47 protein-coding genes (1 of these 47 cut by a window edge) are annotated in these 57,671 nt (G+C 48.3%); 33 read left to right on the top strand and 14 right to left on the bottom strand.

Going from position 1 to position 57,671, the window contains the following annotated elements; translation table 11 throughout:
• Positions 1-864: the 3' portion of a UDP-glucuronic acid decarboxylase family protein gene (locus AC5FX6_RS11865; protein ID WP_493597267.1), read on the top strand. It extends 102 nt beyond the left edge of the window; 864 of the gene's 966 nt are visible here — the last part of the coding sequence; its start codon lies off the left edge, out of view; it ends in the stop codon at positions 862-864.
• A gap of 75 nt (positions 865-939) precedes the next feature.
• Here AC5FX6_RS11865 and AC5FX6_RS11860 read toward each other — a convergent pair whose 3' ends face one another.
• Complete coding sequence (locus tag AC5FX6_RS11860; protein WP_493597266.1) at positions 940-2,184, bottom strand: tetratricopeptide repeat protein; 1,245 nt, start codon at positions 2,182-2,184, stop codon at positions 940-942.
• A 112-nt stretch (positions 2,185-2,296) separates the two neighbouring features.
• Between AC5FX6_RS11860 and AC5FX6_RS11855 the strand changes: the two genes are divergently transcribed.
• From AC5FX6_RS11855 to AC5FX6_RS11800, 12 genes are all read left to right on the top strand, one after another.
• The gene (locus AC5FX6_RS11855) at positions 2,297-3,211 is read left to right on the top strand and encodes a M20/M25/M40 family metallo-hydrolase (protein ID WP_493597265.1); all 915 of its coding nucleotides are present in this window, start codon (positions 2,297-2,299) and stop codon (positions 3,209-3,211) included.
• Positions 3,212-3,242: 31 nt separating this feature from the next.
• Complete coding sequence (locus AC5FX6_RS11850) at positions 3,243-4,166, top strand: O-fucosyltransferase family protein (RefSeq protein ID WP_493597264.1); 924 nt, start codon at positions 3,243-3,245, stop codon at positions 4,164-4,166.
• Positions 4,167-4,441: 275 nt separating this feature from the next.
• Positions 4,442-6,688, top strand: coding sequence for a sodium-translocating pyrophosphatase (locus AC5FX6_RS11845; RefSeq protein ID WP_493597263.1), 2,247 nt, complete (start codon positions 4,442-4,444; stop codon positions 6,686-6,688).
• Between the two features lie 98 nt (positions 6,689-6,786).
• Positions 6,787-7,329, top strand: coding sequence for a hypoxanthine phosphoribosyltransferase (hpt, locus tag AC5FX6_RS11840; RefSeq protein ID WP_493597262.1), 543 nt, complete (start codon positions 6,787-6,789; stop codon positions 7,327-7,329).
• A gap of 106 nt (positions 7,330-7,435) precedes the next feature.
• Positions 7,436-8,026 (top strand): adenylate kinase, encoded by a 591-nt coding sequence (locus AC5FX6_RS11835; RefSeq protein WP_493597261.1) that lies wholly within the window; start codon positions 7,436-7,438, stop codon positions 8,024-8,026.
• Between the two features lie 110 nt (positions 8,027-8,136).
• On the top strand, positions 8,137-9,129 hold the full coding sequence (gene obgE, locus AC5FX6_RS11830; RefSeq protein ID WP_493597260.1) for a GTPase ObgE: 993 nt from the start codon (positions 8,137-8,139) through the stop codon (positions 9,127-9,129).
• 167 nt (positions 9,130-9,296) lie between these two features.
• Positions 9,297-9,863 (top strand): nucleotide exchange factor GrpE, encoded by a 567-nt coding sequence (locus AC5FX6_RS11825; protein WP_493597259.1) that lies wholly within the window; start codon positions 9,297-9,299, stop codon positions 9,861-9,863.
• Positions 9,864-9,866: 3 nt separating this feature from the next.
• The gene (dnaJ, locus tag AC5FX6_RS11820) at positions 9,867-11,018 is read left to right on the top strand and encodes a molecular chaperone DnaJ (protein WP_493597258.1); all 1,152 of its coding nucleotides are present in this window, start codon (positions 9,867-9,869) and stop codon (positions 11,016-11,018) included.
• Positions 11,019-11,211: 193 nt separating this feature from the next.
• The gene (locus AC5FX6_RS11815) at positions 11,212-12,123 is read left to right on the top strand and encodes an ABC transporter ATP-binding protein (protein WP_493597257.1); all 912 of its coding nucleotides are present in this window, start codon (positions 11,212-11,214) and stop codon (positions 12,121-12,123) included.
• Positions 12,116-13,453, top strand: coding sequence for an ABC transporter permease (locus tag AC5FX6_RS11810; protein WP_493597256.1), 1,338 nt, complete (start codon positions 12,116-12,118; stop codon positions 13,451-13,453). Before AC5FX6_RS11815 ends, AC5FX6_RS11810 begins: the two co-directional genes overlap by 8 nt.
• 90 nt (positions 13,454-13,543) lie before the next feature.
• Positions 13,544-14,431, top strand: coding sequence for a ChaN family lipoprotein (locus AC5FX6_RS11805; protein WP_493597255.1), 888 nt, complete (start codon positions 13,544-13,546; stop codon positions 14,429-14,431).
• A gap of 11 nt (positions 14,432-14,442) precedes the next feature.
• On the top strand, positions 14,443-14,922 hold the full coding sequence (locus AC5FX6_RS11800) for a hypothetical protein (protein ID WP_493597254.1): 480 nt from the start codon (positions 14,443-14,445) through the stop codon (positions 14,920-14,922).
• A gap of 112 nt (positions 14,923-15,034) precedes the next feature.
• On the opposite strand, the gene AC5FX6_RS11795 is transcribed toward AC5FX6_RS11800, so the two are convergent.
• Entirely contained in the window at positions 15,035-15,382 is a 348-nt protein-coding gene (locus tag AC5FX6_RS11795; RefSeq protein WP_493597253.1) for a HesB/IscA family protein, read from the bottom strand.
• 155 nt (positions 15,383-15,537) lie between these two features.
• Between AC5FX6_RS11795 and AC5FX6_RS11790 the strand changes: the two genes are divergently transcribed.
• Positions 15,538-16,071 (top strand): DUF7935 family protein, encoded by a 534-nt coding sequence (locus AC5FX6_RS11790; RefSeq protein ID WP_493597252.1) that lies wholly within the window; start codon positions 15,538-15,540, stop codon positions 16,069-16,071.
• Positions 16,072-16,101: 30 nt separating this feature from the next.
• Here AC5FX6_RS11790 and AC5FX6_RS11785 read toward each other — a convergent pair whose 3' ends face one another.
• From AC5FX6_RS11785 to AC5FX6_RS11770, 4 genes are all read right to left on the bottom strand, one after another.
• Positions 16,102-16,554, bottom strand: coding sequence for an acyltransferase (locus AC5FX6_RS11785; RefSeq protein ID WP_493597251.1), 453 nt, complete (start codon positions 16,552-16,554; stop codon positions 16,102-16,104).
• A gap of 57 nt (positions 16,555-16,611) precedes the next feature.
• On the bottom strand, positions 16,612-18,504 hold the full coding sequence (serA, locus tag AC5FX6_RS11780; RefSeq protein ID WP_493597250.1) for a phosphoglycerate dehydrogenase: 1,893 nt from the start codon (positions 18,502-18,504) through the stop codon (positions 16,612-16,614).
• A 334-nt stretch (positions 18,505-18,838) separates the two neighbouring features.
• Positions 18,839-19,987, bottom strand: a complete 1,149-nt coding sequence (gene bshA / locus AC5FX6_RS11775; RefSeq protein WP_493597249.1) for an N-acetyl-alpha-D-glucosaminyl L-malate synthase BshA — start codon at positions 19,985-19,987, stop codon at positions 18,839-18,841.
• Between the two features lie 68 nt (positions 19,988-20,055).
• Positions 20,056-23,007: a serine hydrolase domain-containing protein gene (locus AC5FX6_RS11770; RefSeq protein WP_493597248.1), complete on the bottom strand. Its 2,952-nt coding sequence runs from the start codon at positions 23,005-23,007 to the stop codon at positions 20,056-20,058.
• Between the two features lie 362 nt (positions 23,008-23,369).
• On the opposite strand from AC5FX6_RS11770, the gene mutL reads away from it, so the two are divergent.
• The 3 genes from mutL to AC5FX6_RS11755 all read left to right on the top strand — a co-directional run bounded on the left by mutL (position 23,370) and on the right by AC5FX6_RS11755 (position 27,104).
• Complete coding sequence (gene mutL, locus AC5FX6_RS11765) at positions 23,370-25,193, top strand: DNA mismatch repair endonuclease MutL (RefSeq protein ID WP_493597247.1); 1,824 nt, start codon at positions 23,370-23,372, stop codon at positions 25,191-25,193.
• Between the two features lie 104 nt (positions 25,194-25,297).
• Entirely contained in the window at positions 25,298-26,074 is a 777-nt protein-coding gene (locus AC5FX6_RS11760; protein ID WP_493597246.1) for a rhomboid family intramembrane serine protease, read from the top strand.
• 115 nt (positions 26,075-26,189) lie between these two features.
• Positions 26,190-27,104 (top strand): rhomboid family intramembrane serine protease, encoded by a 915-nt coding sequence (locus tag AC5FX6_RS11755; protein WP_493597245.1) that lies wholly within the window; start codon positions 26,190-26,192, stop codon positions 27,102-27,104.
• 486 nt (positions 27,105-27,590) lie between these two features.
• On the opposite strand, the gene mdh is transcribed toward AC5FX6_RS11755, so the two are convergent.
• Positions 27,591-28,532, bottom strand: a complete 942-nt coding sequence (gene mdh / locus AC5FX6_RS11750) for a malate dehydrogenase (protein ID WP_007653210.1) — start codon at positions 28,530-28,532, stop codon at positions 27,591-27,593.
• Between the two features lie 243 nt (positions 28,533-28,775).
• Positions 28,776-30,107, bottom strand: a complete 1,332-nt coding sequence (tilS, locus tag AC5FX6_RS11745) for a tRNA lysidine(34) synthetase TilS (RefSeq protein ID WP_493597244.1) — start codon at positions 30,105-30,107, stop codon at positions 28,776-28,778.
• A 108-nt stretch (positions 30,108-30,215) separates the two neighbouring features.
• On the opposite strand from tilS, the gene AC5FX6_RS11740 reads away from it, so the two are divergent.
• The 9 genes from AC5FX6_RS11740 (at position 30,216) to AC5FX6_RS11700 (ending at position 38,462) form a co-directional block, all read left to right on the top strand.
• Positions 30,216-32,057 (top strand): OstA-like protein, encoded by a 1,842-nt coding sequence (locus AC5FX6_RS11740; RefSeq protein WP_493597243.1) that lies wholly within the window; start codon positions 30,216-30,218, stop codon positions 32,055-32,057.
• A 55-nt stretch (positions 32,058-32,112) separates the two neighbouring features.
• Positions 32,113-32,937 carry an outer membrane protein assembly factor BamD gene (locus AC5FX6_RS11735; protein WP_493597242.1) on the top strand — a complete coding sequence of 275 codons (825 nt, stop codon included), beginning with the start codon at positions 32,113-32,115 and terminating at the stop codon, positions 32,935-32,937.
• 11 nt (positions 32,938-32,948) lie between these two features.
• A complete protein-coding gene (locus tag AC5FX6_RS11730; protein ID WP_493597241.1) occupies positions 32,949-33,275 on the top strand; it encodes a DNA-directed RNA polymerase subunit omega in 327 nt (108 codons plus the stop codon).
• A gap of 5 nt (positions 33,276-33,280) precedes the next feature.
• Positions 33,281-33,841 carry a flavoprotein gene (locus tag AC5FX6_RS11725; RefSeq protein WP_493597240.1) on the top strand — a complete coding sequence of 187 codons (561 nt, stop codon included), beginning with the start codon at positions 33,281-33,283 and terminating at the stop codon, positions 33,839-33,841.
• Positions 33,825-34,484, top strand: coding sequence for a bifunctional phosphopantothenoylcysteine decarboxylase/phosphopantothenate--cysteine ligase CoaBC (gene coaBC / locus AC5FX6_RS11720; protein ID WP_493597239.1), 660 nt, complete (start codon positions 33,825-33,827; stop codon positions 34,482-34,484). Before AC5FX6_RS11725 ends, coaBC begins: the two co-directional genes overlap by 17 nt.
• Positions 34,477-35,382 carry a type IX secretion system protein PorD gene (porD, locus tag AC5FX6_RS11715; RefSeq protein WP_493597238.1) on the top strand — a complete coding sequence of 302 codons (906 nt, stop codon included), beginning with the start codon at positions 34,477-34,479 and terminating at the stop codon, positions 35,380-35,382. Before coaBC ends, porD begins: the two co-directional genes overlap by 8 nt.
• A 68-nt stretch (positions 35,383-35,450) precedes the next feature.
• Positions 35,451-35,681: a hypothetical protein gene (locus AC5FX6_RS11710; protein WP_493597237.1), complete on the top strand. Its 231-nt coding sequence runs from the start codon at positions 35,451-35,453 to the stop codon at positions 35,679-35,681.
• A 75-nt stretch (positions 35,682-35,756) separates the two neighbouring features.
• Positions 35,757-37,436: a DNA repair protein RecN gene (gene recN / locus AC5FX6_RS11705; RefSeq protein ID WP_493597236.1), complete on the top strand. Its 1,680-nt coding sequence runs from the start codon at positions 35,757-35,759 to the stop codon at positions 37,434-37,436.
• 207 nt (positions 37,437-37,643) lie between these two features.
• Complete coding sequence (locus AC5FX6_RS11700; RefSeq protein WP_493597235.1) at positions 37,644-38,462, top strand: enoyl-ACP reductase FabI; 819 nt, start codon at positions 37,644-37,646, stop codon at positions 38,460-38,462.
• Between the two features lie 237 nt (positions 38,463-38,699).
• Here the strand turns inward: AC5FX6_RS11700 and AC5FX6_RS11695 are convergent, their stop codons facing one another.
• Both AC5FX6_RS11695 and AC5FX6_RS11690 read right to left on the bottom strand, forming a co-directional pair.
• Positions 38,700-39,071 (bottom strand): cupin domain-containing protein, encoded by a 372-nt coding sequence (locus tag AC5FX6_RS11695; RefSeq protein WP_493597234.1) that lies wholly within the window; start codon positions 39,069-39,071, stop codon positions 38,700-38,702.
• Between the two features lie 17 nt (positions 39,072-39,088).
• Positions 39,089-39,319 (bottom strand): Kazal-type serine protease inhibitor family protein, encoded by a 231-nt coding sequence (locus tag AC5FX6_RS11690; RefSeq protein WP_493597233.1) that lies wholly within the window; start codon positions 39,317-39,319, stop codon positions 39,089-39,091.
• Between the two features lie 223 nt (positions 39,320-39,542).
• Between AC5FX6_RS11690 and AC5FX6_RS11685 the strand changes: the two genes are divergently transcribed.
• The 3 genes from AC5FX6_RS11685 (at position 39,543) to AC5FX6_RS11675 (ending at position 41,188) form a co-directional block, all read left to right on the top strand.
• Positions 39,543-39,932 (top strand): CsbD family protein, encoded by a 390-nt coding sequence (locus AC5FX6_RS11685; protein WP_493597232.1) that lies wholly within the window; start codon positions 39,543-39,545, stop codon positions 39,930-39,932.
• Positions 39,933-40,111: 179 nt separating this feature from the next.
• Entirely contained in the window at positions 40,112-40,441 is a 330-nt protein-coding gene (locus tag AC5FX6_RS11680) for a YtxH domain-containing protein (RefSeq protein WP_493597231.1), read from the top strand.
• A gap of 249 nt (positions 40,442-40,690) precedes the next feature.
• A complete protein-coding gene (locus AC5FX6_RS11675; RefSeq protein ID WP_493597230.1) occupies positions 40,691-41,188 on the top strand; it encodes a YtxH domain-containing protein in 498 nt (165 codons plus the stop codon).
• A 90-nt stretch (positions 41,189-41,278) separates the two neighbouring features.
• Here AC5FX6_RS11675 and lysS read toward each other — a convergent pair whose 3' ends face one another.
• Together lysS and AC5FX6_RS11665 are read right to left on the bottom strand one after the other, a co-directional pair.
• A complete protein-coding gene (lysS, locus tag AC5FX6_RS11670) occupies positions 41,279-42,805 on the bottom strand; it encodes a lysine--tRNA ligase (protein WP_493597229.1) in 1,527 nt (508 codons plus the stop codon).
• 178 nt (positions 42,806-42,983) lie between these two features.
• Positions 42,984-44,012, bottom strand: coding sequence for a hypothetical protein (locus tag AC5FX6_RS11665; protein ID WP_493597228.1), 1,029 nt, complete (start codon positions 44,010-44,012; stop codon positions 42,984-42,986).
• A gap of 265 nt (positions 44,013-44,277) precedes the next feature.
• On the opposite strand from AC5FX6_RS11665, the gene AC5FX6_RS11660 reads away from it, so the two are divergent.
• The 4 genes from AC5FX6_RS11660 (at position 44,278) to AC5FX6_RS11645 (ending at position 53,593) form a co-directional block, all read left to right on the top strand.
• Positions 44,278-45,438, top strand: coding sequence for a trans-sulfuration enzyme family protein (locus AC5FX6_RS11660; RefSeq protein ID WP_493597227.1), 1,161 nt, complete (start codon positions 44,278-44,280; stop codon positions 45,436-45,438).
• Positions 45,439-45,617: 179 nt separating this feature from the next.
• Complete coding sequence (locus AC5FX6_RS11655) at positions 45,618-48,998, top strand: choice-of-anchor J domain-containing protein (RefSeq protein WP_493597226.1); 3,381 nt, start codon at positions 45,618-45,620, stop codon at positions 48,996-48,998.
• Positions 48,999-49,313: 315 nt separating this feature from the next.
• On the top strand, positions 49,314-53,051 hold the full coding sequence (locus AC5FX6_RS11650; RefSeq protein WP_493597225.1) for a choice-of-anchor J domain-containing protein: 3,738 nt from the start codon (positions 49,314-49,316) through the stop codon (positions 53,049-53,051).
• Between the two features lie 155 nt (positions 53,052-53,206).
• Positions 53,207-53,593, top strand: a complete 387-nt coding sequence (locus AC5FX6_RS11645) for a hypothetical protein (protein WP_493597224.1) — start codon at positions 53,207-53,209, stop codon at positions 53,591-53,593.
• Between the two features lie 109 nt (positions 53,594-53,702).
• On the opposite strand, the gene ggt is transcribed toward AC5FX6_RS11645, so the two are convergent.
• Positions 53,703-55,442, bottom strand: coding sequence for a gamma-glutamyltransferase (ggt, locus tag AC5FX6_RS11640; RefSeq protein WP_493597223.1), 1,740 nt, complete (start codon positions 55,440-55,442; stop codon positions 53,703-53,705).
• A gap of 90 nt (positions 55,443-55,532) precedes the next feature.
• Positions 55,533-57,644 carry a carboxy terminal-processing peptidase gene (locus AC5FX6_RS11635; protein ID WP_493597222.1) on the bottom strand — a complete coding sequence of 704 codons (2,112 nt, stop codon included), beginning with the start codon at positions 57,642-57,644 and terminating at the stop codon, positions 55,533-55,535.
• Positions 57,645-57,671: the final 27 nt, after the last annotated feature.

Below are 57,671 nucleotides of genomic sequence, written 5' to 3'. Positions count from 1 at the left end.
AACCTGATCACAGGCAGCCTCGAGAACATAGAGCACCTTTTCAAGCTGGAGCAGTTTGAGTTCTACCACCACGACGTGTCCAAGTTTGTGCACGTGCCGGGTGAGCTGGACTACATCCTGCACTTTGCCTCGCCGGCAAGCCCGATCGACTACCTCAAGATTCCGATCCAGACCCTGAAGGTAGGATCATTGGGTACGCACAACCTGCTGGGTCTGGCCAAGGCCAAGGGCGCCCGCATGCTCATCGCCTCCACTTCGGAGGTATACGGTGATCCGCTGGTGCATCCGCAGAGTGAGGACTACTGGGGCAACGTGAACCCGGTGGGGCCGCGTGGCTGTTATGACGAGGCCAAGCGCTTCCAGGAGGCCATGACCATGGCCTATCACATGCACCACGGTCTGGAGACACGCATCGTGCGTATCTTCAACACTTACGGTCCGCGCATGCGACTGGACGATGGCCGCGTGCTGCCTGCTTTCCTGAGCCAGGCCCTGCGCGGTGAGCCGTTGAGCATTTTCGGTGACGGTAGCCAGACACGCTCCTTCTGCTACGTAGACGACCTGGTGGAAGGCATCTACCGCCTGCTGCTGAGCGACTACCCGCATCCGGTTAACGTTGGCAACCCGTCTGAGATCACCATCAAGCAGTTTGCCGAGGAAATCTGCAAGCTGACCGGTGTGGAACTCAAGGTAGAGTACCAGCCGCTGCCGACAGACGACCCGCAGAAGCGCCAGCCGGACATCAGCAAAGCCAAAGAAGTGCTGGGTTGGGAGCCAAAGGTGGATCGTGCCCAGGGTTTGCGGAAAACACTTGAATATTTTAAGCAAAAAGTAAAAGTGCCAACTGAGCATGTAGTAGACTAGGTTCGAATCATACCTATAAACAAAAGGCCCTGACAGATTTACTGTCAGGGCCTTTTGTTTATAGGTATAGGCAAGCTAAATTTTCTTATGCGCCTTCATAAAGTCCTTCGCCTCTTTGTTAGCGGCGTGCTTCTTATCAGTAGTTTCTAGCACGATATTATAATAACGCTTAGCAGTTTTAAGCTCACGTTCCTGTTTGGCAATTCGGGCAAGGTTCAGGTATGAGTTGACGAAGTAGCCAGAATCACGCTCATTGCTTATTTCAGCGTATGTGATAGAGCTTTGGTAATAAGACTTTGCCTTTTGGAAATCGCGGTACTTGTTCTGATTGATATAAGCCAGGATATAAGAAGCATAACGCCCGCTAACAGCTTCGTAGCCCGGCATACGGCGATCAATCTTGCTCAAGATATCGAGGCATACCCGCTCCGCCATGGTAAAGTGGCCTTGTACAAAAAGGGCACGGGCATAAAAACGTTGGAAGTAAGCATTGTTAGGATATTTCTCTACAAGCCCCTTTACCAGGTCCAGGGCCGCCTCCATGTTTCCTTCCTCGTTGGCATAGATTTTCATGAGGAAGAACTTCGCCTCTGTGCCGGTATAGAAACCGTTGTTTGCAACGTAACGCAGCTGTTTTATACCTAGCCGCTTATCACCGCTCGGGAAAAAGGCCAGGACAGGGCGCAACATTTTATAATTTTCGTGAATCCAGATGGAGTAGTAGTTGAAAAGTGCCTCCCCAAACAGAAACTCAGGACTCAGGCCGTTACCAGCTTTAGCTTTCTCCAGATACTCCAGTGACCGCTTGCTGGCAATGGTTGCCTTACGCCAGTTACTGCGCTCCGAATGTAAGCGTCCGGCAAAACCATTGGCAGCAGATAAGAAAAAGGCCGCCTCGTAATCTTTGTTATTTTGATCATAGAGTTTCTCGGCTTTCTGGATAGTTGAATCCATATAAGCGAAAAACAAGTCATCGTACTCCAGCGTTTGGATGTTGGTGGGAACAATTTTCCACCACTGGCTCAGTCCCATCAAAAAATAGGGAAGGGGATGGTGAGGATAGCGGCGGCGTAAAGATTTAAATTGCTTTTCGGCTAGCTCATACTTAAAGTTGTACATGTTGTCCACGGCGCCCTCCAGTTCGTACTGGATGTCTTTATCCATGAGCAGCATACCTTTGATGTTACCAGCAGATGGAATTACCTCCACCGATTGCATTGTCACTTCTCGTATGGCTGTGTCGGACTGCGCCTTAGTACCTTGCCCTAAAGCAAAGTTTGACAGGATGATACCGAGAAATGCAAGTACAATCTTCTTCATAGATAAAAAAGGAAAATCCGGCGTGTCGTGCTTAAAGCACCCTTGTCTGGTAAACAGGTAATAAAAGTACAACAATTATATTAATTTTGAATTGATACAAAAGAAATATTGAATGAAACTTCTAAAACAGCTCTGCAGCATACACGCACCGTCCGGCAACGAGAAAAAACTAACCGATTTTCTGCTTAACTACATTGAAGAACATAAAGTTCAGTGGAAACAACAACCTGTTGTAGTTTATGGGGAGGGTTTTCAGGATTGTATTTTGTTAATATTCGGAAAGCCCCGTGCCGCGATATTTGCACACATAGATTCTATTGGGTTCACAGTACGCTACGGCAAGCAGTTGGTGAAGATAGGTGGGCCTGACTTAGAGACAGGCTATACCTTGGTAGGCGAGGACTCGCAAGGGAAGATCGAATGCACACTGGAGTTTGATGAAGAAGAGCACGAGATTAGCTATAATTACGAGCGCGAGATAGAAAGAGGAACTGAGCTTGTATTTAAATGTGATTTCAGGGAAACAGAGGAAACCGTGCAATCGTGCTACCTTGATAATAGACTTGGGGTATGGAGCGCTCTGAAAGTAGCTGAGATATTGGAAAATGGCATCATCGCATTCAGTAGTTGGGAGGAGCATGGAGGCGGTTCTGTGGCGTACCTGGCCAAGTATATTGCAGAACGCTATGGAGTTCATCAGGCACTTATATCGGATATTACCTGGGTAACGGAAGGTGTAAAGCCAGGAGAGGGCGTCGTAATCTCTATGCGCGACAGCCTGATACCCCGTAGGTCTTACGTGGAGAAGATCATTGGTATAGCCAAAGCGTCCGGTATACCTTATCAGCTAGAAGTGGAAGGTTCAGGAGGAAGTGATGCGAAGGAACTGCAGCATGGTCCATACCCGTGGGATTGGTGCTTCGTAGGAGCCCCAGAGGATAATGTGCACACGCCAAATGAAATTGTGAACAAGAAAGATATCGATAGTATGGTAGCGTTATACCGGGAGTTAATGGAGAAGTTGTAGAGACAATGACATCGGGGAGGCTTGAAAAATCATGAAGCAACAGACAGGAGAACTGCCTAAGGAAAAGCTAATTGAAATCAGTAAGGGTGGAGTATATACTATCTGCTGCTTTGTGAGTGACTGTCCTTGTGAGAAAAAGAGTACTCCCTGCCCTCGCGGCTTTTTCTCTTTATTTATTCAGGCAGTTTACGGTATAGAGATTGCAAAACGGCATGGAGTACCCTATTATGTAGATTTCGGAAATCATAGTTACCTCTATACTGACCCTGCTAAAACTGATCAAAACTTCTGGAACTACTACTTTGAGCAAGGAGGTGTTGAATCCTCACGCTTAAATAATGCAAAGTTTGTAAGAAATTCCTTGCATGAGGTGTACCCGTTCAGGATATGGAACCGATATCACTTTGTGAAGTTACATCGATTAGTTGTCAGTGAATTGTATTTCAGTGATGCATTGGAGAGGCATTTTGAAGAAAAAAGGCTTTTCTTTAAATCACACAAAATTCTGGGTGTGCAGATTAGGCGTACCGATCATGGGCAGGAAATCGAACAAGTCAGTTTAGACGTGTTTATAAATCTAATTGATCGTAAGTTAGATAAGTTCGACTACTTATTTGTAGCTACTGACGATAACAAAGTAATTGAACTGTTATCTCAACGCTATACCAATAAACTGATGTACAATAAGGCTATACGGTCAAATAATACTGAGGCTGTTCATTCAAATCTTAATATAAAAAACAGGTGTGAATTAGGGCAGGAGGCACTGATAGACTGTTACTGCTTATCGCTTTGCACGCATTCAATCCTGATTCAATCTAATATATCTTACGCATCATTACTATTTAATCCAAAGCTGTCTTACACATTGCTGGAGAAAGGTAGTTTAATGTTGAAGTTGAAAAGATTACTGCAGTTTTATTTAGATAAAATTAGGATGAAAGTCAGCATGTGAGAATGCAGTTGACAATATTCTGCACAAAAAGCCCACTCTAAACAGTGGGCTTTTTGTGCTTTAAAAGCAAATAAGTTCATGCCACGGCGGTACAAACGCGATGAGCAGGCGGCAATTGCCGCAAATAGTTAAGTTATAGGGGAATACCTGCTAAGGTATACAGAAAGCTTTGGGAGCAAATATTTGGAAAAGTCAAACGTATAAGCTTTCTTTAATAGCTATATATAGCGATTTTCAGAAACTCAACCCTTATTAACAAAATTAACTCTTATTGAATGGAAACTATTCTCTACGCAATTCCTGGATTTGGTCTGGCGGCCCTCCTGTATACCTTTATCAGGTCGGCTTGGGTAACGAAGCAAGAAGCAGGTAACGAACGCATGACGGAAATAGCCCGTCACATCTCGGATGGTGCCATGGCATTTTTGAAAGCAGAGTATAAAGTGCTCTTCTACTTCGTAGTCATAGCTAGTATTTTTCTTTTCTATTTAGGCTACACCGGTGAAAACTCACACTGGACCATTGTCATAGCCTTTATCATTGGAGCTCTCTTCTCGGCAATTGCTGGTTTCATTGGTATGCGCATTGCTACCAAAGCCAACGTGCGGACAGCGGAAGCAGCCCGCACCAGCCTTTCACGTGCCCTGAATGTATCTTTCGCAGGTGGCTCGGTGATGGGTATGGGCGTAGCAGGTCTGGCAGTGCTTGGCTTGGGCTCACTCTTCATTGTGCTATTCTACTATTTTGTATACAGCGTGAATGGCAACGTCAACGGTCACGAAATGGAAGTGGCGCTGGAGGTGCTTACTGGTTTCTCACTGGGTGCTGAAAGTATTGCCCTTTTTGCGCGTGTGGGTGGTGGTATTTATACTAAAGCAGCTGACGTAGGTGCAGACTTGGTAGGTAAAGTGGAAGCAGGTATACCGGAGGATGATCCGCGTAACCCAGCTACTATTGCCGACAACGTGGGAGATAACGTAGGTGACGTGGCAGGTATGGGAGCCGACCTTTTCGGTTCTTATGTGGCTACTATATTGGCAACCATGGTACTTGGCCGTGAAGTGGTGTCTCAGGACAACTTTGGAGGCATGGCACCCATCATACTTCCAATGTTCATTGCGGGGCTGGGCATCGTGTTCTCTTTGATTGGGATGCTATTTATTCGAGTAAAAGAAGGCGGTAACGTACAGGCGGCGCTTAACCTGGGTAACTGGATCTCGGTAGCCCTGACGGCAGTAGGAGCCTATTTTGCGATTCACTGGCTGCTGCCTGAGAATATGAACTTGCGTAACTTCGAATTTACTTCAACCGGTGTGTTCATTGCCGTGATCGTGGGTCTGGTAGTAGGCACGCTTATGAGTATCATTACAGAGTACTACACGGCTATGGGCAAAGGCCCTGTCAATTCTATTGTGCAGCAGTCCTCCACAGGGCATGCTACCAATATCATCGCTGGTTTGGCGGTAGGTATGCACTCAACGGTTTTGCCGATCATCGTGCTGGCCGCTGGTATTGTGCTTTCCTATGCCTCAGCGGGTTTGTATGGTGTGGCGATTGCAGCTGCCGGTATGATGGCCACTACCGCTATGCAGCTGGCTATTGATGCGTTTGGTCCTATCGCTGATAACGCCGGTGGTATAGCTGAAATGAGCGAGCTTCCAAAAGAGGTGCGCGGGCGTACTGATATTCTGGATGCGGTGGGTAATACGACTGCCGCTACTGGTAAAGGATTTGCAATCGCTTCTGCCGCTCTTACTTCACTAGCCCTGTTTGCGGCTTTCGTAGGTATAGCCGGCATCGATTCTATTGACTTGTACAAGGCACCTGTGTTAGCTGGTCTGTTCATTGGCGCCATGATTCCGTTTATTTTCTCAGCACTGTGTATTGCAGCAGTAGGACGTGCGGCTATGGCCATGGTGCATGAAGTGCGCCGTCAGTTCCGCGAGATTCCGGGTATTATGGAAGGTACTGGCCAGCCAGAGTATGAGAAATGCGTAGCCATCTCTACAAAAGCAGCTATCCGCGAAATGATGCTGCCAGGTGCTATCGCCCTGATCGTACCGGTGCTGGTGGGCTTCGGATTCAGAGATGTGTTTGCAGATACGCCTTCAGCGGAGATCCTGGGTGGCTTGCTGGCTGGTGTAACTGTGTCGGGTGTGCTGATGGCGATGTTCCAGTCTAACGCTGGTGGCGCCTGGGATAATGCCAAAAAGTCGTTTGAGAAAGGCGTAGAAATCAATGGCAAGATGGAGTATAAAGGCTCTGACGCTCATAAAGCCTCTGTAACGGGCGATACAGTGGGTGATCCGTTCAAGGATACATCCGGCCCGTCCATGAACATCCTGATCAAGCTGATGTCGATCGTATCGTTGGTTATCGCGCCGCACATTGCCTTGGAGCGAACCCCTGCTATACCTGAAGAGCCGAACCTGAATATGCAGCTAGAGCAGGAGGCACCCTCTACTGTGCAGATCATCAACCCTGAAAATACTGTGGTAATTGCTGGTATAACAGCAAGATAACCATCACAAAACTTCTAAGTATAAATAAGCCCAGCCATGAGGTTGGGCTTATTTTTTATTATCCGTACCTTTGTTTACCAACTAGACCTATACGCTATATGGAGCCCCGTACAATTACGCTTCACGACTGCCAGTTCAGTACTTACATGTACGAAGAAGAAATTATCGCACGCATTGTAATGCTGGCCGAGCAGCTTGAACAGGACTACGCCGGCAAAAACCCGCTGTTTTTGGCTGTTTTGAATGGCTCATTCATGTTTACCGCCGACCTGATGAAGCGCATCAATATGCCATGCGAGATCTCATTTATCCGGATGTCATCTTACCAGGACATGCAAAGTACCGGCAAAGTGAGAGAAGTACTGGGCCTGACCGAGAATATTGAAGGGCGTGATGTAGTGATCATTGAGGACATCGTGGACACTGGTCATACCGTAAACGCTTTGCTGCAGCAGCTCAACGAGAAACAGCCTTCTTCTATCGAAATCATCACTTTGTTGATGAAGCCAGAGTGCCTGCAGCACCAGCTGGAGGTGAAGTACGTGGCCAAGGCTATTCCAAACGACTTTGTGGTTGGTTACGGACTGGATTACAATGGCTTGGGCCGCAACCTTCGCGATATTTACAAAATCGTCTCCTAGGGAGTCTGGGGCGAAAAGAGTGGCCAGGAGTTTGGCGCAACTCGAAAAATATTGAATAATACATCGATTTTATACTTAAATTTGTTTTTTATCATAAATCAAAGATATGCTCAACATAGTTTTGTTTGGCCCTCCTGGTGCTGGTAAAGGTACGCAAAGCCAAAAGCTGATAGATAAATATAACCTGATCCACCTTTCGACAGGTGATTTGCTTCGTTCAGAAATTGCCGCTGGCACAGAACTGGGAATGAAAGCTAAATCGCTGATGGACAACGGTCTTCTGGTGCCAGACGAAGTGGTAATCGGCATGATCGAAAACAAAGTGAAAGAGCATAGCCACGCAGGCGGTTTTATCTTTGACGGCTTCCCACGCACAGTGCCACAGGCTCAGGGACTGGACAAACTTTTGATGGACCACGGCACAGAAATATCGTGCATGATCGCATTGAAAGTAGACGACGAAGAGTTGACCAAGCGACTTTTGTTGCGCGGTGAGACTTCTGGCCGTCCGGACGATCAAAACGAAGAGTTGATTCGCAAGCGCATTCAGGAGTACAACACTAAAACCACGCCGGTAGCTGATTACTACGCCGGGCAAAACAAATTCTGTGCAGTGGACGGAATCGGCGAAATCGAGGAGATTTTTGAAGAACTGTGCAAGCAGGTGGACTCCCTGAAAGAGAAGCAGAAGAAGTAATCTTCTTTAAAGCTTTTTTAGATTGAATACAGAAGGTATAAGCAGGCCGGAACTCAAATGCTCCGTACTTGCTTATACCTTATAATTTATACCTATTAGCATTACCTACTTTGGCCCAATCCAACTTTATTGATTACGTAAAAGTCTGTTCCCGCTCCGGTCACGGAGGCGCTGGCTCAGCGCACCTGCACCGAGATAAACGCACTGCCATGGGTGGTCCCGACGGTGGTGATGGGGGCAGAGGAGGCCATATTATCCTACGTGGCAACTCGCAGCTGTGGACCCTGCTGCATTTGCAGTACCGCAAGCACGTGATTGCTGAGAATGGCCAGAATGGCGGTCCTAGTCACTCCACAGGTGCACAAGGCAAAGACGATGTGCTGGAAGTTCCACTAGGAACAATCGCCCGCAACGCCGAAACCGGCGAGTTCATGTGCGAGATCACCGAAGACGGGCAGGAAATTATCCTGACACCTGGCGGCCGTGGCGGACTGGGCAATGCGCACTTTAAATCGCCTACTAACCAGACGCCGCGCTATGCGCAGCCAGGTGAGCCAGGTATAGAGGAGTGGGTGATTCTGGAACTGAAGTTACTGGCTGACGTTGGTCTGGTAGGTTTCCCGAATGCGGGTAAGTCTACCTTGCTTTCAGTCGTATCAGCGGCTAAGCCAAAGATCGCCAACTATGCCTTTACCACGCTGGAGCCTAACTTAGGGGTAGTTGCTTACCGCGATTACAGATCCTTTGTGATGGCAGATATACCTGGTATTATCGAGGGGGCTTCGGAAGGAAAAGGCCTTGGTCTGCGCTTCCTGCGCCACATTGAGCGTAACTCCATGCTCTTGTTCATGATATCATGCGACAGCCCGGATATAGCAGAGGAGTACAAGGTGTTGGTGAACGAGTTGCAGACTTACAATCCCGAACTGCTGGACAAGAAACGCATTCTGGCTATCACCAAGACGGATATGATCGACGATGAGTTAGAAGCGGAAATGCGCGAGACTTTGCCGAAGGATATTCCAACGGTGTTTATCTCGAGCATGACGCAGAAGAATATCACACAGCTAAAAGACATGATCTGGTCTGCGCTTAACTCATAGTCACGGCAGCCAGTTTGAGAATACACATCGGTAGAGGCTGCAAGGCTTACTACCGATTTTTTTTGAGGTGAACCAACCAAACAAATGCCAATCTGACACAAAAGTAGAATTGGCAAGACAATTGAAAAGACAAAGTAGACCTATCAACCTATAATTCTTAAGGCATTATGTCAGAGAAAGATATTAAGAAAGAGCAGGAAAACGCTGAATTAGAGAATAATACTGCCAATACAGAAGAAACTAACGGACAGGAGCAGGCCGAAGAGACAGTAGAAGAAACTGGCTCTGAGAGCAAGGCTGAAGCCGAACTGGCAGAGATGAAAGATAAGTACATCCGCCTGATGGCAGAGTTTGAAAATTTCAGACGCAGAACAGCCAAAGAGCGCGGTGAATTGCTTAAAACAGCGAACGAAGACCTGATGAGCGAACTGCTGCCAGTGCTGGACGATATGGAGCGAGCCCGTCAGTCGATGGAGGCAACTAAAGACGTAGATGCGATGTTGCAGGGCTTGGAGTTGGTGTTTCATAAGCTGAAGCACGTGACACAGATCAAAGGTTTGAAGACAATTGTGATCAACGCTGGTGATGATTTCGACAGCGAACTGCACGAAGCGATCACACAGATTCCGGCGCCATCAGAAGAACTGAAAGGCAAAATAGTAGATGTAATCGAGAAGGGCTATACCTTGAATGAAAAGGTAATCCGCTTCGCGAAAGTTATAATAGGAGCTTAAGCAATGGCTAAGAGAGATTATTACGAGGTTTTAGGTGTAAGCAAAGGGGCGAGTCCGGAAGAGATCAAAAAAGCTTACCGTAAACTCGCTATCAAGTTTCACCCCGACAAAAACCCCGACGACCACACGGCGGAGGATAAGTTTAAGGAGGCGGCTGAAGCTTATGAAGTACTGAGCGACCAGCAGAAGCGCCAGCGCTATGACCAGTTCGGTCATCAGGGCATGAACGGCGGCTTCGGTGGCGGAGGTGGCATGAACATGGAGGATATCTTCTCCCAGTTCGGAGACATCTTCGGTGGAGGCGGCGGTGGCGGCTTCGAGAGTTTCTTTGGCGGTGCAGGTCGTCAGGGTGGCCGACGTACCCGCAAAGGCAGCAACCTACGTATCAAACTAAAACTCAATCTGGAGGAAATTGCCAACGGCGTTGAGAAGAAGATAAAAGTGAAGCGCTATGTAGCGTGTAGCACCTGTGGGGGCAATGGCGCCAAGAATGGTACTGAGATGCAGACTTGCGGCTCTTGTCAGGGCTCAGGTCAGGTACGCAAGGTCGTAAACACGATGCTGGGCCAGATGGTGAGCACGGCGACTTGCCCTACCTGTAACGGCGAAGGCCGTATCGTGACCAAAAACTGCGAAGCTTGCCACGGCAGTGGACGCGAGCTACAGGAAGAGGTAATCACGATCAATGTGCCGGCTGGCGTAATGGATGGCATGCAGCTGTCGATGAGCGGCAAAGGCAACGTGCCGGAACGTGGTGGTGTACCGGGTGACTTGCTGATTCAGATTGAAGAAGAAGAGCATCCAAGCCTGAAGCGTGATGGCAACAACGTGATATTCGACCAGTACATCAGCTTTATCGATGCCGCACTAGGTGCCGAAATCGAAGTGCCGACCATTGGTGGCCGTGTAAAAATCACGATCAAGCCTGGCACACAGAGCGGCGAGATTTTCAGACTGCGTGGCAAAGGCGTGAAAGACATTAACGGTTATGGCAAAGGTGATCAGCTGATCCACATCAACGTTTGGACACCGAAGACATTGAGCAGCGAGGAGCGTGCCATTCTGGAGCGCCTGCGTGATGCCAATAACTTCGCACCACACCCAGGTAAGAGCGATAAAGGCTTCTTTGAGAAAGTGAAAGATTATTTCCAGTAAGCTTTTTAAGCATTAGATAAAAGCCTGCCTTTTCAGTAGAGAAGGCAGGCTTTTTTATTGCTATAATAACATAGCACTCGTATTTGGTATAGCCTATACCTGCGTTAGTCGATTAAGTATAGTGCTTTATTGATATTGCTTGTCACTCAGCCCTAAAAAGGCTATTTTTGAACATACCAAAAGGTTAACAGCATTGAGCATTCTTAAAATAGATGGCGTAACCAAGCGATACGCCAACCACACAGCCCTTGATAACGTCAGCTTTGATATACCAGCAGGCTGCATTTTCGGCTTACTGGGACCAAACGGAGCAGGCAAGACATCCCTCATCCGGATCATCACCCAAATCACTGGTGCCGATACTGGCGAAATATACTTCAAAGGCGAAAAACTGCGACCATCTCATATCAAGGACATGGGTTATTTGCCTGAAGAGCGTGGTCTGTATAAGAAAATGAAGGTAGGCGAGCAGTTGCTATACCTGGCGCAACTCAAAGGCCTGACCAAGGATGAAGCCATCTCCCGCATCAAAGAATGGGTAGCCCGTTTTGAGATAAAGGAGTGGATGAATAAAAACATCGAGGATCTCTCAAAAGGAATGCAGCAGAAAGTGCAGTTCATGGCTACCGTCATGCACCAGCCGTCGCTGATCATTCTGGATGAGCCTTTCTCTGGTTTCGACCCGATCAATGCCAATCTGATCAAAGACGAGATCCTGCGCCTGCGTGATAACGGAGCCACGATTATTTTCTCAACGCACCGCATGGAGTCTGTAGAAGAGCTCTGCGATAACATTGCGCTGATCAACCGTTCCCGTAAAGTGCTCGACGGCCCGGTGCGCGAGATCAAAGACACTTATAAGACCGATACTTACCAGATCATCGGCAATGGGCAACTGCTTATCACATCACCTGATTTCGAAGTGTTGGAGCAGCATGATAACCATGGTGTATTCCGTGCTTCCATCCGTTTGCTGGATGGCGCCTCGCCGAACGACCTGTTGCGTTACCTGATCCAGCGTGTGGAGGTGCACTCTTTTGTGGAGCTCGTGCCGAGTATCAATGACATATTTATCCGAAAAGTAAAAGAAACCTACCATGCATAAGATCTGGCTCATCATACAACGCGAATACCTGACACGCGTGCGTAAGAAAAGTTTCCTCATCATGACCTTCCTGACACCGCTGTTGCTGGCCGCTTTCATGGTGATACCTGCCTGGCTTGCCACCTTCTCTGATAGCGAGGATGTGGTGATGGTGCTGGACGAGTCTGGCATATTTGCAGATAGGCTCGAAAGTAAGCCAGATTTGAAAATCATACCTATTGCTGCGGGCTCCATAGAACAAGCAAAGGTAGCTTATCAGGAGACGGACTATACCGCATTGCTACACATCCCAAAACTCGATCTGGATAACCCAGAGGGCTTTCGACTTTATTCTAAAAAGAACATCAGTCTGCAGGTGAAATTCAGACTGGAGAATATGCTCGAGAAAGAGATAGAAAGCCAGCGCTTCATGGCCTCAGGTATAGACCGCGACATGCTGAACAAGATGAAAGCAAACATCTCTATGCCAACTGTTAATCTGAGCGATAGCGGTGAGCGCGACAGCAACGTGTGGGTAACTTCCGGCGCAGGTATAGTGGGAGCTGTGATCATTTATTTCTTCATCTTCCTGTATGGTGTGCAGATCATGCGCGGCGTGATTGAAGAGAAGACCAACCGTATTGTGGAAGTAATGATCTCGTCAGTGAAGCCTTTTCAGCTTATGATGGGCAAGATCGTAGGTATAGCCGGTGTGGGTCTGACGCAGTTTTTGCTTTGGGTGGTGCTTTCGGCTATTGTAGTGAGTGGTGTGCAAGCGGCCTTTGACATCAAGCCAGCGCCAACGCCAATCGAGCAAATGCAGTCTGGGCGTGCCATGGCGACAGGCGAAGAGGAACCTGCCCAAACAGAAGAGGCAAGCGAAAAGAATACGCTTTCTGAAGTGAGTAGCGCCATCTCTAATCTGAACTTCCCACTTTTGCTGGGCTGTTTCCTGTTTTACTTCTTAGGGGGCTATCTGCTGTACGGTTCATTATTCGGTGCCATTGGTGCTGCCGTAGACAACGAGACCGATACGCAGCAGTTCATGTTCCCGATCACAATACCACTGATCATCTCATTTATCATGTCTTACACCGTGGTGATACAGAACCCGGATGGCCCTGTGGCTTTCTGGATGTCGATTATCCCGCTCACCTCACCGATCGTGATGATGGTGCGTATCCCTTTCGGTGTTCCTGCCAGCGAACTTTTACTTTCAATGGGCCTCCTTATCGTAGGCTTTATATTTACGACTTGGATTGCCTCCAGAATCTACCGCGTAGGTATACTAATGTATGGCAAAAAGATCAACTATAAAGAACTATCCAAGTGGTTGTTCTACAGGGTATAACCTGTTGAGGTATAGATGTGAAATTAGAATAGCTGGTTCTTCGGGGCCAGCTATTTTTTTGTAACTTGATTCTATAAACCCTCCGAGACTATGAATAAGTATTCAATCCTGACTCTCCTACTGCTTATGTACACAACAGGTATAGCTGCCGCCACTGACAAAGACAAACCCGCCTATCAACTCTTTACAGCGAAGGGCAAGGAGGTAAAGTATGGCAAAATGCTGGAAGCGTTACAGAAGGCCGATGTGGTCCTGTTTGGTGAGCAGCACAACGACCCGATCGCGCACTGGCTGCAAGTCGAAGTAGCCAAAGACTTGCACAAGGTGCACCAGCAGAACTTTGCCATTGGCGCAGAGATGTTTGAAGCCGATGTGCAGTTGGTGCTAAATGAATACCTGTCAGGGCAAGTGGCAGAGAATAACTTTGAGCAGGAATCACGGCCGTGGAATAACTACAAAACCGACTACCGACCTGTGGTGCGCTTTGCTAAAGAAGCGGCTATACCTTTTATCGCGACCAATGTGCCGCGCCGCTATGCTGCCATGGTGTCGGGTGGCAGCCTGAAGGCACTAGAAAGTGTATCGGCTAATGCGAAACGTTACATGGCACCATTACCAATACAGGTAGACATGAACCTGCCCGGGTATAAAAATATGCTGGCTATGTTTGGTGGCAGCACGCACGGCAATACCAAGAGTGAAAACATTGTACAGGCCCAGGCCCTGAAAGACGCTACCATGGCACACTTCATCCTGCAACAGGTAAACAGTGGCAAGAAAATGCTGCATCTAAATGGCGCTTACCACTCCGATAACTTTGAAGGTATTGGCTGGTATTTGAAGCAGAGCAATCCGCAAGTCAAGACGCTTACCATCACTACTGTGCTGCAGGAAGATTTGGATAAGCTGACCGAAGAGCATAAGCAGAAGGCGGACTTTATATTGGTCGTGCCGGCAAGTATGACCAGAACGTATTAAGTATATTCTCTATGCTGGTAGCTACATTTTCATGGATGATTTTTATGATATCAGCCTTTATAGGAATTTGTGTTCTCAGCATTCGTGCTATCAAACCTGTACGCGAAAGGTATAGGCTTGAAAAAACAACAGCATGGATATGGGCGCTTCTTTTCATCCCTGTGAGTTCTCTATTCATTTACAACGCGAGTCTTGCTGTCTGGCGGTACTATCCTCATGCAGCGTTTGATCAAGCAGAATGGTTAGCAGATCCCTATAAGCGCTATAAAATGACAGATGACTTGATTGCACAAGAATTGCTTTTAGGTAAAAGCAGGCCAGAAGTTGAGCAATTGCTAGGTATAGCGGGAAGAGAGAATCAAAGAAATATGCACTGGAAATATTTTACAGGCCGTTTGCCAGGTCCATTTTCTTTACAGCCTCATGTAATTGATATTGAGTTTAAGGAGGATACTGTAGCAAGAGTGACGCAATATGTTGATCGCCACTGAGAGCCATAGCCTGATAAACTCAGAATTTCGAAAGGGTTAGGTTTTAAAACAAACAAAGCCCGGCCATAACAGCCGGGCTTTGTCTTTCTACTAAAGAGAAAGAAAGGTATCCTTATGCAGAGAATGAGCTACCGCAACCGCACGTGCTCTTCGCCTGCGGGTTGTTAAACACGAAACCACGTGCATTCAGGCCGTCCTGGAAGTCAACTTCCATACCCAACACATACATCGCATGTTTCTTGTCCATGATCAGACTCAAACCGTCCAGGTTATAGATCTCGTCAGAGTCCTTCGGCTTATCAAAGCCTAGTAGGTAGGACATACCTGAGCAGCCACCGCCTTGCACGCCAATGCGCAGGCCGTATTCGGCAGGTACGTTTTTCTCTTGCATTATATTTTTAACTTCAGCGAGTGCTTTTTCAGTAAGCGCTATCGGTGCAGTTTTTGTTTCAGTTGCCATAGTATCGTCATTTGAAAATGGAGCTGCAAGTTACGTAATTACTCGCAATTTTGCTGCGGCTCTCCGTTGTAATAGCTAAACAGATCTATCTGGAAAATGATTCATGCCAACCTAAATTAATTTTTTCCGATATTTAAGGTTCAAAACATACGCAAATGGAAGAGAGCACCGTCATCATACTCGATATACTTAAAATTTCTATACCTGCTATTTTAGTGGCCGCTGTGGCTTATTCTATGCTGAAAAAGTTCTTGGAGCGGGACTATAAGCTGCGTCTGCTGGAGCTTCGTCATAAGAGCGCCGAAGTTGTGACACCTATCCGCTTGCAGGCTTACGAACGCATTGTGCTGTTGCTAGAGCGTATTACGCCAAGCAACTTATTGCTACGTGTAAGTGGCTCAGGCCATTCTGCAGGGGAGTACCATCGCATTCTTCTCACTGAGATTCGCAACGAATTCAATCACAACATGTCGCAACAGGTATACATGACCGAGCAGTCCTGGCAGCAGGTGCGGCACGCCCGCGAAGAAGTCGTAAACCTGATCAACAAATCCTTCCAGAGCCTTGACGAAAAGGCTAAAGGCACCGAACTGGCCAAGCGTATTTTAGAAAACGTCCTCAACAACGAGATCGATCCGACTGCCAGAGCTATCAGCTATCTGAAACAGGAAATCGGACAAGTGTTTTAATCTGAAGCATTTAGCTTCTGTTGGAATATTTTATACCTGAAATCTGATCATCAGCAGGCTGTATAAATAGCGGGTCAGGAAGAAGCATGCGCTAATGATAAGGACATTAGCGCATGCCCGAATACCCCAGGATTTAGTTGAGAGATCCTGCTTAAGCCCCCTTGTTACTAACACACCTATCGCCATCAGCAAAAACCAGATGGAGAAGAAAAAGGATACGCGGCCACGAAATATGGTGGTGACTGTATCGTGAAGTAGTCCGCAAAAAATGAAGGTGGTAATGAGCGCAAAAGCAGGAGGGAGGTAATTCTTGAGCGGCTTAAAGATGTTTTTGCCTAAGTAATACCCAAAAATCGGATTCCAGTAAGTCCAGAAAGCTGAAAAGTTCTTGGCGCCAAGTGAGCGGTACAAGTTATTCCGAAGGGAATTAGAGCTTCCTATCGGTACCCCATTCCGCTTTCTGATATATTCTGCTAAAGTCATATGGCTGGTGTGAGTGTGAGGTATACTTTCACTGATTTAGCAGATTGCACTTCTATTTTAATACAAAATCCTGAACTTGATCGTGGCCGGTACCTGCTTCATCTCCTCAATCACTTTCTTATCGTACAGTTTGTCGATGTCAGTGATCACATAGCCGATCTGCTCGTTGGTTTTCAGGTATTGACCTAAGATATTCACATGGTTGCCGGCCAGCACGCTGTTTATGTTGGCGAGTACACCCGGCACGTTCTGGTGAATGTGAATCAGGCGGTGCGCATTCTTGAGTTCCGGCAGTTGGATGTTCGGGAAGTTCACGCTCTGGTAGCTGTTGCCTGAATTGATGTATTCCATGATCCGGCTCGGGACAAAGGTGCCGATATTCTCCTGCGCTTCCTGTGTGCTACCACCGATGTGTGGGGTCAGGATGACATTAGGCAAGCCACGCAGTTCGCTCACAAACTCTTCATCGTTAGTAGCTGGCTCGTAAGGATACACATCCACGGCAGCGCCATGTACTTTACCGGATTTAATTGCTTCTACCAGTGCAGGCAAGTCCACGATATGCCCGCGACTCAGGTTGAGGAAAATGGCTCCGTCCTTCATAGCGGCAAACTCTTCCTGCCCGAACATGCCCTTATTGCTGGTACGGCCATCCACGTGGAGACTTACAATGTCTGATATCTCCAGTAGTTGTTTCAGCGATTCACATTTACGAGCATTGCCGAGCTGCAGGCGTTCGATCACATCATAGTAATACACGACCATACCCAGCGCCTCAGCCAGCACTGACAGCTGTGCGCCGATGCTGCCGTAGCCTATTATACCCAGCTTTTTATCACGAATCTCTACACTACCTGTAGCCGATTTATCCCAGATGCCTTCGTGCATTTTAGTGCTTTTATCGAAAGCATTGCGGCAAAGCATAATGATCTCACCGATGGCCAGCTCCACCACGCTGCGGGTGTTGCTGTAAGGGGCATTGAACACGGCCACGCCGGCATCGAGGCAACTGCTTAAGTCAATCTGATTAGTCCCAATACAAAAAGCGCCGATGCACATCAGTTTATTGGCATGCTCGAGTACCCGCTTGGTTACCTGTGTTTTAGAACGTATACCTAGCACCGACACATTTTTAATGCGCTCACACAGCTCATCTTCACTCAAAGCACCCGATACGGTTTCGATCTGATAACCTTCCCGCTTAAATAACTCCACAGCCTTAGGGTGCACATTCTCCAGTAAGAGCACCCGAATGCGATTTTTAGGGTAGGAGATCGCCATCGGCAATTTGTGCTGGTATAGAAACTCGTCCAGACTTGGGGCGACATTATCGGCTTTGGCGACCACACTGTCACGCACCACATTCTCGGTGAAGGCATAGAACTTATTGGCCAGTCCCGCTTCCTTGATTTCGTAATCTGTATACCCATCACCCAGCACGTACACATCGCCCTCCAGGGCCAATTCTTCGAGTAGCTTGATCTTACCGCGGTCCAGACTCAGCAGATTCTCTTCATCAAATCCAACAATGTTGCCCTGTTCATCAAACTTGAAAGTATTGGCATAGATGTTCTCCTCCTTAATGCCGTACTCGGTCACGATCGGGGTGATGAACTCCTTAAAACCACTTGATACAATCAGGATGTTATCGGCGTAAGTTTGGAAGAACTCCTTGTTGCGCCTGATAGAATCAGAAACACGCTTTTGCAAAGTCTGAATCAGAGCCTTCAAATGCTTGCGGTTCGCTTTGAGCAGCGCCAGACGTTTGGACAAGCCTTCTGTAAAAGAACTCTTTCCCTCCATGGCACCATTGGTCAGGTCCCGTATCTGCTGTAAAATCTCAGCCTTGTTTTCCTCACCTTCGAGTGTTATTTCGCCCAACTCATCAAGCGCCTCTACCTGCGTAAAGGTGCTGTCGAAGTCGATGATGTAGTACTTATCTTTTGCCATAGTTAGGTAGGGTGAAAGTTCAGTTAAAGTTTGCCCTTGATCGCCTCTGGCGAGTGTGAATTCCGCCATTAGCGACGAAAGACACAAACAGAAGCAGCCAGAGTCCGCCGAATAGTTTACACTTGCCGGAGGTGCACGAGGATGCTGTGGTGTGATGGAATAAAACTCCCTTCCCGAGAAGGGTAGGAATGTTTTTTTATCTTCTGATCCAGATCTCTCTTTACGTCGAGATGACAGTAAAGCATAACCTGATTACACACCAAAGTAAATATAAGGCATAAAAAAATCCGGCAACAGGTATAGCAGCCGGATTTTTTTAATGTTTATTTCTGAGTTACAACGGATTGCCTGTTTCGGCTAGTTGTGCGTCGATGATACGTTGGTAGAATTGCTCGTAGAGCGGTACAATCTTATCTATGTCGAAATCATGAGCACGTGCCAGGGCATTTGCCTTGAAGGTGGGTAAGTTGGCATCATCAAGGATATGCAGGGCATTCTTCACCATGTCATCCACATCGCCTACTTCACTTACAAAGCCAGTTACACCATGTGTGTTCAACTCAGGTATACCGCCGGCATTTGTCGAGATAACCGGTACTTCGCAGGCCATCGCTTCGAGTGCGGCCAGACCAAAGCTTTCTTTCTCAGACGGCATCAGGAACAGGTCAGCAATAGAGAGCACTTCTTCTACAGCCTCCAACTTGCCCAGAAAGCGCACATCGTTGCAGATTTTAAGGTCACGGCACAGCTTCTCCATCTTTGGACGTTCCGGACCATCACCCACCAGCAAGAGCTTGGATGGCATTTTTTCACGTACCTTGGCAAAGATTCGAATCACGTCTTCGACGCGCTTCACGCCCCGGAAGTTTGAGGTATGTACCAATAGCTTCTCGTTGTTCGGACTGATAGCTGCTCTAAAGTGCTCTTTCTTCTGACGCTTGAATTTTTTCAGGTCGATGAAGTTTGGGATCACTTCAATGTCTTTCTCTATCTGGAAGAATTCGTAGGTCTCGGTACGCAGGCTCTCCGATACAGCTGTTACGCCATCGGACTGGTTGATGCTGAACGTGACCACCGGCTCGAACGAAGCATCCTTACCTACCAGCGTAATATCCGTGCCATGCAACGTCGTGATCACAGGTATGTAGATACCCTTGGTACGCAGGATCTGCTTGGCCATGTAGGCTGCTGAAGCGTGCGGTATGGCATAGTGCACGTGTAGCACGTCAAGCTTCTCGAAACGGGCGATATCAACCATCTTACTGGCCAGCGCCAGTTCATAAGGCGGATACTGGAAGAGTGGGTAATTCGGGATGTATACCTCGTGGTAAGAGACATTCTCATTGAAAAAATCGAGGCGGGCGGGTTGACTGTAGGTGATAAAATGCACCTGATGGCCTTTAAGCGCCAGTTCCTTGCCGAGTTCTGTAGCGACTACGCCACTTCCCCCGAAGGTAGGGTAACAAACTATTCCGATTTTCATGGTTCTATAAGGTGGTAAAAACAAGTGCAGCCCTATGCGGGGCTGCACCTGTAACAATCCGATATATGTTAAGTTTTTGGAACAATCGATTTATAAATCACATCGTGTATACGGGTGCGGATATTATACTTCACCAGTTTGGAATTGCCCGCGTCCGGGTATACCCTGTTAGACAGGAAGATGTAAATGAGCTGGTTTTCCGGATCTACCCAGGCACCTGTACCGGTAAAGCCAGTATGGCCGAAGGTGGATTTAGAAGCTAGGTTCGAAGTTGGGCCATTGCCGTCCGGATCAGGCTTATCCCAACCCATGCCGCGGCGGCTTGTGCTAAACTGGCGCTTCGAGAACTCCGTCACTACCGGGGTCGTGTAAAACTTGTGACCGCCGTAGTTGCCGTTCTGCAGGTTCATTTGCATCAGCACAGCCAGGTCGTTGGCGTTGGAGAACAAGCCTGCATGACCGCCTACACCGCCCATCATAGCAGCGCCCTGATCATGCACCGTTCCCCAGATCAGATTCTTACGGAAGTAATTGTCGTCTTCAGTCGGCACGATCACCTCACGCTGGTGCTTCAGGAGCGGGTTATAAGTCATGGTGCTCAAACCAAGCGGACCATAGAAGTTCTGATCCAGAAACTCGTTTAGCGGCTGGTTCAGCAGGCGCTCCGACATGCGCTTCAGAATATAGAAGCCCAGGTCACTGTACTGGTATTCATAAGTTTTGGCAGCTTTTGGCTTTACCAGCAGCGGTGAGCGCACGGTCCAGGCCCACAAAGAGTCTTCCATCGATTTGATAGAATAGATGCCAGGTACCACTTCGTTCGGGAACACATCATTTTGGGCACTTGCATAGAAGGTCTGATTCAGTTGCAGTTTGTCCAATGTTTTCTGCCAGTGCGGTATACCTGCCCGTAAACCTGATTGGTGTGTCAGCACATCGCGAATTACCAGGTTAGCTTTGTTGGTGCCTTTTAGCTCCGGCAAATAAGTCGATACTTTCTCATCGAGGTTGATCTTGCCCTGGTCTTTCAGGAACATGACAGCCTGCAGTGTAGCTGCCACTTTAGTAATAGAAGCAATATCATATACCGTGTTGTTGGTTACCGGCTTTTTCTTGTCGTAGGTATAGTGACCGTAAGATTTGTTAAAGATTACGGTACCATTCTTTACTACCAGCACCTGCGCACCTGGCGTAGCGGCATAAGCAATAGCTTCAGTAGCGATGTTATCGATCTGCGCCAAAGTTTTGGAGTCCATACCTACGCTCTCAGGTGTGCCGTACTTCAGGCGACCGAGGGTAGGAGTGGCTATACCTGTACCAGCCTTCAGCGTGGCCGAAGCGGTAATAGGAAGTTTACCTTTGGCAGCTCGGGCGCCAAACAGCACCTGCGGCACCAGCGATTGAGAGATCGAGTTATCTTCATAACCGGCCACCAGCCAATCACTCTTGTCAAAATACTTTAGACTGTAAGCGTTGCCAAATACAGCTACCACTACTTTTTTATTTGTACGCTCCTGCAGGTACTGAATGAAAGCACGAGTACCTAAGCCGATGCCGAAATCCTTGAAAGGCGTATTGTTCATGCCATGCACACTCACCACCACCACGTCGTGGTCCTGCAGCTTCAGAATAAGCTTAGTGAAAGCAGTGTCAGGTGCAAACCTGTCTTTGATGTTGAACTTGGTTACAGGAGCATAGTTGCCAAGCGTCTGCTGGAATATATTATTGGGGCCTGCACCTATTGTCACGGAGGCAATGCTCAACGTATCCAGGTTACGGAAAGGAATCAGGTTGCTTTTGTTGCGGGCTACCGTCACGGCGTGCTCGTATAGTTGCTCCTGTACCACATTGCTCAGCGGACGATCTACTTCCTGCTGCAGGTTGGTCAGTGATACCGGCTTGTAGTTGTTCAGACCAGCCCAATATTTAGCGTGCAGGATCTTGCGCACACGTTGGTCGATATCCTCTTGCTTAAGTTGCTTGGAGGCCAGGGCTTCATTGATCTTGCGGATAGCGGTTGGTACGTCCTCCGGAAACAGGAGCACATCGTTACCAGCCATGAGCGCTTTCAGGTCTACCTCGCCAGGCTTATAGAAACTGCTCACGCCTTTCATGTTCAGGGCATCGGTAAACACAAGGCCCTTATACTTCATCTTCTCTTTCAGGATGCCCGTTACAATCGGCTTGGAGAGCGTAGCCGCCTGATTTTTGGTGGAGTCGATCTTCGGCATGTGCAGGTGCGCCACCATAACGCCCATCACACCGGCCTCAAATGACTTATGGAATGGGTAGAGCTCCACCTCTGTGAGGCGTTTTATGTCATGGTTTACTACCGGAAGGGTCAGGTGGGAGTCGGTATCGGTGTCGCCGTGGCCAGGGAAGTGCTTGGCCACAGCAATCACGCCATGGTCCTGCAGGCCTTTGATATAGGCCACACCGCGGCGGGCCACTTCTTCTTTGGTCTCGCCGAATGAGCGGTTGCCGATTACCGGATTGGCCGGGTTCACGTTCACGTCCAGCACAGGCGAGAAGCTCACGTGAACACCCATACGCTTCATTTTAAGTGCGATTTCGCGGCCCATCAGGTATACGTACTTTTCATCGGTGAGCGCGCCCAGTGTCATCTGCTTGGCAAAGTGCATGCTACTGTCAAGGCGCATGTTCAGGCCCCACTCAGCATCAAGTGCTACCAGCATTGGTACTCGTGCCTTACTCTGGAACCGGTTAGTCAGCTGGGCCTGGCGCACAGGACCGCCCTGCATGAACATAATGCCGCCAATGCCATAACGTGCCACCAGCGTGTCGATTGATTGGAAATGTTTTTCGTTTTTATTGGAGTAAGCGGCCACCATAAACAGCTGACCGATACGCTGATTCGGGGTCATGGATGTGAAGACACTGTCTACCCAGCTTTGCTCTTTTGAAGCCACAATAATGCTGTCTGACGGAGTCAGTGACATCAGCGGGCCCATCCCGAGAAAGATAAGTATAAGTAATCCTAAGCTAAAACTCTTCAACATCCTGTACTGGTATTATTATATTGGAACAAGTCGAAATTAAGCCTATTTTTGCAGAAGGCGGTTCAAAAAACAGAAAAAATTATTTCTGATTTTTCGCCCCCGTTAGGCGGTATAGTGGATGGTCCCTGTAGGTGCTAACGCCTCAAGAGCCACAAGCCATACATCAGTCTCTTGTTATAATCAGATTTCAGTCGATCTTTAATTTCCGACCGCATTTTGCAACCGGTCTGTAAATTAGTAATAAAATTCGTTCTGAATAAGTTCTGTTTTGACAAAATAGTATATTCAAAAATCTAACCGTTTTTATTAAAAACGCAAGATTTTGGATAGAAGATACCACCAAATTGAATTTGAAATAACGGATGTCCGATATTATACACTTATTGCCCGATTACCTTGCCAACCAGATTGCTGCAGGCGAAGTGGTGCAGCGGCCCTCTTCGGTGGTGAAGGAGTTGCTGGAGAACGCCATTGATGCCCGCGCCACAAGTGTGCAGCTGATTGTGAAGGAGGCCGGAAAACAACTGGTGCAGGTAGTGGACAACGGGATCGGGATGTCGGAAACCGACGCCCGCATGTGCTTCGAGCGCCACGCCACATCCAAGATCAAATCCACTGATGACCTCTTCCGGATCCGGACAATGGGCTTCCGGGGCGAGGCCATGGCCTCGATCGGGGCGGTAGCGCAGGTAGAGCTCAAAACCAAACCACACGGTGCCGAAACAGGTACCCGCCTGCTGGTAGAGGGCTCCACAGTGGCCGCTCAGGAACCAGCCGCAGTAGCTGCCGGTACTTCCATTGCTGTCAAGAATCTCTTTTATAATGTACCTGCCCGTCGTAATTTTCTGAAAACGAATGCGGTGGAGATGCGCCACATTCTGGACGAGTTTCAGCGTGTGGCTTTAGCTTATCCGGAAGTAGCTTTTATGCTGCACCACAATGACGTGGAGATATTCAGTTTGCCGGCCGGTAAGCTGAGTCAGCGCATTGTGGGAGTATTTGGCAACAACTACAAAGAGCAAATGGCTGGCTGCGAAGAAGAAACTCCTTTCATGAGCGTGCGCGGCTATATTGGCAAACCAGAGTTCGCCAAGAAAACCCGTGGTGAGCAATTCTTTTTCGTAAACAACCGTTTTATTAAAAGCGGTTATCTTAACCATGCTGTGATGACAGCCTACGAAGGACTCTTGCCGAAAGACAGCCATCCCTTCTATGTGCTCTTCATCGACATAGAGCCAGAGCGGATCGACATCAATGTGCACCCGACCAAGACCGAAATCAAGTTCGAAGATGAGAAGACGGTCTATGCCATCGTGCATGCCGCTGTGAAGAAGTCTTTGGGGACACACAACATCGCTCCTTCGCTTGATTTTCAAAGTGACGTAAACTTTGCACCGCTTCAGCCTATCCGGATGCCGAACGGGGGAGAGGGCTTTGAGAAAGAAGGCACCTTCCCTGGATTTAAAGTGCCTGCATCCCCAAAGAAACCAAGCACTAACGGGTGGGAACAGCTTTACGAGCCACTACGCGATGCAAAGCCTATGGAACAGGAAGAGCGGATCACCTCTCCATCAGGTATGAGCCTGCTTGACGATGCTTTTGCTGCCCCCATGACCACATCCAGCAAAACTTTGCAGGTGCATCACAAGTACTTGTTGGTGCAGGTGAAGTCAGGTGTGATGATCATCGACCAACAGGCAGCGCAGGAGCGGATTCTGTATGAAAAGTACATGGCTTCGCTCCAGAAAAAAATGGTGACTTCGCAGGCGCTTCTTTTCCCGCAAACCATTGAGTTGTCGCCCGCTGATTCGGCCTTGGTGAAAGAGCTGCGATCAGAATTTCAGGAGCTGGGCTTCCAGTTTGAGGACTTTGGCGGCAACACGATTATCCTGAACGCTATACCTGCCGATGTGCAGGCGGCCAATGAAAAAGAGCTACTCGAAGAGCTGATCGAACAGTACAAAAACAATTTGGCCACCTTGAAGCTTGATAAACGGGAGAACCTCGCCCGGGCTATGGCTAAGCGGCTGGCCTCTAAGCTGCAGCCGCGCATGTCAGACCTCGAGATGAACTCCCTCGTAGACAAGCTGTTTGGCTGCGAAGTACCCAATTATACCCCAGGCGGACAAAAGACGCTGGTTATTATGGAGCTCGGCCAGCTGCATGAGCTTTTTCTGAAGGGGTAGTTTGAATTGTTAAATGGTTGATTGCTTGTTGTTTTTCTATTGAGCCTTTATATGCTCAGGTATAGCAACAGCAGAGCAGTCAGCACGATAAACGAGAAGATAAGATGTTCAATATAACCCCCATGGTCAGGAACCTCCTGATCATCAATGTGGTCGTATTTATTTTGCAGGGTAATGTTTTTGATTACCGTTCATTTGCATTGCACCATTTCGGCTCCGACTACTTCCAGCCGATTCAGCTATTCACCCACATGTTTTTGCATGGCGGCTGGGCGCACTTGTTCAGTAACATGTTCAGTTTGTTCATCTTCGGACCCTTGCTGGAGCGTTTCTGGGGTTCGCAGCGCTTTCTGGCTTTCTACCTGATCACGGGCCTGGGTGCTAGTATGCTTTACTCTGGTGTTCGGGCGTATGAGTTGAACACCATAGAGAATGAAGCGGTACAGTACATCGAAAATCCGACACCAGTTGGTTTCTACAACTTTATGGAGTCGCACTACGCAGGCGGTTACGAGAAGCAGTTTGCTATTGAATATCAGCGCAACCCGGATAACGAAGGGTATATTGCAGAGAGCACAAAGGCAGTTCGTGCAGTCTTCAATCAGGCCTTCAACATGCCGATGCTGGGTGCTTCTGGTGCTGTGTTCGGTATCCTGATGGCTTTTGGTATGCTCTTTCCGAATCTGGAACTCTTCCTGCTATTCCTGCCCGTCCCCATTAAGGCCAAATATTTTGTGCTCCTATACGGCGGCTACGAGCTGTATGCGGGCTTCAACAGGGTGCCCGGCGACAATGTAGCACACTTTGCACACCTCGGTGGTATGTTATTTGCGTATATTCTTATTAAAATGTGGCAACGCAACGATTATCAGGATACGTAATAGTAAAAACAGTAAGTATAAGATAGCAAGGCACAAAAGCCTTTCCGGATAGCACGCATTTTTTGAAGCCAATTCCTGAAGCCTTTGTTCTGTCCTTTTTCAGCTAACAGGTATAATGAGCATTCTCCAAGACATAAAAGACTCTTTCCGGCAGCCAAACAACACCCTGAAGCAACTCATCCTCATCAACGTCATCGTTTTTGTGGCTCTGATTACGCTCCGGACGGTGCTGTACCTGACCAGTAGTAGCTGGGCCTACAGTGGGCTGATGCGCTTTATTGCGCTTCCCTCTGACCCGCTCGTTTTCATTACGCGTCCCTGGACGATCGTTTCCTATTTCTTTACCCATGAAGGCTTCCTTCACATCATCTTTAATATGCTCAACCTCTACTGGTTCGGGCAATTGATAAGGGAATACCTCGGCGAGAAGAAATTGTTGAGCCTCTACATATTAGGAGGTATAGCCGGTGGCCTGCTTTACATGCTGAGCTATAACCTGATTCCATACTTTGCCGACCGTGCTGCTTATGCCGTCATGATCGGAGCTTCGGCCAGTGTGCTGGCGGTGGTTGTAGCGGCCGCAACACTCATACCGAACTATACCTTTAACCTGATCATCATCGGTCCGGTTAGAATCAAGTATATCGCTGCTTTTCTGGTGATTCTTTCCATATCAGGTGCTATTGGCGATAACGCAGGTGGTAACATTGCCCACTTAGGTGGTGCGCTGTTTGGCTGGCTGTTCATCAAACAATTGCAGCGCGGTCGCGACATGGGGAGGCCCTTGCACGGCACCATGGACTTCTTCACTGGTTTGTTTAAGCGTCGTCCGAAGCTGAAAGTAACGCACCGACAGAAAGCCACTGTAGGGAATGGAGCCCGCAACAATTCCGGCTACCATACCGGGTATGCTGGTAAGCCAAGCCAAGTGGAAATCGATCTAATCCTGGATAAGATTTCTGTTTCGGGTTATGAGAGCCTTTCTAAAGAAGAGAAACAGAAGCTGTTTCAGGCGAGCCAGAAGGATTAAGCAGGTATAGCTGGTCTTTGACTGTCGCTTAGCCAGCCGGGCTTAGTCTCTAGTTCAGGTGTAGCAAACTAAACCTTGCGTGTTGCAACTGCTTTGTTTCATAGCTCGCCCTGGCCGGGCGGGCCTCACTTTTTTCCTTGATGAAAAAAGTAAGCAAAAAAATCAAGACGCTCCAAACTCGCTGAACGCTCAAACAGTGGAGCGTCAAAAGATGCACCGGGTAAGTGTGATTTGTTTCATAGCCAGCGTGCGAGTTAGTCTTGCAATTCGTGCCAGGGGTGTGGGTAGTCACTATGGAACTATACCTGAGAATTAGTAGCTACATATCCCCCGCCTTAGACAAGGAGGGGTTAGAGGTGGTTTGACCCGGTTTCTGCGAAAATCCTATCCATCCTTTTTAATCCTGCAAATCCTGATTCAGACAAATAAAAAGCGCCGCTCCTTTGCAGAAGCGGCGCTTTTCGTATCAATAAGTAGGTATAGCGATTAAGCTTTGGCGGCATTGATGTTGTCCAGCGCGTCCATTACTTCTTTTACGTGACCGCGTGACGTCTCCAGCAGTTGCTTCTCGTCTTCGTTCAGTTGCAGTTCGATGATTTTCTCGATACCGTTTTTGCCCAGGATAACCGGAACACCCAGGTATACTCCATCGATGCCGTACTCGCCTTCGAGCTTCACGCAAACAGGGAACACACGGCGCTGGTCGCGCACGATCGCCTCCACCATCTGAGCAGCTGCTGAACCTGGTGCATACCAGGCAGAAGTACCCATCAGTTTCACCAGTTCACCACCACCGTTCTTGGTGCGGTCAACAATAGCGTTCAGTGTTTCTTCGTCGATCAACTCAGTTACCGGGATACCACCAACCGTTGTGTAGCGTGGAAGCGGAACCATCGTGTCGCCGTGGCCGCCCATCAGCACCGCTTGGATGTCTTTTGGAGATACGTTCAGGGCCTCAGCCAGGAATGCACGGTAACGGGCAGTATCCAGTATACCAGCCATACCCATTACACGGGTGCGTGGCAATTTAGAAGTGATATGCGCTGCGTAGGTCATCACGTCAAGTGGGTTAGAAACCACGATAATGATGGCGTCAGGCGAGTGCTTCACGATGTTCTCAGTTACCGACTGCACGATACCTGCGTTGGTAGAGATAAGGTCATCGCGCGTCATACCCGGCTTGCGTGGAAGACCAGAAGTGATCACTACCACGTCAGAACCAGCAGTTTTGCTGTAATCGTTGGTTACGCCAACAGTGCGTGTGTCGTATAGGTTGATGGGGGCTTTCTGCCAGATATCAAGCGCTTTGCCCTCAGCAAAACCTTCTTTAATATCCACTAAAACTACTTCGTTCGCGATTTCGCGGTAAGCCAATACATCGGCGCACGTTGCACCCACGTTACCAGCTCCAACTACGGTTACTTTCATTGTAGGATATACTTTAATTATGGTTTGAGATTCGGTTTACTTCCGTAAAATTAGAAAAATCTATTGTTAAAAGCGTGCTTTCCTAGCAAGTATCACAACACACAGAGCACGATTTTTTAAATTTAGAGTTGTCGTATAAATGAAAAGCGACTGTCTTCTTCAAATTTAGACTTGCTGTGCCATGCCATACCTTTATAGTATGGATAGAAATCGTGAAACTGGTTGATCATTACTTACAAGGTATTACTTGCCACGCACCAATGAAATTTCCAGCACCTGTTCTGTCTTATCTGTCACCTTAAAACGATTGTCGAGTCGTTGACCGGCGATCCAGGCAATAGACTGGTCAGATACCAATACCAGCGTTTTGGCTTTAAGGTTGGCTGGGATCTTCTTATCAATTAAAAAATCACTGATTTTTTTCTTGCCATTCATGCCCAGCGGCACAAACCAGTCTCCTTCCTGCCACGGGCGCAACTTCAGCGGGAATTTAAGCAAACTGGCGTCTAAAGCAGCTAGGTGTGGTTTTGTGTTGAGCTTGTACTCACTGGCCGGTATATAGCGCAATGTCAGTTGCACATGCTCTTCGTTTACTTCGGTTTGGCCCTCCTGTATGGTCACACTGCCAAAGCGATTCAGGTTGCGCGGCGTGATCACAAGCTGGTCACGGTCCTTTACTAGAGTATGGCTTGGCGAATCGAATTGTTTACCGGAAAGTCCATTCAATGCCTCTACGAGCTCCAGTACTACAGAATAACTAAAATTAAAAGGGCGTAGCAACTCGTGCAGCACTACTGGCAGGCCGGTTGCATTTTGCAGCGGCGTAAGCGATAGGTATACAGCCTCTTCAGTTTCCTTTATACTTTGCTGGCACAGGTTATCGATATAGGCGTACACAATGGCTTCCGCCTGGCTCACCCGCTCGGCCGTGTGCTGCATGGTCTCCTCCAGATTCGGGTTGATTTCCTTGAGTACCGGAATTACCTCATGCCTGATTTTGTTGCGCTGATACTTCGTTGTCTCGTTCGAGGTGTCTTCACGCCAGATCAACCGCTGCTCTGTTACAAAATCGAAAATATCATCTTTCGTGACAGTGAGCATCGGGCGGATGATGTAGCCGTTTTTGGGAGGTATACCGTGCAGCCCGGCTATACCTGTGCCCTTGGTCAGGTGAAGCAATATGGTCTCAGTCAGGTCGTTGCTATGGTGTGCTGTGGCTACGTAATCGTAACCTTCCTGCTGGCGCACCTGTTCAAACCAGGTATAGCGCAGGGTGCGGGCCGCCATTTGGATGGAGAGTTTCTCCTGCGCGGCGAAGGCTCGGGTGTCGAAATTTTCGGTAAAAAACGGCACTTCATATTTTTTGGCCAGCTTTTTGGCGAAGAGTTGGTCGGCCTCGGCGTCTTCGGCGCGAAGCCCAAAGTTGCAGTGGGCAACAGCAAAGGTATATTTCAATTGGTGTAGCACTTCGCAAAGCACGATCGAGTCGATGCCGCTGCTCACAGCCACCAGTATTTTGCTATCTGGTTCGCAGAGATTGTGGGATTGGATGAAACCGGAAACTTTCTGTAGCATAAGTCAGCAGCTGGTATATTTTTTATAATTTTGAAGTTAATAACAGGCAAAGGCCACAGGTAAAGCAAACATTACCACTAACAGGGCCATTGTCTTTGTCCATAAAGCATGAACATCACAAAATTAGTTTATTCTATTCTCTTTACGCTATTGTCGCTGACAGTTTTGGCGCAGGAGCAACAGCAGCAGAAACCACCGGTGACTGTACGCCAGGCGACGCAGCAGGTACGACCGCAGCCGCCTAAGATTGTGCCGCAGCAACAGCCGCCGCAACCTCGCATTAACCAGCCGCAGCAGGCTCCGTCCCAACCGCGCACTACTCCACAGGAGCCGGCACGTTCGGGTCAGACGCCGGCCCAGCAAGGTCCTCAACAGCAGGACCGGGTAGAGCTTAAGGGTGCCGATGAGTTTATAGGTACTACTATTAACGGGAGACGTGTTACCAAACTGATCGGTAACGTGATTTTTCAGCAGAAAGAAACATTCTTGTACGCGGACTCTGTGTACCAATACCGGGATACAGAGGTATTGGAGGCATTCGGCAATGTGCGCATCAACCAGGCTGATACGGTAACGATGACCGGGACAAAAGCTATCTACGATGGTATTAGGCGTACTGCCAAAATGAGTGGCGGCGTGACCATGCAGGATCCCAACATGACCCTGACCACACCAACCCTGGACTACAATCTGGATTCACGCACGGCAGTTTATACCGAAGGTGGCACGATTGTTCAGCCCGAAAACCGTTTGCAGAGCCAGCGCGGTACTTATGACACGAATTCCAAAGTTTTTACCTTTCAGCAGAATGTAAAAGTTTTCTCGCCAGACTATGAGATCACTGCACAGAACATGCGCTATAACACCGAAAGCAAGGTGGTGTACTTTCAGGGGCCAACATTTATAAAGGGGCAGAGCGGAGACTTGTATGCTGAGCAAGGTACTTATAATACCGTCACTAAGGTGTCGCGCTTCGGGCGCAATGCCTATATCGTGACGCCGGAGTACCGTTTGGGAGGAGATGACCTGTATTATGACGAGGCTCGTGGCTATGGGGAAGCGAAGGTGAACATGACCATGCGCTCGCTCAAAGATGATGTGACCATACGTGGCCAGGTGGGCCGCTACTGGCGTGATCGGGGCGTGGCTAAGGTATGGGGCAGTCCCGTAATGGAGTCGATTATGGATGGCGATACCTTGTACATGGCCGCTGATTCGCTCATTTCGAGGGAGGCCAAGGCAGATGGGCAGCCAAGTATGCTGTTTGCCTTTAATAACGTGAAAATATACAAGTCTGACCTGCAGGGTACCTGTGACTCGCTGAGCTACAACCGTACCGACTCGCTGATGTACATGCACCGCAACCCAACCTTGTGGAGTGAGCAGAGCCAGATCGTAGGTGACACTATCCGCATCCACATGCGCAACAAGACCATTGATAAGATGTATATCTTCAGCAACTCCTTTATTACGTCCGAAGATTCGCTCCAAAATTATAACCAGGTGAAAGGTCGCAACATGGTGGCGCAGTTCCAAAACGGTCGTATGCGGCGGGTGAATGTGAATGGCAACGGGGAGAGTATTTATTTTGCTCTGGAAGGTGACTCGGTACTGACCGGTATGAACCGGGCCGTCTGTAGCGATATGATTTTGAACTTCGCAGAAAATAAACTGAAGTCTATTTCGTTCCTTGTAAATCCGGACGCTAAGTTCATACCGCCACACGAGTTGCAGGCTTCTGAACGAAGGCTGGAGGGATTTGCCTGGCTGGAAGAACTGAGACCGGATAAGAAAGAGGTGTTGGCGCCTCGTAAGCCAGTAGTAGAGCTGGCACCGCCTGCAAAAGCTGCTACGCCTGCCAAAGGCAAAGCATCCGGCACAAAGGCAGGCCAGTCTCAGCGCAAGAAGTCTGCCGCTGGAGCTGCTAAGCAGTCGCCGGTCCGTCAGTAAACACGCTATATTCACGCTTGTAAATCACAGGGATATTGTATAATTTTGCCCGTTCATGAACAGAGGAATCCTGCATACCGTCGTAATGTTGTGCCTGTTGGTTATTGCAACCAGCTGCAGCAACTTTCAGAAGCTATTAAAAAGCAACGACGTTGACCTGAAATACAAAGCCGCGCTCGAATATTACGAGAAAGAGGACTACTACCGTGCAAACCAACTGCTCGAGCAGGTAATGCCTTTGATGACAGGTAGAGAAGAGGCTGAGAAGGCCCGTTTCTATTACGCCAACACGCATTACCAGCAACGGGAGTACATGTTGAGCGCCTTCCAGTTCCGCACTTTCTACGAAACATACCCGCGTAGTGAACTCGCAGAAGAAGCTATGTTCCTGCAGGCGAAGTCACTTTACAATGATTCACCGGACTTTGAGCAGGATCAGACAAGTACAGTGACCGCAATGGAGTCAATTCAGGAGTTCCTGGTGCGCTTTCCGAACAGCCAGTATGCGGCGGAAGCCAATACCATGTTCGATGATCTGAGTGCCAAACTCGATCTGAAAGCATTTGAGAGCGCCCGATTGTACCATAAGTTATACAGATACAAGTCGGCTGTGGTAGCTTTTACCAATTTCCTGCGTGAAAACCCGTCATCACCTTACAGTGAGCAGGCTGCTTACCTGAGAGTAGACGCACAATACCGCTTCGCATTGGAAAGTGTGCCAGACAAACAGCAGGAGCGCTTTATGGAGGCAGTAGATTTCTACCAGAGTTTCATTGACCAGTATCCTGACAGCCGCTATCTGCGTAATGCCGAGCAAGTGTATGCCAACACGCAGTCGGAGCTCGAGAAAATAAAGAAAAATAACCCAAGCAATTCATAAATCAAGTATATATGGCATCAGTTCCATCATCAATCGTTACCCGTAACATGGCCGACTTCGCAAAGCAGACGGGCAATGTATACAAGTCTGTTTCGGTGATCTCCAAAAGAGCAAACCAGATATCTGTGAAGCTAAAGGAGGAGTTGAACTCTAAACTGGCTGAGTTTGCGACAACAGTGGATAACCTGGAAGAGGTGTTCGAGAACCGTGAGCAAATCGAAATCTCTAAGTACTATGAGCGTTTGCCAAAGCCAACTAACCTGGCTATCGAGGAATTCCTGGAAGGCAATGTATACGTTCGTACACCAGACGAAGAGACTGACGAAACATCGCTGTAAAGCGTATGCTCCGGAATCGGAAAATAGTATTAGGAGTTTGCGGAAGTATAGCTGCTTATAAAGCAGCCATGTTGGTCCGCTTACTCGTGAAAGCAGAAGCAGAAGTGCAGGTTATCCTGACCACTTCTGCTTCTGCCTTTATAACCCCGCTCACTTTAGCGACCCTTTCCAAACGGTCGGTCCTCACCGAGTTTGTGCTCAATGAGCAGGGTGTCTGGAACAACCACGTGGAACTCGGCCTTTGGGCGGATGCCATGGTGGTAGCGCCTGCCAGTGCCAACTCAGTTGCCAAATTTGCAAATGGTTTCTGCGACAACCTGCTTTCAGCGACTTATCTGTCAGCACGCTGCCCGGTGTTTGTGGCGCCAGCCATGGACCTGGACATGTACCAGCACCCATCGGTACAGGCCAACTTTACGAAGCTTCGTGGGTATGGCAACTTCATCATCGAGGCAGGGTATGGTGAACTGGCCAGCGGATTGGTAGGGCAGGGGCGTATGGCTGAGCCCGAGGAAATTATTCGCGTACTAGAAAATCACTTTTCAGGCATTGGAAAAACTGTTTAACGGCAAAACTGTCGTCCTGACCGCAGGTCCCACGTACGAACCGATTGATCCGGTACGCTTTATCGGTAACCACTCAACCGGCAAAATGGGCTATGCACTGGCAGAATGTTTTGCCAGTCGCGGTGCTCAGGTTCACTTGGTAGCCGGGCCAACCAACTTGCAAGCACAGCATGATGCCATAACGGTTATACCTGTTACTACCGCTGATGAAATGTATGGCGCTGTAAGCAAGCTCTCAACCAAAGCTGACATTTGGGTGTTTGCTGCCGCTGTAGCCGATTATAGACCCAAAGTGGTAGCCGACCGCAAAATAAAAAAAGCAGGGGACGAACTGACGATCGAGCTCGTAAAGAACGTTGATATAGCAGCGGCGCTCGGTAAGGAGAAGCGTGCAGATCAGTTTGCAGTAGGCTTTGCCCTGGAGACTGACAATGAAGACAGCAATGCCCGCCAGAAGCTGAAAAAGAAAAACCTGAATATGATCGTGCTCAACTCGCTTAATGATCCGGGCGCTGGTTTTAAGCATGATACAAATAAAATCACTATCATTGAAGAAGATACGACCACTGCGTTTGAGTTAAAGCACAAAAGCGAAGTGGCACAGGATATCGTCAACTTGATTTGGGAGAGACTCTATGCTTAAGCGACTGTTTGTTTTGCTGTGTGTGATGGGAGTAGCTTTGGGAGCCCGTGCCCAGGAGCTGCAGTGCGATGTGGTAGTCAACAGCGAACAGGTAGCTTTTGCTAACCGGCAACTGTTCACCGAAATGCAGAACCGCATTTTCGAGTTTATGAACAACCGTCGCTGGACAAACCAATCTTACAGAGTTGATGAGCGCATCAAATGCCGTATCCTGATCAACCTGACCGAAATGCCCGAAGTAGGGACTTTCCGTGCCAACGTGCAGATCGTGTCAGTAAGGCCGGCTTATGGCACTGGTTACGAGTCTACGCTTTTCTCGTTTATTGACCGCGATTGGCTTTTCCAGTTCAACGAAGCGCAGCCACTCGACTTTGCCGAAAATAACTTTACAGGTAACCTCTCGGCCATGCTGGCATACTATGCCTACATGATCATCGGGATGGACAATGACAGCTTTGGCAGACTAGGAGGCTCTCCAGCATTTGATCAGGCACGTGGTATCCTGAATTTGGCTGCTTCACAGAATTCTATTTTCCCGGGCTGGCGTCCGTTTGAGGGCAACCGAAACCGCTACTGGATGATCGACAACTTACAGGACCCTGTGTTTATACCTTTCCGTGAAGGGATCTACGCCATGCACCGCCAGGGGATGGACCTGATGGTACAAGATCCGGAGAAGGCACGGAAGACGATGCTCGAAGTGCTACGGAACATCCAGAAGATATCGCAGCAGAAGCCCGGCGCGGCTCTGATCCGCTCTTTCTTTGAAGCCAAGTCAGATGAGCTGGTGAATATTTTTAAATCAGCCGCACCAGCCGACAAGCAGGCTGCCTATACCTTGCTCACGCAGGTAGATCCTACCAACAACACCAAATACGAAGTGCTACTCCAGCGCTAAGCCTTTTCCAAATTTCGCAGAAAGCGCGTATCTTCACGGGGCGGAAAGCTATACCTGCGCAAACACCTATGGGCAAACGCCAGATCAGAATCTACCGAAACAAATTGGCCGATCACCTGCCCGACCTGCTGCAACAACAGACAGTGCAAGTTGTGTTGAGAAGCCGTGTGGTTATGCAGGGCGTGCTACAGCATGTTTCGGCTGACGAACTGGAATTGCTGGATGGCCGACGCAGCATGCATACTATACCTGTGCAGGATGTCGAGGAAGTGATCTACGACATTGAAGCACCTTATTAAAATACACCCGAATTATCGAACTAAGTCCGGGCATTAAATCTTATACCTTGTGACTAGCGTCTTGCATTCTGATATATGCTGATTGATCTTAAAATAAAAAACTACGCACTGATAGAGCAGTTGGAAATGAATCCATCGCCGGTGCTTAATATAATAACAGGCGAAACAGGTGCCGGTAAGTCCATTATGCTGGGCGCTATCGGCTTGCTGCTCGGTAACCGTGCTGACTCCAAACTACTTTTCAATCACGAGCAGAAGTGCGTGATTGAAGGAGTGTTTGATATCTCGCAGTATAATCTGAAAGAGGTTTTTACAGCCGAAGACCTGGACTTTGACGAGCACTGCATCCTGCGTCGTGAAATCAGCCCAAGCGGAAAGTCTCGCGCCTTCGTGAACGACACGCCCGTAACGCTCGACGTGCTGCGCAAGATAGGAGAGAACCTGATGGACATCCACTCGCAGCACGACACGCTGCAGTTGGGTGACACGAGCTTTCAGCTGAACATCCTCGACATATACGCTGGCAATACCTCACTCGACATCTATGCTGGTAACTTGTCATACCTGAAAGATTACAATGAGACATTCCGCAAGTATAAGAAGCTCGAGGGCGACTATAAGAAACTAACTGACCAACTCGCACAGGCTCAGAAAGAACTTGATTACAATACCTTCCTGCTCAACGAACTGGAAGAGATAAACCTGCAGGAAGACGAACAGGAGCAGCTTGAGACAGAGCTAAAGGAACTAGAGAATGCGGAAGACATTAAGCTGAAGCTGACACAGGCCGTGCAGTATCTGACAGAGTCAGAGTTCAATATCACGTCTGCGCTGAAAGACACCGTACAACTGATCGGGCAACTGGCCGCTTTCTCACCGAAGTATGAAGAGCTCCGCACCCGTACTGAGAGCTGTATGATAGAGCTCAACGACGTAGCTGGAGAACTAGAGGATGCTGAGCGTCGCACTGAAGCTGATCCGGCTCGCACTACTGAAGTGCAGGAGCGGCTCAATACCATCTATACCTTGCAGCGCAAGCACCAGGTGCAGAGTATTGCTGAGTTGCTTGAAATACAGCGTGAACTTGAAAACAAAGTAGGCAGTGTGCTCAACCTCGATAACGCCCTTTCCAGCACCGAGAAAGCCATGAAAGAAGCTGAGCAAAATATGCTGGAGAAAGCCGCCGTGCTGTCAGAACGCCGCAAGGCTTCTTTTGGCAAGTTTGAGCAGGAGCTTTATGTATTGCTGGCTGAGCTGGGTATGCCGAACGCCCGCATTGTGATCCAGCATAAAGCAGCCGCCCCAACTGCTACCGGTACTGACGAGATCAGCATTCTGTTCAGCGCCAACAAGGGCGCGCAGCCGCAGTCATTGGTGAAAGCAGCCTCTGGTGGTGAATTCTCCCGACTGATGCTAAGTATCAAATACATGCTGGCCGATAAGACTGCCTTACCAACGATTGTGTTCGACGAAATTGACACAGGTATATCTGGTGAGGTAGCTGTGAAAGTGGGTAAAATGATGCAGCAGATGGCCCAAAAGCACCAGATCATTGCCATTTCACACTTGCCACAGATCGCTGCGCAGGGTAACTCACATTACTTTGTGTATAAGCACGACACCGAAGAACGTACCATCAGCCGCGTGAAGAAACTAAACGATAAAGAACGTGTAGATGAAATAGCGCACATGATCGCAGGCGCCAACCCAAGTGCTAGTGCTTATAAGAGCGCCAAGGAGTTACTTTCGCTATAAGACGACACACTACCTCCTTGTGCCTTTAATGAGGACCAGTAATCTATAAGAAGGTCTGGGAGGTAACAGATAAAAGGAGCTTAAGTGAATGATGCTTCATCTGAACTTGAGTTATACTCAGTTATTGCTATATTGCTACCTGATTTCTGCGGACTATACCTGTCTGGTGGGAATCCTAATAATGTGAAACATTAACCTGACAAATACATGTCTTACAATCTGCTTAAAGGAAAGAAAGGAATCATTTTCGGAGCGCTTGACGAGAAGTCAATCGCTTGGAAAGTTGCCATGCGTGCCAAAGAAGAGGGCGCTGAGTTTGTGTTGACCAATGCGCCATTGGCAATGCGTATGGGCGAGATCAATAAACTGGCTGAAACTTGCAATGCTCAGGTTATACCTGCCGATGCTACTTCAGTAGAAGATCTTGAAAACCTTTTTACCAAAGCGCAGGAAATACTGGGCGGCAAGATTGACTTCGTGCTGCACTCAATCGGTATGAGCCCGAACATCCGCAAAGGCAAGACTTACGGTGACCTGAACTACGACTGGTTCCTGAAGACGCTGGACATTTCGGCACTTTCTTTCCACAAAGTAATGCATGTGGCCGAGAAGCAGAATGCCATGAACGAGTGGGGTTCTATTGTAGCTCTTTCGTACATCGCGGCACAGCGTGTTTTCCCTGACTATACCGACATGTCGCAGGCGAAGGCTGTGCTGGAGTCGATTGCCCGTAACTATGGTTACCGTCTGGGTAAGATGAATAAAGTGCGTGTAAACACTGTATCGCAGTCACCAACTAAAACGACAGCTGGTACAGGCGTAGGAGGTTTCGATGCTTTTTACGACTATGCTGATAAAATGTCCCCACTTGGAAACGCTTCAGCTGAGTCTTGCGCGGACTACTGCATTACGCTGTTCTCTGACCTGACGCGTATGGTCACCATGCAGAACCTGATGCATGATGGTGGTTTCTCTACAATGGGCATCTCTGAAGATGTAGTAGAAATGATCTCTAAGCAGTCTTAGCATTAGATCTTAAAATTGAGGTGTGTGACCATTTGTAAGTGAGTAGTGCATACCTAATGATACAAAAAGCCCCTGGTGCTGTTAGCGTCAGGGGCTTTTTGTATGTTTTTCTTAGAAAGTGTCAGTACAGAAGTATCAGGTAAATAATTAAAGAAAAGCAGTGGTGCTATACCTGCTTAAAGGTATAGAAAATACGCAGTTCATAGTTACTCGCCTCTAAAACTTTAGTGTTCCGAATTAATCCTCTTCCCTGTGCACTTTGGTGAAGTCAAAGGCAGGCACGCAAACCGACCAGTACTCCGTTTCCTCGTCGTAAGGGTTGGAATAACGGATACGAGAACCAGCTTTGATCAGGATAGACTCGCCTGCTTCGACTACCACTTCTTCACCGTTTATCTCAATCAGCTTGCGGCCGCGTAGTACAATAGTGATTTCATCAAACTCAGGTGTCTGATGCGGTTCGCCCCAGTTTGGTGGCGCTACCATGTGCGCCACACTAAAAGCATCGGTGCGGGTAGAGGCTTTACCAAAGTGCTCCTCTATTAGTTTGCCGTCCGTGGTAGGTACACGGAAAGGCTTGGTTTGTTTGAAGTATTTTTTCTCAGACATAGGCTGGCAGGTATAGCTTAGGATTTGGTAGGGCACTCGCCTTTAGTGGTGGAAGTTACACCGGCACGATCAGCCTCGCAGGCATTGCCATAGGTTTTGCCGTCGCAACCGCACACTGGATCGTACTGCATGGTGCACATTTGATCAGGATTGACTTTGGACTGGTCGATGCAAGGTATTTCGCTGTTTTTGCAAGAGTAAAAGACACTGATTGCCAGCATTGCTGTAACGAAGGCTGTTTTTTTCATGATGTTTTATTTGTTATCGTTTATACGCACTAGTTCGTGATATGAAAAGCATACGACGGCTTTGCGATTCCTTAAAGACAAAAGTAAGGAGTTGCAAACTAAGTATGTACCACCCCGTATGTATTGGAACGTAAAATAAAACGAATTCAGGTATAACAACTCTACTATCCGTACGAAGTAGCTATACCCTATAAAAGAAGAACATCAGAAAATGATAAACAACATGAACGACGAAAAAGGTAAAATTCTGCTGGCTACGCTGGCCGGTATTGGAGTGGGTGTAGTGGCAGGTGTACTGCTGGCCCCTAATAATGGACTGGACACACGCGATAGCCTGAAAAAAACTTTGACAAAAGTAGGCGACGATGTTGAGCGCACCGTGAAAAACTTCATGGATAAGCTTGAGAGCAGCAAGGTGACAGACGACGGAAGCAGCCTGGTAATGCGCGGCTCCTGGGATGACGTGAAAGGCCAGCTTAAGAAGAACTACGCTGACCTGACTGAAGATGACCTCACTTATGTAGAGGGGCAGGAGGATGAACTGTTTGGTCGTTTACAGCAAAAGCTAGGCAAGACCAAAAATGAAATCATGAAGCTGATCAAAGACTTATAAGTCTCGACAAAATAAGTTGAAAGCTCAGTAAAACATTTTACTGAGCTTTTTTTCTTTATTTAAATGCAGTATAGTATAAAACTGTTGTATAGTTATAACTTAATACTGACCTTCGTCGTTATAATTTCAACAGTGAATATTAAAGAAAACAAATCTATCAATTTATAATAAACACAACTATGAAAGATAATAGCGGAAAGATCATGCTTGCGCTGTTGGCTGGCGCTAGTGCCGGTGTAATTGCAGGTTTACTAATGGCTCCAGACACAGGTGAGCACACTAGAACTGGCATTAAGAAGTGGGCTAACAAGCTAAGCAAAGATCTGGAGAAGAACCTGCAGACTGGCTTGGATGAGATCAAGAACATGAGCAATGATGCGATGAGCAAAATGGGTGGTGCTAACAAATCAGAAGGCAACACAGGTGGTAACGCATCGTCTTCTTCTACTGGCTCTACTGGTTCATCTACTGGCACAAATGCCGGTGGTTCTACTGTAACCAACGTTTAGTTTGCCATTTAGGGCGTAACTCACTCAAGACGTATACTCTAAACTTAGTTTGCTCCCGGGGCTTATTTGCCCGCTGAGGCGGAATCAAGCTTTGTAAAGACGAAAAGGCCTGTCCCTTACCGGGGCAGGCCTTTGTTTTTAGTGGAGTAAGAGCAGGATTGCGTTAACCTTCGCACTTTAGTCCCGTTATTATTTTAAAGAGTATTATAAGTTCGTACAAGCGAATTCACAATAAAACGACATTAGACTATGAGAACGAAAATGGATTACAGCAGCCTGGGAGAGTCAAAAAGTACATACAGCAACACCCCAAAATCTTCTTCTACCTACAGCCAGGTAGGCAAAGAGATCAGCGGAAATGTCACGCATTCTTCTATTCGCGAACCGAAGCATCAGCCACAGACGCAAAAGCAAACACAGCAACGTACCGGGTATGGTAGTGGTAGCCGTATGGGCACTTCCTCCAGCTCGCACAGTGAGGGCAGCGGAACGCTGGGGGTGGCCATGGGCCTGCTTGCCGGTGCCAGCGTAGGTGTGCTCGCAGGTATACTCATGGCGCCAGACAGTGGCCGTATTACCCGTCGCCGCCTGTCAGACTCCGCTGCCTGGGTAGGCCGCGGCATCAACGAGAAGTTGCGTGCCGGCAAGGATAAAACAGATTCCTGGATAGGGAAAGCAGAAGAGAATTTTAAGGGTACTACTGATTCACTTAAGAATAATATGTCAGGCTCCGGCAAAGAGCTTTAAACATCACAGGTATAGCGCTATACCTGCAGTGCATAAAAAAAACGCCCGCTATACCTTAGCGGGCGTTTTTTATGCATTTATCTTATTAGATTACTCTTCTCTTCTCTCTGGCTTCATCTGTGGGAAGAAGAGCACGTCCTGAATGGAGTTAGAGTTTGTCATGATCATGGTTAAGCGATCGATGCCTACACCTAAACCGGCGGTTGGCGGCATGCCGTACTCCAGCGCACGCAGGAAATCTTCGTCCAGGGCCATAGCCTCCACATCACCGCGTTTTGCCAGTTCCAGCTGCTCTTCAAAGCGGGCACGCTGGTCAACCGGGTCATTCAGTTCCGAGAAAGCGTTACAAATCTCCTTGCCGTTGCAGATAGCCTCGAAACGCTCTACCAAACCTGGCTTGTCGCGGTGCTTCTTGGCCAGTGGGCTCATCTCAACAGGGTAATCTGTGATGAATGTTGGCTGTATCAGGTTAGGCTCTGCTGTTTCACCGAATATTTCGTCAATGATCTTGGCCTTGCCCATGGTTGGGTCAACATGGATGCCCAGTTGCTGTGCCGCCTGACGAAGCTCCGGTTCTTCCATGTTCGAGATATCGATTTTGGTGAAGTGCTCAATGGCTTCGTACATGGTGTAGCGCTTCCATGGGCGGGCAAAGTTGATAAGGTTTTCGCCTACCTGAACTTCAGTTTTACCGTGCAGCGCAAGAGCTACTTTCTCTACCATTTCCTCTACCAGATTCATCATCCAGTTGTAGTCCTTGTAAGTAACGTAAAGCTCCATTACCGTAAACTCCGGGTTGTGGAAACGGCTCATGCCTTCGTTACGGAAGTCTTTGGCGAACTCGAACACGCCATCGAAACCACCTACAATGAGGCGCTTCAGGTATAGCTCGTTGGCAATGCGCAGGTATAGCGTCATGTCCAGCGTGTTATGGTGCGTCTTGAACGGACGGGCTGCCGCGCCACCATGTATAGGCTGCAGAATTGGAGTTTCTACTTCCAGGTAACCTTTCTCTGCAAGGAAGTTACGCATGGTGCTTACCAGCTGCGTACGCTTCTTGAATGTTTCGCGCACATCTGGGTTCACAATCAGGTCGACGTAGCGCTGACGGTAACGCAGCTCCGGGTCAGTGAAGCCATCGTGCACAATCTCGTTGCCGTTCTCGTCAATCTCACGCTTCACGATAGGCAGCGGGCGAAGGGACTTGGTCAGTACTTTCAGCTCTGTTACGTGCACCGAAATCTCACCTACCTGCGTTACGAAAGCATAACCTTTGATACCGATAAAGTCACCAATGTCAAGCATCTTCTTGAACACGGTGTTATACATATCCTTGTTCTCACCTGGTGCGATATCATCACGTGATACATAGATCTGGATACGGCCCGTGCTATCCATCAGCTCAGCGAATGAAGCTTTGCCCATCACACGACGGCTCATCAAACGGCCAGCCAGAGTTACTTCCTGGTAGTTGTTCTTCTCCTTATCGAAATTCTCCTTTATCTCTTTGGCCGTGGCCGTCACTTCAAATGTTTCGGATGGATATGGGTTGATACCCATTTTCTCCAGCTCTTCGCGCTCGTGGCGTCTGCGTAGTTCCTGTTCGCTGAGTTGCATGCGATTTTAGTACTAAATGTGACTATTATATATAAACTGCAAAATTGCTAAATAAACAGGAGGTTTTAAACATTAAATTGCTAATTGTTGGCTGTTAAATTGTTGTGGCGCGCAAAGTAAAAGCCCCGGCAAGCAAAACTTGCCGGGGCTCCCATATATGTAGTAGAACAAATCGGACTTAAGCAGCTGTGCGGAGTTGCTGCTCGTCGTCCTGTAAAAGCGGCTTTACTTTGTCTTCCAGTCTGGCTGCAACAAAAGACTTTTGCAAGTAAGCAGGCAGTTCCTGCACAAAAGCTTCATACTGCTGCAAACTCATAGCCTGGGCTACATAACACTCGTGTATACCATTGAGGTAGCTCACAATCTCCAGAAGCGACTCATGGAACAGTTTGAAATCAATGTCAGACTGCACGAAACGCTCGATCTCACGGTGTGAGCTGGAGATGCGTAACCTGGCCAGCAGATCGAACATAGTCGTATAGCCCACGCGCCAGGTCAACTGCTGCCAATGCTGCGGGCCGAACTTCTGTAGCACTTCACCAGTACGGCTGCTGCGGATGGCTGTATTTGGATTAGCCTGTACCTGCTGTCGTATGGATTTGGCTTTCATGCGACGTGTCGTGCGCAAAAACTGACCGATCTGTGACTGTGCTTCAAGCTCTTTGCCCGCAATCTGCAGCCCCGGTTTGTAATGTGCCAATGGCAGTCGGTTGATGCGGAAATCATCGAAGTGCCCAGATGCATAAAAACTCATCGCCTGCGGATAAGCGTTCTTCACAATCAGACGACCTGCCTCACGCATGACCACTGCTTCGTTGCTCGTCTTGATCTGACGGGTATGCAGGAAGGCCTGCAAACTCGCAAATACGGTATAGTAAGCCTGTGGGAAAGTCCAATGGAGGGCATTCCGAATATAATTCTCATCTCCTAACTCTGCCGTGGTACGCAATGCATACTCTGTGTTCCAGCTATTCAGCAAGAGTTTTTTCACAGCTTCTACATCTTCTTCGGAAAGCTCCGCAGGTACTTCCTTAAAGAAAGCCAATTGCTGCAGGCCCATTCCATCATAGTGGTTGAGGTGATAGTTTATCGCAAAAAAGTAGTTCAGGAACACCTGTGCCGGGATGGATTTATACCATTCCTTGTCAAGCTGTTTCTGCTCTTCCGGATACATAGATATGATGTTTTCTTCTTCTTTCTCTTTCATGTATTTAGAACATTATTGGTACGCTAACAGTTGCAATTTTCAGCTATAAATACATGTGGTATTGAATTTTAATTTATTGATAATCAATTGATTGCGAAGATGTTGAAATTTTTTTTTCTTACACCTATTATGTTGCTGTAATGGACACTTTTTGAGGTGTAATAGGGGGAACTCATACCTGTAAAAACCAGAAATAGGGAAGGGGTCAGAGTAATAACCTGAAGCTCAAAATGGGAGTACAAGAGTGGGACTAAACCCGCATATTATGGAGCTATCTTACATCTTAAATGAGTTAGGCGAAGAACGGGAAATGTACTACAACGCCGTAACGCCTCCCATCCTTCAAACGAGTAATTTCGCTAGTAAAACAGTGGAGGATATGCGGCGCATGCTTCAGAACGAAGCGGAGTCATACCTGTATACCCGAGGCAATAACCCGACCGTGACCATGTTTGAGAAGAAGATGGCCGCACTCGAAGGGGCTGAGCATGCCATTGCTTTTGGGAGCGGTATAGCGGCAGTTTCAGCAGCAGTGCTCTCACAGTTGAAGGCAGGTGACCATGTGGTGAGCGTTGAGAAGCCCTACGGCTGGACTAATGTGCTAATGAATCGCTTCTTGCCTCGCTTTGGGGTAGAAGTGACCATGGTGGACGGCACAGACACAGAGAACTACCGCCAGGCTATCAGGCCCAATACAAAGCTGTTGTATATGGAAAGCCCTAACTCCTTTACGTTCGAGCAGCAGGATATAACAGCCGTTGCAGCACTCGCCAAAGCGCATGGCTGTAGCACCATCATTGACAACAGCTTCGCTTCCCCGCTCAATCAGAATCCGCTGGCGATGGGAGTGGACCTGGTCGTTCACTCCTGTACCAAGTACGTCGGAGGCCACTCTGATACCATGGGCGGTGTAGTTTGTGGCAGCCGGGAGATGATCAATATGATATTTGAGCGAGAGTTTATGACGCTAGGCGCTATCTTGTCGCCGCACGATGCCTGGCTGCTGTTGCGGGGCTTGCGGACACTGCCTGTACGTATGGAACGCGTTGCCGAGACAACCAGAAAGGTAGTGGATTGGATAGCAAAGCAGGAGCAGGTTGAAAAAGTCTATTATCCTTTCCATCCTTCCAACCCCCAATATGAACTGGCGAAGAGGCAGATGCGCAATAATACAGGCCAGTTTACGATTGCGCTCAAAACGGATGACATCCAAAAGGTCGACAACTTCTGCAATAGTCTGAAGCACTTCCTGATGGCTGCTTCCTGGGGAGGGCACGAGTCTCTGATTTATCCCGCGGCGGCTTATTATATAAATGGTAGCCACAAAGGAAAGCTCGACTTTAACTTAGTGCGCTTTTATATAGGTTTAGAGGATGTGGATTATCTTATCAGCGACATTGAACAGGCACTGAGCAAAGTAGAATAATGTATCTACAATAAAGGTTAATAGGATAATTAAATAATTTAATGCTAAGATAACATTACATCAAAACCATCTGCTTAACTTTGTTTCGATGGTTTTACACTCTCTCTTTAGTAACCTCAAGCCAGTGCATATCAGTGCATTGCGCTATTTTGTCCCAAAATCAAATCACTCTTATACGTATGTTTAAACATCTACACAAAGCCTCTGCTTTTGTGCTGGCCTGCTGTGCCTTTTTGGCTGGCGGCGAAACTTTAGCGCAGACCAATCCGCAGCCACAGCAGCTGCCTTACACGCAGGATTTCAATGACCTGCCACACAACTCTACTGTTTATCCTGAGGGGTGGCAGGGGTGGCAGTTGGCGACTTCAATTAGCACGAACTTCCGTACCAACGCACCGTCTGATGACAGAGCTCTGCTGGCAAATAGTTCAGCTAGTACGACTACAGGAGGTGTGCATAATTACAATGGCAAACTCGGTATTTTGGGCAGCGGATCTGTTGACCCTAGTTTTGCCTTTGCAATTGACACTCGCCAGAAGACAGCGGTGACGGTATCTTATGATATGATGACTGTTCGTAACCCTGGTACTCGTATCAATGAAGTAGTTCTGCAATACCGTGTAGGCATTAGTGGAACATTTATTAATATTGAGGGCTCCACTTATCAGAACAATGCTGAAACGCAGACAAACACTGGCAACACTACGCCGCAAAAAATAGAGCGTATCCTAATTACTTTGCCAGAAGCTGCAGAAAACAAAGAAGTGGTTCAGCTGCGTTGGGCTAACAGAGATGTGAGCGGCAGTGGTTCTAGAGCAGGCTTTGCAGTAGACAACATCGAAGTAAGCAGTCTGAGCGACAGCAAGAATCCATTTGTAATTGCCCCTGCAAGTCTATCTTTAGGTGAAGTAGCTGTGGGTCAGCCAGCAATGTCATCTTATAACTTAATAGCTGGTAACATAGCGGGCAACGTACAGCTGACTGCTACTGGCGGGTATACTGTTTCAAAGCAGGCGGCTTCTGGTTTTGCGACCAACCTGACTTTCTCAGCTGCAGAGATAGCTGAAAACCCAACTGTATATGTGCGCCTGGTTCCTGCTACAGCAGGTGTGTTGACAGGTGCTATCACGCACGCTGGTGAGGGCTTTACATCGGCTACTACAGTGCTTTCAGCCACTGCAACTAGCCCATTTGTGCAAGACTTCAACAACTGCGGTACTACCCTGCCTGGCGGTTGGAAAGCCTTCAGCGTAACAGGTACTCAGGAATGGGCATGTACTACTTTTGGTAGAGAAACTGCCGAGAGCCCACGCAACAACGCGGTGCAAATTAACGGTTTCAGCGGCAGCGCCCGCGAAAACGAAGACTGGATGATTTCTCCTTCGCTCAACCTGATGGACTTCAACATTGCCACATTGTCTTTCTGGACCAGAACTGCCTTTAGAGGTCCTGGCCTGAAACTGATGATTTCTACAAACTACGATGGCACTAGCGCACCAGCCACAGCCACCTGGACTGAACTGGATGGTGATTTCCCGGCAACTGCATCTGATGCCTGGAAGCAGTCTGTTGTGAACATTTCTGCTTATAAAGCTCCTTCTGTTCACGTTGCCTTTGTTTACAACTCCGTTGCTGAAACTGATGGCGCAGCCCGTTGGACCCTTGACGACTTTGAAGTTGAAAACCTGGACCAGTTGCTGATTGCCAGCAACGAGATGTTTGACTTTGGAGTAGTAGAAGTACCTAACGCCTCTGCTTCTCAGTCTTTCAAATTCTCTGCTCTGGGTTACCCACAAGGTATGACCCTGTCAGTAGGTGCTGATTTTCAGCTTTCTAAAAACGGTCAGGCCTATGCTTCTTCTGTTACTTATACAGCTGCAGAAGCAGGTGCCGACAACACAGTGTATGTGCGCTACAAGCCAGCAACCACAAAACTGCGCGCTACCAGCACGATCACGTACACCAGCGGTTCGTTCTCTATGGAGAGAGGCATGCTAACCGGCTCTTCATTGCCGAAATCTAAGACGCTTGACATCGTATCGTGGAATCTGGCCTGGTTCGGCTCTACGAGTGGTGGCCCAAGTAACCTGGAAGTACAGTATCAAAATGCTAAGCGTGTCGTGCAGACACTTGATGCAGACATCATCGCTTTCCAGGAAATTTCGAATGATGCGCAGATGGAGCGTCTTGTGAGCGAATTGCCAGGGTATAGCTATGTGATGTCTGATGTGTACTCGTACTCGCAACGCCCAAGCACTGGCGATAACCTGGACCCGCAGAAACTGTACATTGTTTACAAAAACGAAACGGTGAAAGTGAAGAGTCAGAAAGTACTCCTGAACAAACTGTATCAGGATATTTTGGCTGGAGAAACGACACTGCAAAACTATCCAAGCTCAAGTGCAAGCTTCTGGGCCAGCGGTCGTCTGCCTTATATGGTGGAAGTGGAAGCTACTATGAACGGTGTAACGCAAAAGATGCACCTAGTAAACCTGCACACACGTGCCAACTCTGGTACGGACGTGAGCCGCTACAACATGCGCAAGTACGACGTACAGGTGCTGAAAGACAGCCTGGACGCTCAATATCCGAATGTTAACTTAGTAATGCTGGGTGACATGAACGATGATGTGGACGTATCAGTGGTAAACAACCTGCCTTCATCCCTCAATGCTTTCGTACAGGACAATAACTACAAGACCCTGACATATGACCTGAGCACAACTGGTGCCTTCACCTATGCAGGTGGTTCATTCCAAAGCTTCCTGGATCATATCATCGTGTCGAAGTCTTTGACGGATGAGTACATCGAAGAGTCAATTGCAATTGAGAACCAGTTCCTGAGCAGTATTTCCAGCTTCCGAACATCTACTTCAGACCACATTCCGGTTTCGGCTCGCTTTAGCTTCGAGGCTACTCCAGCTGTTGCTTTCTCAGCGCCAAGCCTGACCAAAACAGAAGGTGATGCGCCGTTTGCGGTAAACATGAGCATCTCGGCTCCACAGGACAAAGCACATACTCTATACCTGACGGTGAAAGATGGTGCTACAGCCACTGCAGCAGATTACACTACTACACCAGTTGCCGCTAACAACGTGATAGCGGTAGATGTGCCAGCGTATGCTACTTCTGCTTCTTTCGATGTAAGCATTATTGAGGATAAACTGGTAGAGCCAACAGAGCACGTGACGTTCTACATCAACGGTGTGACAACTGACCTTGGTATGGCCGCTGCCGCTCGTAACTTTACCTTGTCTATCCGCGACAACAGCACTTCTACAGGTATAGCCAATGGTCAGGATTTGGCATTCCGTCTGTATCCGAACCCAACCAAAGGCCAGGTTGTAAATATCTCGCTGCCAGAAGAAGTATCGGTGTTGGACGAGGTGGCACTGGAACTTCGTGCTGCCAATGGCAATAAGCTTTATGAGCTGGAAGGTAACCTGAGCAGTGTACAGCAGCAATTGAATGAAAAAGTAGCTGGTCTGCGTAACGGTATGTACTATGTACAGGTGATAGTGAAAGGTAAGGTATATCAGACCAAGCTTGTAAGAAACTAATCACTAACATTACTACTAGCAATTACGAAAGAGGCCTCCTGCATAGCAGGAGGCCTCTTTTTTTATACCTGATCCGATTCTTAGAGCAAGGTCTACTTTAGGCTGCAATTGGATAATGATGCAACAAATTTTGAGTATTTATAGAAAATGGCGCATATACTATCTTTTAGCTTTTTCAGGAGGTACAATTCTCTGTATTTGGTTAGCTTTGTATGATGAATTGGCTTACAATCTGTTACCTCTCTACAGAAAAGGCGTCTGAATGCCTGCCACTTCGTTGTACTCTTCGAAAAATCTCAAATCAATCTTATAATTATGCTTAAACATTTACACAAAGCTTCTGCTTTTGTGCTGCTTTGCTGTGGCCTTTGGGCTGGCAATGAAGCGCAGGGGCAGAGTAATCCAACTCCCCAAACCCTTCCGTTTAGTACTGACTTCAGTAGTATGGGAAGTACTACGGAGCTGCCGACTGGCATCGCAGCTTGGTTAAATGGATACAATAACTCCAAGGCCGCAGCCTTAGCATCAACTCCATCGGCTGATGCTCCAATTGTTGCGACTGGCGGAAAACAATCAGGTGGTGCTAGCGTGTATAATTACACAGCAGGCAGCGGAAACAGACTTTACGTTCAGTTATCCGGCAACGCGGCTAATGGCTCTGACCAGATTGCGACTGCTATTAACACCATTGGGAAATCTAGTATACAGGTTTCTTATGATGTGGAATTGATAAACAACCAGCCGCGCTCTGCTGGTGTTACATTGCAGTACCGGGTAGGCGAAACTGGTGACTGGATAGAAGTGGCAAGTACAGATTATACCAGTAAAGATTTGGCGGAAGGCCATATCACTTCGATTAAAGCCATGTTGCCAGCTGGTGCCGAGAACAAAGCCATTGTACAGCTACGTTGGGCGACTTACGAAAATGTAGAAAGTGGCGTAGGCGGTTCGCGTGATGGTATTGCTATTGATAATATTGTTATTGAAGAGACAAATCCCGCTCCTCAACCAGTGCAAGTAAGCACTTCTTCGCTGGCTTTCGGCACGGTAGGTGTAAACCAGGTTGCTGACATTCTTACTTATACCTTAACAGGTCATGAATTGACCAATGAAGTTGTGGTAGCTGTAGATGGTGCTTTTAGTGTTTCCAAAACGCAGGATGGAGAGTATAGCCAGCGTTTGGTGTACTCGCCAAGCCAGCTAGAGGAGCCGCGCACGGTATATGTAAAAGTAGCTACCAGCGCTGTTGGTAACTTCACTGGCACGATCACACACAGCAGCAACGGTGTGGACTATGGAACCGTGGCGCTTTCTGCGGAAGTGTTCAGCCCATACATCCAGAACTTCAATAACTGCGCTACAACATTGCCGGGCGGCTGGACTGCTTTCAATGTAACTGGTGATCAGGTATGGGGCTGTACTACTTTTGGTAGAGAAACTACTGAGAACCCACGCAACAACGCTGTGCAGATCAACGGCTTTAGCGGCAGTGCCCGCGAAAATGAAGATTGGTTGATCTCGCCTTCGCTGGACCTGAGCGACTTCAACATCGCCGCCCTTACATTCTGGACCAGAACTGCCTTTAAAGGCCCAGGCCTGAAACTGATGGTATCTACTAACTACGATGGTACAAGTGCCCCAAGCACTGCTACCTGGACTGAATTGAACGGTGACTTCCCTGAACTTGCATCTGACTACTGGAAACAGTCTTTTGTTGATTTGAGCGCCTACAAAGGCGAAAACGTGTATGTGGCTTTTGTTTACACAGCAGAAGCCAAAGCTGACGGCGCGGCACGTTGGACAGTGGATGATGTGGCGGTAGAGAACATGGAGCGCGCTTTATTGGCAAGCGACTTCAATTACGACTTCGGTATGGTGGCGACACCAAATGCCTCGGAAGCTCAAAACTTCAGCTTCTCGGCTCCGGGTTATGCAGGTATAACACTGAGTGTGGAAGAGGACTTTGAGCTTTCAAAGGACAACGAGACTTTTGCATCCTCTATCACTTACACAGCTGATGAAGCTGCTGCTTCAAACAAGGTATATGTTCGCTTTAAGCCTGCCAGCACCAAGCTGCGCACGACAAGTGCCATTACTTTTACAAGCGGCGATTTCTCTGTTAAGAAAGGTATGCTGACGGGTAGTTCTTTACCAAAGACCAGCACACTGGATATTGTATCCTGGAACGTAGCCTGGTTTGGCTCTACAAGTGGTGGCCCAAGCAACCTGGACCTGCAGTACAGCAACACAAAGAAAGTACTTGAGACGTTAGACGCTGATATCATTGCGCTGCAGGAGATCTCCAATGACGCAAAGATGGAGCAGCTCATCGGTGAACTGGAAGGCTACAGCTTCGTGAAGTCTGATGTGTACTCTTACTCTCAGAGGGAAAGCTCCGGCTCTACCTTGGATCCGCAGAAACTATACCTGGTGTATAAGAATGAAACAGTGCAGATCAAAAGCCAGAAAGTACTGCTGAACAAGTTGTACAACGATATTCTGAGCGGAACAACGACACTGGAGAACTATCCGGGCTCAAGCGACAGCTTCTGGGCCAGCGGCCGCCTGCCTTATATGGTAGAAGTAGAGGCTACTGTGAATGGTGTTTCGCAGCGTATCAACCTCGTAAACCTGCACACACGTGCCAACTCTGGTACGGACGTGAGCCGCTACAACATGCGCAAGTACGACGTACAGGTGCTGAAAGACAGCCTCGACGCACAATATCCGAACATGAACCTGGTGCTGCTAGGCGACATGAACGATGACGTGGACGTATCAGTGGTAAACAACCTGCCGTCTTCTTTGGAAGCATTTGTGAACGACGAAGACTTTAAGACGCTGACTTACGACCTGAGCACAACGGGTGCCTTCACGTATGCTGGCGGTTCTTATCAGAGTTTCCTGGATCATATCATCGTGTCGAAGTCTTTGACGGATGAGTACATCGGCGAGTCAATTGCAATTGAGAATCAGTTCCTGAACAGTATCTCCAGCTTCAGAACAACCACTTCTGATCACGTGCCAGTATCGGCTCGATTCACGTTCAGCGCTACGCCAGTAGTGACTTTCACAGAAGCATCAGTAACTAAAATGGAAGATGCAGGCAAGTTCAGCGTGAATCTGACCTTGTCCGAAGCACAGGCGGCGGAGCACTCTGTGACCTTGATGATTGAAGAAGAAGCCACTGCGTCAGAGGCTGATTACACCGTACCAGGTGCTGACAATGGAAAAATTACTGTAACGATCCCTGCCAACGCAACAACGGCTTCCTTCGAAGTGGAAATTGTGGATGACAACCTGGTAGAGCTTACTGAGAGCGTATCTTTCACAATCCACAAAGCGAGCACAGGCTTGGGTCTTACATCAGCGCGTACTTTCGAACTGATCATTGAAGACAATGACAAGTCAGCGGTGAGTTTCACTGAGACAACTTTGGAAGTAAGTGAAGATGCCGGCGCTAAAATCATTACCCTTAACCTGGATCAGGCGACTGTACAGGAAGAGGAACTGGTAGTAGCGGTTACGAATGGTACCAATGTAACGTATGGCGCTGCCGGTGACTATACTACTGCACCTGCTGTGGCCGATGGTAAAATCACACTCACAATACCGACAGGAGCTACAAGTGCTACGTTTACCATCACAGTGAACGATGACACGGAAGTAGAAGAGCTGGAGACCGTGACTTTTGCCTTGTCCTCTTTCAGCGCTAAGCTGATGGAAGGTGAGAACACTTCGTTCACACTCTCTATACGCGACAACGACATGCCAACTGGCCTTGCCCGTCGCAAGAACCAGGAGTTCCGCATGTATCCGAACCCGACAAGAGGAGCGGTTACCATTGTGCTACCAGAAGATGTATCTTCAGTAGAGGAAGCAAAGATGACCGTGATCTCACCAGAAGGTATTAAAGTGGTTAATCTCCATGGTAATCTGGATGGCGTCATAGCACAGCTTAACCAGCGCCTGCCTGGTCTGCGTAATGGTATGTACTTTGTACAGATCCAGGTACGTGGCAAGGTATACCAGTCGCGACTTGTGAAAAACTAAGCCTTAGGTATAGCTTATGAAAGCGGTCTCCTGCATTGCGGGAGGCCGCTTTTTTTGTGTACAGGTATAGCAGTTCCTGGAGCGAAGTCGTTCATAGAGGTATAACCAAGCCATAAGGCAATCGGTATGAAGTAGACGAACCAAAAGAAATTACTATGACAGACAAACCGCAAATTATAAACAATGTGCACGCTGCTACCCTTATTGGGTCTGGACTGAGTAGCTTTTTTATGAATGAGAAGCGTCCGAAGACGGCACTTATACCTGCAGTAGCCGGAAGCGGACTACTGCTGCTGAGCAAGAATCTGGAGAAAGGCGATCAAACCATGGCACACGTGGCGGTGGGGATCACAGGTCTCTTGCTGGTTCAAACGCTTCGCTCATTCCTGCAAGCTGCCGTGCCGGATGCTGAGACAGAAACAAAATTTGACCCTGCCACCTTAAATCGGCGCAAGCTGATCTTTGGCCTGATGAGCACTACAGGTATAGCTGCGATGGCCACTTACATTGGGGGCTTCATCGAGAAACGCAAGAATAGCTGAGGTATACATGATAAAAGAAAGAGCCCGCAGATGCTATACCTGCGGGCTCTTTCTTTTGAGGGGCTTATAGTAATGATTATTTTACTCAAAAGACAACTGGCCATACTTGTTAAAAACCAACGGCGGTATCGTCACCACGGGGATCGGCTCCGCCTTCCAGTTTGCCGTTGGGTAGTACCAGTATACCTTCCACAGCGCCATATGTATTTCTTTGCTTCAGCTTATAACCCTTACTCTCCAGTACAGCCCTTACCTCAGGTGAGATGGCATTCGGCTCGTGTTGTATTTCGTCAGGCAGCCACTGATGGTGAAAACGGGGTGCAGCTACAGCTTCCTGCATGGTCATGCCATGTTCCACCACATTCAGGATCGTCTGGAAAACAGAAGTGATGATGGTAGAACCACCTGGTGTACCCACGACCATGAATAGTTTGCCGTCTTTTTCCAGTATAGTAGGTGTCATGGCGCTAAGCATGCGTTTGCCGGGTTGTACAGAGTTCGCCTCGCCACCGATCAGGCCAAACATATTAGGTACACCGGGCTTGGCGCTGAAGTCGTCCATTTCGTTGTTGAGCAGGAAACCGGCACCTTCCACCACTACCATAGAGCCATAACCCCCGTTGATGGTTGTGGTAATGGATGCGGCGTTACCAAATTGGTCTACGATGCTGAAGTGGGTGGTTTGGTCAGATTCATATACAGGCAACTCGCCAGCTTTCACTTCTGACGAAGGCGTGGCACGCTCCATACTCACGTTCTGCATGCGCTCCTGCAGGTAGCTGCGGTCCAACAGGCCACTGCTGGGCACTTTATAAAAATCCGGATCGCCAAGGTAGGTAGCACGGTCAGCGTATACCCGGCGCTTCGCCTCGGTCATTACTTGTATGGTCTGTGGCTGCTGCCAGCCGTAGTTTTTCAGGTCATAAGGCTCCACCATGGTCAGCAACTGCATCAATGCAATGCCTCCGCTCGATGGTGGTGACATGGAAATAACTTTGTAGTCTTTGTACTGTCCCGTGATCGGAGTGCGCCACACGGCATTATAATCACGCAGGTCCTGATACGAAACCAATCCGCCGCCGCGCTGCATCTCTTTAACGATCAGGTTGGCTGTTTCACCAGCATAGAAGCCCTCACGGCCTTTATCCCGGATACGCTCCAGGGTACGGGCCAGGTCGAGGTGATAGAGCGTGTCACCAGGCTGCCAGGCCTGTGCACGGGTGAGGTAGGGGGTATGCTTGTTATACCTGATCATCCGCTCCCGGGCATTGTTCAGCATGCGGGCCTCACGTTCAGTGAGCACGACCCCACGGCGAGCCAGGTCAATGGAAGGCTGCACCAATTCAGCAAAAGGCATGGAGCCAAGCTTTTCGTGCAGCTTGATCATACCGTCAACAGAGCCGGGCACACCAGCTGCCAGATGACCCAAGAGGCTCAGGTCAGGTATTACATTGCCCAGTGAATCGAGGTACATGTCGCGGTGAGCGGCTGCGGGAGCTTTCTCTCTGAAGTCAAGTGCGCCGGTTTCGCCTGTGTGATGCCGGTAAACCAAAAAGCCACCGCCACCAATGTTACCAGCTACCGGATAACATACCGCCAGGGCAAACTGTGTGGCAATGGCCGCGTCATAGGCATTGCCGCCTTTGCGCAATATCTCCAGACCGATGTTAGATGCATCCGGATGAGCGGAAACCACCATGGCTTTGTCAGCAACTACGCCTCGCTTAGCGGCCTCAGGCTGCGTTTGAGTACGGGGCGCACAACCCGAGAAGGAGAGGAGCACTGCCGTAAAGCAAGTAAGGGTATAGCGCTTCGATCGGAAGCCTTGGAGCAGGTTGGTGTGTTTCATGAATTCAGGTATAGGTGAGGCGAAGGTGCAAAATAAAAAAAAGCCGGCTATCTGCATAGCCGGCTTTTTTTTATTGCCAATTGAAGGCGATTACTTCAAATCGTTCTTGATGATCGCTACTGATTCTTCTACATACACGTCCTTCTGCAGTGACTTCAGGAAGTCTTTGTTGCGGGCCATTTTGGCCGTATCGCCAGAGATGGTCTGCAGATCAGTCTTCAAACGTGACACGTTCAGCACCGGAACATTTTTCTGAGCTTCTTCTAACTGTTTGTTAGCAGCTTCGCTCTTTCTCTCTTCTTCCATGTACTTCTTCATGCTCAGTGAACGGGTTGTGATATCAGACTGCTTTTTCAGTCTTTCGCCACTTTGCTGAATTACTTTGAAACTCTCGTTTCCTGCAACACGGCTCTTGCTGTTCGCCTGTATAGCCGGAATGTTCAGCTTAGTACGTGTCCAAGGCTTGTAACGAGCTGGAGAAATTTCGTCAAACGGTAGAGCAAAATCCTGCTCTTTCTCACCAAACTCCAGGAAGCTGTAAGCGTCAGGCAGAATAATGTCAGGGGTTACACCACGTAATTGTGTAGTACCACCGTTGATGCGGTAGAACTTCTGGATTGTCAGCTTCAGCGCACCAAAAGGCTTGTACGGGTCAAACTGCGATGGCAGGGCTTCGTCAATTTCAACGAATTGCTGCACAGTGCCTTTACCGAACGTTGGCGTACCTACAATCACAGCACGCTTATAGTCCTGCATAGCTGCTGCCAGAATTTCAGAAGCCGAGGCACTGTTAGAGTTCACCATGATTACAAGCGGACCGGTATACTGCACTTCCGGGTCACGGTCATCCAACACGACAGTTTTGCCAGAGGATGTACGAACCTGCACGATCGGGCCCTGCTCAATGAACAAGCCAGCCATCTCAACAGCATCAGCTAAAGAGCCACCACCGTTGTTACGCAGGTCAAGCACAAGGCCCTGCATACCCGCCGCTTTCAATTTCTCGATTTCGGCTTTCACGTCGGCACCACTGTTACGACCGCCGTTGCGCTCAAAGTCAGCATAGAAACCAGGCAGTTTAATGTAACCGATTTTCTGCTTGTCATCGATCATGGCACTCTGCGCATAAGTCTCTTCAAACACGATCACATCCCTCACAATCGGAATGATGCGTGTGCTACCGTCTGGCTTGCGCACTGTCAGGCGAACTTCAGTGCCTTTCTTACCACGGATTAACTGGATGGCGTCATCGAGGCGCATACCTTCTACCAATACCGGATCGCCATTACCTTGCGCTACTTTCTGTATTGCATCGCCAGGTTTCAGATCGCCTTGCATATATGAAGGGCTACCAGGAACAATTTCCAAAACTTTGATCTGGCCGTCTTTCTCTTGTAAAGAGGCACCTATACCTTCCAGTCGGCCAGTGAACTCAATATCAAAGTCTTTCTTCGCTTTAGGAGGGAAATAGCCTGTGTGCGGATCGTATACATTGGCCACCGCATTGATATAGGTAGAACGGCGATCGTCGCGCGTAACTTGTGCCAAACGCTTATAAAGCTCGTTATAGGCCGTCATTACTTTCTCGCGTGCTTCAGCTTCCAGCTGCTCCGTAGTTTTACGGGTTTCCTTGCTGTCTGCGCTAGCCGTAGCTTTTTCCTGCTGCTTCTGCATTTCAGCCAGACGTACCAGTGTCTGGTACTTCAGCTGCTTTCTCCAGGCTTCTTTCAGCTCGTTCTTATCTTTAGCATATTTCAGCTTCTTACCGTCGAGCTCAATGTTTTCTTCCTTAGAGAAGTCGAAAGGCTTGGCCAGGATCTCCTTATAAAAAGCCTCAGACTCCTTTGTGCGCTTTTCAATCAGGTCAGCCGAAAGGTCAAAGAACTCAAATGAACCGGCGCGCAGTTGGTCATCCAATTGCGTTTCGTACTGGCGCAGCATGGCTACGTCAGACTCAAGCAGAAACTTCTTATTAAAGTCGAGCCGGTCCAGGTATAGCTTAAAGGCCTTTTTAGAAAAGTTATCGTCTACCTTCTCCGGTTTATAGTGCATCGTGCTCAAGCCCTGCATCAGGGCTTTGATCAGTATCTCGTTTTTTCCGGCAGGGTTACTGTTTTTGCTGTACAGGATGAAAGAGCCCGTGAGTAAGATCACGACCAGTACAGAAAGAAATATTTTTAATCTGGTTGTCAAGGATAGCATCTAATTTAGTTTGTTGGACCACATATT

This window comes from Pontibacter sp. LHS2 (genome assembly GCF_058932845.1).
Note: the sequence above shows the minus strand (reverse complement) of the source record. Positions and strands in the feature narration are given on the sequence as shown.

Coding starts and splice junctions, on each gene's coding strand:
- hpt (WP_493597262.1), top strand. CDS start 6,787: ATGGAGCCCCGTACAATTACGCTTCACGACTGCCAGTTCAGTACTTAC.
- AC5FX6_RS11645 (WP_493597224.1), top strand. CDS start 53,207: ATGACAGACAAACCGCAAATTATAAACAATGTGCACGCTGCTACCCTT.
- AC5FX6_RS11655 (WP_493597226.1), top strand. CDS start 45,618: ATGTTTAAACATCTACACAAAGCCTCTGCTTTTGTGCTGGCCTGCTGT.
- mdh (WP_007653210.1), bottom strand. CDS start 28,532: ATGAAAGTAACCGTAGTTGGAGCTGGTAACGTGGGTGCAACGTGCGCC.
- AC5FX6_RS11650 (WP_493597225.1), top strand. CDS start 49,314: ATGCTTAAACATTTACACAAAGCTTCTGCTTTTGTGCTGCTTTGCTGT.
- AC5FX6_RS11795 (WP_493597253.1), bottom strand. CDS start 15,382: ATGGCAACTGAAACAAAAACTGCACCGATAGCGCTTACTGAAAAAGCA.
- AC5FX6_RS11800 (WP_493597254.1), top strand. CDS start 14,443: ATGCTGGTAGCTACATTTTCATGGATGATTTTTATGATATCAGCCTTT.
- porD (WP_493597238.1), top strand. CDS start 34,477: ATGCTTAAGCGACTGTTTGTTTTGCTGTGTGTGATGGGAGTAGCTTTG.
- AC5FX6_RS11710 (WP_493597237.1), top strand. CDS start 35,451: ATGGGCAAACGCCAGATCAGAATCTACCGAAACAAATTGGCCGATCAC.
- AC5FX6_RS11675 (WP_493597230.1), top strand. CDS start 40,691: ATGAGAACGAAAATGGATTACAGCAGCCTGGGAGAGTCAAAAAGTACA.
- tilS (WP_493597244.1), bottom strand. CDS start 30,107: ATGCTACAGAAAGTTTCCGGTTTCATCCAATCCCACAATCTCTGCGAA.
- AC5FX6_RS11805 (WP_493597255.1), top strand. CDS start 13,544: ATGAATAAGTATTCAATCCTGACTCTCCTACTGCTTATGTACACAACA.
- AC5FX6_RS11860 (WP_493597266.1), bottom strand. CDS start 2,184: ATGAAGAAGATTGTACTTGCATTTCTCGGTATCATCCTGTCAAACTTT.
- AC5FX6_RS11690 (WP_493597233.1), bottom strand. CDS start 39,319: ATGAAAAAAACAGCCTTCGTTACAGCAATGCTGGCAATCAGTGTCTTT.
- AC5FX6_RS11740 (WP_493597243.1), top strand. CDS start 30,216: ATGAACATCACAAAATTAGTTTATTCTATTCTCTTTACGCTATTGTCG.
- AC5FX6_RS11755 (WP_493597245.1), top strand. CDS start 26,190: ATGAGCATTCTCCAAGACATAAAAGACTCTTTCCGGCAGCCAAACAAC.
- AC5FX6_RS11770 (WP_493597248.1), bottom strand. CDS start 23,007: ATGTTGAAGAGTTTTAGCTTAGGATTACTTATACTTATCTTTCTCGGG.
- serA (WP_493597250.1), bottom strand. CDS start 18,504: ATGGCAAAAGATAAGTACTACATCATCGACTTCGACAGCACCTTTACG.
- AC5FX6_RS11825 (WP_493597259.1), top strand. CDS start 9,297: ATGTCAGAGAAAGATATTAAGAAAGAGCAGGAAAACGCTGAATTAGAG.
- AC5FX6_RS11835 (WP_493597261.1), top strand. CDS start 7,436: ATGCTCAACATAGTTTTGTTTGGCCCTCCTGGTGCTGGTAAAGGTACG.
- AC5FX6_RS11845 (WP_493597263.1), top strand. CDS start 4,442: ATGGAAACTATTCTCTACGCAATTCCTGGATTTGGTCTGGCGGCCCTC.
- recN (WP_493597236.1), top strand. CDS start 35,757: ATGCTGATTGATCTTAAAATAAAAAACTACGCACTGATAGAGCAGTTG.
- AC5FX6_RS11680 (WP_493597231.1), top strand. CDS start 40,112: ATGAAAGATAATAGCGGAAAGATCATGCTTGCGCTGTTGGCTGGCGCT.
- bshA (WP_493597249.1), bottom strand. CDS start 19,987: ATGAAAATCGGAATAGTTTGTTACCCTACCTTCGGGGGAAGTGGCGTA.
- AC5FX6_RS11785 (WP_493597251.1), bottom strand. CDS start 16,554: ATGACTTTAGCAGAATATATCAGAAAGCGGAATGGGGTACCGATAGGA.
- AC5FX6_RS11735 (WP_493597242.1), top strand. CDS start 32,113: ATGAACAGAGGAATCCTGCATACCGTCGTAATGTTGTGCCTGTTGGTT.
- AC5FX6_RS11850 (WP_493597264.1), top strand. CDS start 3,243: ATGAAGCAACAGACAGGAGAACTGCCTAAGGAAAAGCTAATTGAAATC.
- AC5FX6_RS11695 (WP_493597234.1), bottom strand. CDS start 39,071: ATGTCTGAGAAAAAATACTTCAAACAAACCAAGCCTTTCCGTGTACCT.
- mutL (WP_493597247.1), top strand. CDS start 23,370: ATGTCCGATATTATACACTTATTGCCCGATTACCTTGCCAACCAGATT.
- AC5FX6_RS11665 (WP_493597228.1), bottom strand. CDS start 44,012: ATGAAAGAGAAAGAAGAAGAAAACATCATATCTATGTATCCGGAAGAG.
- dnaJ (WP_493597258.1), top strand. CDS start 9,867: ATGGCTAAGAGAGATTATTACGAGGTTTTAGGTGTAAGCAAAGGGGCG.
- AC5FX6_RS11660 (WP_493597227.1), top strand. CDS start 44,278: ATGGAGCTATCTTACATCTTAAATGAGTTAGGCGAAGAACGGGAAATG.
- ggt (WP_493597223.1), bottom strand. CDS start 55,442: ATGAAACACACCAACCTGCTCCAAGGCTTCCGATCGAAGCGCTATACC.
- AC5FX6_RS11725 (WP_493597240.1), top strand. CDS start 33,281: ATGCTCCGGAATCGGAAAATAGTATTAGGAGTTTGCGGAAGTATAGCT.
- AC5FX6_RS11855 (WP_493597265.1), top strand. CDS start 2,297: ATGAAACTTCTAAAACAGCTCTGCAGCATACACGCACCGTCCGGCAAC.
- AC5FX6_RS11700 (WP_493597235.1), top strand. CDS start 37,644: ATGTCTTACAATCTGCTTAAAGGAAAGAAAGGAATCATTTTCGGAGCG.
- AC5FX6_RS11635 (WP_493597222.1), bottom strand. CDS start 57,644: ATGCTATCCTTGACAACCAGATTAAAAATATTTCTTTCTGTACTGGTC.
- lysS (WP_493597229.1), bottom strand. CDS start 42,805: ATGCAACTCAGCGAACAGGAACTACGCAGACGCCACGAGCGCGAAGAG.
- AC5FX6_RS11760 (WP_493597246.1), top strand. CDS start 25,298: ATGTTCAATATAACCCCCATGGTCAGGAACCTCCTGATCATCAATGTG.
- AC5FX6_RS11685 (WP_493597232.1), top strand. CDS start 39,543: ATGAACGACGAAAAAGGTAAAATTCTGCTGGCTACGCTGGCCGGTATT.
- AC5FX6_RS11810 (WP_493597256.1), top strand. CDS start 12,116: ATGCATAAGATCTGGCTCATCATACAACGCGAATACCTGACACGCGTG.
- AC5FX6_RS11730 (WP_493597241.1), top strand. CDS start 32,949: ATGGCATCAGTTCCATCATCAATCGTTACCCGTAACATGGCCGACTTC.
- AC5FX6_RS11790 (WP_493597252.1), top strand. CDS start 15,538: ATGGAAGAGAGCACCGTCATCATACTCGATATACTTAAAATTTCTATA.